Here is a 57,671-nt window from a genome sequence, read left to right on the forward strand (position 1 = left end):
ATCAGTTGCACGACGTATCGGTAAACATTCTTACGCAGGGTCTGGTCGATCTGGGGATACTGCAAGGCAGTGTCGATGGCCTGATTGAGCAGGGAGCTTATCGGGATTTCTACATGCATCGTATTGGCCACTGGCTGGGGATGGATGTTCATGACGTCGGCAGTTATCGCCAGCAGGGGCAATGGCGAGCCCTGCAGCCCGGCATGGTGACGACCATTGAGCCCGGGATCTACATCAATCCGGCGAATACCAGGGTTGAAGAGCGCTGGCGTGGTATCGGCATCCGTATAGAAGACAATGTGCTGGTCACGGATGCGGAGCCTGAAGTCCTGACGGCACTGGCCCCCAAGACAGTCTCTGAGATCGAGGCACTGATGGCAGAGGCGCGGGGCTGATGGCAGGCAGTATGAACAGTGAAGTACAGCATTTCGATGTGATTATCGTCGGCGGTGGTCTGGTGGGAGCCAGTCTGGCCTGTGCTCTGCTGCCCATGGCCAAACGCCATGGCATGCGTATTGCTGTGGTGGAGGCCGTTCCCTTACCCTCTCTTGCCAGCGAGCCTTATCAGCCAAGCTATGATGCGCGCGGTACAGCGTTGTCTTATGGTACCCGGCTGATCTATGAGGAAATGGGGGTATGGCAGGCATTGAGCGAACGTGTCTGTGCCATTGAACATATTCATGTGTCCGACCGCGGTCATTTCGGTACCACCCGATTGCATGCTGCCGAAGAGGGTGTGGCGGCTCTGGGCTATGTCGTGGAGAACCACTGGATTGGCCGCGTGCTGCTCAGCCATCTGCAGCAACAGGGTGGTGAGGCGATCAGCTGGCTGTGCCCGGCGGAAGTGACCGCCATCACTATGGCTGCTGAACGGGCACAGGTGACTATTCACCATCAGGATCAGCAACAGCAACAGCAATTGAGTGCGGCTCTGGTGGTACTGGCCGAGGGCGGGCGTTCCAGCCTCAGCGAGCAGCTGAGTCTTGATTATCAGGAAGCCCCCTACAATCAGTTTGCTTTGGTCAGCACCCTGACACCGGGCAAGGCTCATGCTGGGGTCGCCTTTGAACGATTCACCGCTGAAGGCCCCCTTGCTCTGCTGCCGCTGACTGACAGTGATGACGGCAGTCATCGCTGCGCGCTGGTGTGGACCACGCCGGATGAGCTGATCGGTGAACGCATGGACTGGGATGATGCGACCCTCCTCAAAGAGGTTCAGCAGGTCTTCGGCTACCGCCTCGGGCGTTTCAGTCGCATCGGTGAGCGTTATTGTTATCCTCTGGCGCTGAAGCAGGCGCGGGAACAGGTCCGTAGTCGTCTGGTGGTGCTGGGCAATGCAGCGCACGCCCTGCACCCGATTGCCGGGCAGGGCTACAACCTGGCCTTGCGTGGTGTGGCTGATCTGGCCGAGCGCCTTGGACGGCTGCATCAGCAGGGCGAAGATCTGGGGCAGCTGACTCATCTCAATGCATTTGTCGAGCAACGTCGTCAGGATCAGATGCGCACCATCGCTTTCAGCGACAAAGTTATGAAGGTTTTTGCTGAACCCCGCTTCCCAGTGCAACTGGTGCGTGATCTGGGATTGGTGGGCCTGAACATGTTTGCCCCTGCACGTCATCGTCTGGCACGCGCTGCCATGGGACTGGACGGCACGCGGGCGCGTCTGCATGGCGCCTGATGGAGTTTCCGATGTCTGCTTCAACTCAGCATTTTGATCTGATTATCGCCGGTGCTGGCATGGTCGGTGCTGCTCTGGCCGTAGGGGCTAGTCGTCAGGGCTGGCATGTGGCGCTGGTGGACGTTATGCCCATGCCACTCAGCCTTGCGGTCGAGCAGGGGCAAGGAGTGGGTGACTATGATCTGCGCGTCAGTGCGCTGACCGAAGCCAGTCGGCAGTTGCTGGTCACTCTCGGTGTCTGGCCACTGATGCAGGCTCAAAGGGTCAGCCCCTATCAGCATATGCAGGTATGGGATGCTGCGGGAGTCGGGCATATCCGTTTTTCTGCAGCCGAAATGCACTGGGCTGAACTGGGACATATTGTTGAGAACCGCGTCACCCTCGCGGCACTGCATGAAGCGGTTGCACGCAGCGAGGTTGTCTGTTTTGCGCAGCGGCGCGTGCGGGCACTGTCGTTGCTGCGTGATGGTCAGCGCGTGGTGACACTGGATGATGGTGAGCAGCTGACCGGTAAGCTGGTCATCGGTGCTGATGGGGCTCAGTCCCGCATCCGGCAACTGGCGGGCCTGACCCAGTGTGAGCGAGATTACGGCCATCATGCTATCGTCGCCACCGTTGCCACAGCCCTGCCGCACCAGCAGACGGCATGGCAACGTTTTATGCCTGATGGTCCGCTGGCGTTACTGCCATTGGATCACCCGCAGCGCTGCTCGATTGTCTGGTCCACGGAAGCGGACCATGCCAGAGCCCTGCTTAAGCTGGATGACGACGGATTTTGTGCTGCCCTGACCGAAGCCAGCGAACATCGTCTCGGCCGTATCGAGGCGGTCAGCGAACGCAGCAGTTTTGTGCTGAAGATGCGTCATGCCTGGCAGTATTACAGTGACGGTGTGGTGGTGGTGGGCGATGCCGCTCACACTATTCATCCGCTGGCTGGGCAGGGTGTCAATCTGGGCTTCAAGGACGTGGCAGCATTATTGCAGCAACTCGCGCAGGCGCGTCAGCGTGGCCAGTCTCCGGCGGCAGAGCGTTGGCTCAAGGCCTATCAGCGTGCTCGCAAGGGGGATAACTGGATGATCATGGCGGGCATGAGCGGTTTCAAAGCGTTATTTGGTAATAAGGATCCCGGTTTGACCCTGATGCGCAATCTTGGTCTTTCCTGGGTAGATGGTCTACCTTTGCTGAAACGCCAGCTGGCCGCACGGGCCATGGGCGTGCCGGCAATCTGAAGTGGTTTGAAGAGGAAAAGTTGAAATGAGCCAGATTCCCAGCGAGCTCAAATATGTCAGTACCCACGAGTGGATTCGTACCGAAGATGATGGCACCGTCACCATCGGTATTACCGATCATGCCCAGGAGTTGTTGGGTGATGTCGTGTATGTAGAAGTACCCGAAGAAGAGACCTCTCTGGCCAGTGGCGAAGAGGCAGGTGTTGTGGAGTCAGTAAAGGCAGCTTCAGATATTTATTCCCCCCTGTCTGGTGACGTGGTGGAAGTAAATACCGCGCTGGCAGATGCGCCGGAGCTGGTCAATCAGGATCCTTACGGTGCAGGCTGGATCTTCCGTCTGCGCCCGACTGATCCTGATGAGTTGGAAGACCTGATGGATGCCGAAGCTTACGCAGAGCTGTGTGAGGAAGAGGAATAACCTCTGTTTCGGGTATTTGTCCAGACTGTCTAGCCTATCCAGAGCCGGTATTCCCGGCTCTGGTCGTTTTCAGGTTCTGCTATCTGCCACGGTACGCCGTGGTTACCACTGATAGTTGTCGCTACGCAGGCCCATGTCATTAAGGCGTTCGGTCAGATTGGCCAGCTCGTCTTCATCAATATGCAGCTGCTCCAGAATCGCATCGCGATACTGCAGCCACTCGTTATCGACCGGTTGATTGCCAAGAATGCGATAGAGCCCGCAGACATGTTCGGCTACCTTGAGAATGGCTATGAGGGTACGACGTTTGCTGTTGTTGGCCGGCCCCTCAAAGATTTCTGCCAGATCATGATGCTGCAGGATGGTTTCGGCCAGATCATCCGGCAGGTGCCAGACTCTGGCCATGTAGTAGCCAACCGTTGCGTGGTTGGTTTTGAGAAACTGGTCTTCCACCCGTGTCACTGCGCCTTTCTTGTAGCCGACTGACATCACCGCACGATAGTCCTTGAAGCGCATCAGCATCAGCGGCACGCCCACATTGTGGAACAGGCCCAGGGTGTAGGCTTCTTCGGGGGTGGAAAAGTTCAGTTCACGCGCCAGCGTGATACAGGCCAGAGCGATGTCCTGCGCGGTATCCCAGAAGCGCTGTAAGGCCGGATTGTCATCACTGCGCATGGTTTCGCGCAGAGCCAGGGCATTGGCGACGTTAATGGCATTCTGCAGACCGAGCATGGCAACGGCATGTTGTACCGTTGATACTTTGCGGCGCAGGCCAAAGAAGGGGGAGTTGACGGTCTTCAATACCGCAGCGGAAAGGCCGACATCGGTACTTATGATGTCGATGATCTCTCCCACCCGGGGTTCGGGCTGGGCGCACTCCAGATGGAGATCCACTAATACCTGGGGCTGGGGTGGAATGGAGATGCCTTGCAGGGTCTTCGCGATATCGCTTTCTGACAGGGCGTTGGATGCATCGGACATGGTAGTGGCTTCCTGAACTACAGCGCGACAAGTATAGCCCAGATGGCGATAGTCTCTTAAGAGCAAGGGTGACTAAAATGTCATTTTCGATGTCGCCCGCTGGATCCAGATCAATCTTTACTGAGCTGAGCCTCAGTGCCATACCGATTTTATCTCACAGGATTTATACCAATACCGTCAGGGTTTCTCGCTATAATGCTGCCTTTTGGTTCGGTAGTAAGAGGTCAGTTATGAACCTGCCCGTTCTGCGTTTGCAAGCCAAAGCCGATCGGCGCTTGCGTGGTGGTCATTTGTGGATTTACAGCAATGAAGTCGATATTGCTGTCACGCCACTGAAAGGTTTTCAGCCTGGTGAACAGGTCGTGGTTGAGAGTGCAGTAGGTAAGCCGCTGGGCATCGCCTACGTCAACCCCAATACCCTGATCTGTGCCCGTCTGGTCAGCCGTGATGTGTCCCTGCAGCTGAACAAGTCACTGCTGGTACACCGGTTGAATCAGGCGTTGTCACTGCGTCAGCGTGCTTTTTCTGAACCCTACTATCGTCTGGTCTTCGGTGAGGCTGATGGACTGTCAGGGCTGGTGGTGGATCGCTTTGGCGATTATCTGGTGGTGCAGATTTCCACCGCGGGTATGGAGCTGGTCAAGGATGAGATCGTGGCGGCTCTGTGTCAGGTGCTGAAGCCTGCCGGCATCCTGTTCAAGAACGATGGCAAGATGCGTGCAGTAGAAGGCCTGGATGAATACGTCAGCGAAGCCTGGGGCAGTGTGCCTGACGAAGTGATACTGCGTGAAAATGGCGTCGAGTTTGCGGCACCGGTGCGTGAAGGGCAAAAAACCGGCTGGTTCTATGACCACCGCATGAACCGCGCGCGGGTACAACACTATGCCAAGGGTCTGCGGGTGCTGGATGTCTTCAGCTATGTCGGTGGTTGGGGGGTGCAGGCTGCTGCTGCCGGTGCAGAGTCGGTGACCTGTATCGACGTATCGCAGTTTGCCATTGATCAGATCAATGCCAACGCCCGTCGTAACGGCGTGGAAGATAAAGTCAGTGCCCTCAAGTCCGATGCGTTTGATGCGCTGAAGGCCATGGTGGCTGAGAAACAGCGCTTCGATATGGTCATTTTGGATCCACCTGCCTTTATTCAGCGTCGCAAGGACGTGGCTAAAGGTGAGCAGGCGTATCTGCGTGCCAATCAGCTTGCCATGCGTCTGCTGGAAAAGGATGGCCTGCTGGTGTCGGCATCCTGCTCAATGCACCTGCAGCGTGAGCGTTTGCTGGATGTAGTCAGAACCTGTGGCCGTACGCTGGAGCGTCATGTGACTTTGCTGGAACAGGGTGGGCAGGGTGCCGATCACCCGATACACGCTATGATCAGCGAGACGGACTATCTCAAGTCGATGATCTTCCGCGTCTTGCCAGCGCTTTAAGCTACAGACGCTCACCTGCTGCAGGCAGGTGCGTTCCTGCCAAAACAACAACGCCCGCATGTGCGGGCGTTGTCATATCTGATTCGCGATGTCAGCGATCAATCGTCGTCGTAATCGCTACCGCCTTCAGAGAAGTCGGTCTCTTCGCCATCACGCACGGTCGACAGGCTCATTGAGGCAATGTAACCGTCATCATTGATCTTGGTCAGGTACTTGGCCCAAGCCTTTTCCAGATCGGTAGAGGGCACTTTCTCGTTACGGCAGATGGCCAGCAGATCTTTATCTTCGCTGGTCTCAGGCGACAGTTTGCCGTCCATCAGAGCGCGCGCCAGATTACCGTACTGAGTGATGAGTTTGGCTTCTTTGATGGAAAAATCACCAGAGCTATCCAGCCCGTATGGATAATGCTCGTCATCAAAGAAGGACTTTTTCAGAAAATATTGACGATCTTTATTCATGGGACCTTTGCAATACCAGCGTGCTAATACTGTTTAGCCTCTTGACATTGAGGCCACCCTGTAATTTTGCGGCGATTGTCCAAGATGGATTGAGGGCAGTACAACGAAAATTTTTTATTTTATCAATAAATAATTTTTGTTGATGTGCGTTTCCTCCACCTAGCTCTGCTCGCTCTGACGTGCGCTTTGCAGCAGGATTCCCATCACTTCACTGATCTGTTCCTGATACGCCGCGCTGGCATGATATACACCATAAACGTCCCGTTTGAAACGGGGACTGCCTTCAACTGCAAAAAGTTTTTGCTCGGCCAGCCAGGGTTTGACCAGCCGACGGGGCAGATAACTGCAGCCACCCTGCGACAAAATCAGGTCCAGTGCCATCCGGCTATGGCTGGTATGCAGCCATGGCGGTGTAGGGGAATTAAAGTGCTGATCATGGCTGATCTGAAATGCTGTACCCCAGTCAACCATGATGTAACCGTGTTGCTGGGCCTGGCTAGGCGTCTGGTCTGGCTGGCTGGAAACCAGCATCAGCTCCAGGCTGGTCAGTGGCACGGATACCAGTTCCTGTGCTTTGGGCGGGTCATAAAGCAGAGCAATATCGAGGGTTCGTTCAAGCAGCTTACGCACCAGCACGTCACCACTGTGAATATCGGCTCGCAGCACCAGATCTGACAGGCGCTGATGAATCGCGTTGATCCCTGTCTGCAGCAGGGTGTCCCACAGGCCGGGGGTGCTGGCCAGCGTCAGGCTGACAGTATGGCGATTATGCAGGGCCACGTCCTGACGTGCTCTTTCCCAGGCCGTAAGCACGCTGTCAGCGTGCAGCAGCAGACGTTCGCCCGCTGCCGTCAGCTGGATGTTGTTGCGCTGGCGGCTGAACAGTTCACTGCTGAGCAAGGTTTCCAGTTGACGGATGCGTGCACTGACCGCCGACTGGGTGAGAAACAGATTGTCCGCAGCCCGGCCGAAGTGGCGGGTTTTACAAACCTCCAAAAAGGTTTTAAGAAGTTCTATGTCCATTGAATAGGCCGACAGTGTGGGCTACAGCTGGCTGACGGAGTCGCAGTGCTGATTGACAGGGTGTGCACGGGAGCGCTGTGACACAGATATCCCTGCAGATTTGGATTTCAGCGCATTTTGCCTTATTAAGGTAGGCCTTGGAACTACTGGCCTCATGACATCGCCTGACAAAGCTAATGTCACCTCAGTCGTTCCCTCTGACGCTATATGATACTGAACTCCCTGCCTGTGACTGCTGACTGGTAGCTTCTTCGTCAACTGGCTATCGCATTGTATGTGGCGACTACCGGCACTATTCAGTTGGGCTCATTCGCTGTATCGCACCTGAAAAACGAGGAGTGGTTGTGATCTACCATCAGATTCCCCATACCGACCTGAAGGTCAGCAAGATATGTCTCGGTACCATGACTTACGGCGAGCAGAACACGGAAGCCGAAGCTCATGAGCAGCTGGATTATGCCGTGGCTCAGGGTATCAATTTTATTGATGCGGCTGAGATGTATCCGGTCCCCCCCCGTCCCGAAACGCAGGGAAGGACGGAAACCTACATTGGTAGCTGGCTGGCACAGCGTGGCAAGCGTGATGATCTGATTATTGCCACCAAGGTAGCGGGCCCCAGCAGTCGTGGTGTGGATCATATACGCCCCGATATGCGTCTGACGCGGGCTTCCATCCTCTCCGCCATTGATACCAGCCTGGCTCGCCTGCAGACTGACTACGTTGACCTGTACCAGATCCACTGGCCGGGGCGTAGTGCGAATTTCTTTGGCAGTCTGAATTACGTGCATGGCGAAGACCCGCATGATGTGCCTATGGAGGAGACGCTCTCGGCACTGGGGGAACTGGTCAAGGCGGGTAAGGTGCGTTATATCGGCTTATCCAATGAAACGCCCTGGGGCGTGATGCGCTTTCTGCAGCTGGCCGATAAGCTGGGCTTGCCCCGGGTGGCGACCATTCAGAACCCCTATAACCTGCTGAATCGCACTTTTGAAGTAGGTCTGGCCGAGGTGGCGCATCGGGAAGGGGTAGAATTGCTGGCCTACTCACCCTTGGCATTCGGTATGCTGACCGGCAAGTATCTGCATGGAGAGCGCCCTGCAGGGGCCCGTCTGTCGCTTTACAGCCGCTTTTCGCGCTATTTCAAGGCGCAGGGTGAGAAAGCAACGGAAGCCTATGTAGCGCTGGCACAGGCTCATGGTCTCAGCCCGGCACAGCTGGCACTGGCCTACGTCAATACCCGCCCCTTTGTAGCCTCCAATATCATTGGTGCTACACAGATGGCACAATTGCGGGAAAATGTCGCCAGTCTGGATGTAACCCTGAGTGATACCCTGCTGGCTGAGCTTGAAGCCATTCATGAGCTTTATCCCAATCCCTGCCCCTGATTGCAGAAGAGACCTGATAGCGCCGTATGACAACCCAAAAGCGTATCTTGATCGTGGATGATGACGAAGACATTCGTCAGCTGATTTCAGACTATCTCAGCCGTCATGGCTTTGAGTGCCACACCGCTGCTGATGGCAGCTATCTCGACGACAGTTTTGCCCGTCAGGCACCGGATCTGGTCATCCTCGATCTGATGCTGCCGGGGGAGGATGGTTTTTCGCTGTGCAAGCGCCTGCGCCAACAGTCGCAGGTGCCTATCATTATGCTGACTGCCAGTGCCGATGATACTGACCGTATTCTGGGGCTGGAGCTGGGAGCGGATGATTATCTGGCGAAACCCTTCAACCCGCGGGAGTTACTGGCGCGCATCAAGGCCATTTTGCGCCGTACCCAGAGTTTTGGTGGTCAGGCGCGTTTTCAGCGTTTTGGCCCCTGGCGTCTGGATCGCACCACACGGGAGCTGATTGGTCAGGCTGGTGAGCGAGAGAGCCTGAGCGGGGCTGATTTTTCCCTGCTCAGCGTTTTTCTCAACCATCCGCAACAGGTCCTGTCGCGAGACGACCTGTTTGATCTGTCCCGTGGCCGCGACGCACCGCCACTGGACCGTTCCATTGATGTCCACATTTGCCGCTTGCGTGCCCGTCTGGGGGAGGATGCCAAAACCCCGCAGCTGATCAAAACGGTACGTGGCTCTGGTTATATTCTCGCCGTGCCCGTGGAAAATGTCGGCTAACTGGCGTTATCGACTGCCGCGTTCATTACGTGGCAGGTTTGTTTTGCTGATGCTGGGGGGCGTGCTGCTGGCCCAGTTGATCAGCTATGGCGTCTGGACCTCGCAGGTGCGTGCCAGCCATCTGGAGCTGGTAGACCGGGTGTCGCGCAACCTCACCTACAGCATTGCCTCCACGGCACGCTTTTTTATTTCACTGCCCATCGAATATCGCCATCTGGTGCTGGATCAGCTGCGCAAGATGGGAGGCACGCGTTTTTTTGTCAGTATCAATGATCATCGCATTCCGGTGCAGGACATTGACGACTCTCAGGAAAAGCATCTGGTGGTGGATAATGTCGCCGGTATCATGCGGCAGGAAATGAACGTTGAGCGGGTCTGGGTGCAGTTTTCCGAGCCGACCACGTTACGCGTGCTCAACAGTGAAACCCTTGCACTGGACTTGCCACCGCGCTGGGCACAGTCGCTGTTTCTGGATCCGCTATCGCCGCCGGTGATGGTGGTGCAGATGCAACTGGAGAAGGACACCTGGCTGTACATCGCCACCCTGTTGCCGGTACCGGGCTTTCTGCAGAAAGGAAGCTGGCTGGATGCTGACAAGCTGGTGTTTCTGGCGTTGATGCTGATTGTGGTGATTACCATGAGTCTGGTGGGCATACGCTGGATGACCCGGCCACTGGCAGAGATTGCCCGCGCAGCCGAAGACTTCGGGCGCGACATTGATCATCCGCCGTTGCTGGAGCAGGGGCCGTCTGAAGTGATCGCCACCGCGCGCGCCTTCAATCACATGCAGGAACGTATCCGGCGTTATCTGGCCGAACGGGAGCGGTTGTTTTCCGCTATCTCCCATGATCTCAAAACCCCTATTACTCGCCTGCGCCTGCGTGCAGAGCTGCTGGACGATGATCTGCAGCGTGAGCGCTTCAGCAAGGATCTGGAAGAGCTGGATCTGATGGTTAAAGGCGCTTTGCAGTACGTCAAGGATACCGACATTCACGAGAACACCGAGACAGTGCACGTGCCAGATCTGCTCGACTCGCTGCTGACCGATTTGCAGCAGCAGGGGCGGGAAGTAAGGCTGCTGGGTGACTTCGAGCCGTTGCAAGCCAAACCGCTGGCACTCAAGCGCTGCCTGACCAATCTGATCGACAACGCGCTGTTCTATGGTGGCAGCGCGGATATCAGCATGTGCAGTACTGACCTGCAGTGGCTGGTGCAGGTCCGGGATCATGGCCCCGGGATCCCGGAAGAGCAGATGGATCTGGTCTTTGAGCCCTATGTCCGGCTGGAACCTTCACGCAATCGCCATACGGGGGGCAGCGGTTTGGGGCTGGGTATTGCCCGCAGCCTGGCCCGTGCTCACGGCGGTGATCTGATGCTGCGGAATCATCGTGAGGGCGGGCTGGAAGTGACGCTGATCCTGCCCCGTATTCTGTCCGTCGACATCGCAGGGGCCTGAAGTAGCCTGCCAGTCGCGCACAGCGTGCTATCATTACCGCCACGGACATGATTGATGTGCGCCCGCAACGGCTTGGTGATGCGGCTATTCTTCGAGGACTTTCCCATGAAACAAATCGTGCTGGCCAGTGGCAACAAGGGCAAATTGCATGAATTCAATGAGCTGCTTGGCGGCCTGGATTTTGAAGTCATACCCCAGTCTGCATTCAGTGTGCCCGATGCCGATGAAACGGGTCTGAGCTTTGTTGAGAACGCCATTCTCAAAGCCCGCCATGCGGCACGTCTTACCGGTTTGCCGGCCCTGGCCGATGATTCGGGTTTGGAAGTGGATGCCCTCAAAGGGGCACCTGGCATCTATTCAGCACGTTTTGCCGGTGTGGGTGCCAGTGATGATGACAACTGTGAGCTGCTGCTTGAGCGCCTGCGGCATACGCCGGAAGATGAACGCAGTGCCCGCTTCCAGTGTGTGCTGGTGTTCATGCGACATGAGACGGACCCCACGCCGCTGATCTGTCAGGGCAGCTGGGAAGGCCGGGTGCTGTTTGAGGCGCGCGGCGAAGGTGGCTTTGGCTACGACCCGCTGTTCTGGGTACCTGATCAGCAGTGCAGCGCTGCCGAGCTGAGCGCAGAGCTGAAAAATCGCCTCAGTCATCGTGGTAAAGCACTGCAGCAACTGATGCAGCGTTTTAATCCCTGAATTGGATCGGGTTTCTCCATCGGCGTGAAACCTGCGGCAGTTGCATGGTCCTGGTGCTGCCGTCATATCAAGGATCTTAGCTTTCGAGATCGCCAGTTTGTTGCAGTTACCTCCTCTCAGCCTGTACATCCACATCCCCTGGTGCGTGCGTAAATGCCCGTACTGTGACTTCAATTCTCACGCCGTGCGCGGCGAGCTGCCAGAGCAGGATTATGTTGCGCGTCTGCTGGAAGACCTCGAGCAGGAGCAGGTGGCGGCGCAGGGGCGAGAAATTACCAGTATCTTTATCGGCGGTGGTACGCCCAGCCTGTTCAGTGAGCAGGCGATTGATCAGCTGCTGTGTGGTATTGCCCGGAGAGTGACACTGGCTGATGACTGTGAAGTGACCATGGAGGCCAACCCCGGCACCTTCGAGGCTGAGCGCTTTGCGGGTTTCCGTCAGGCCGGTGTCAATCGCCTGTCGGTTGGCATCCAGAGTTTTGATGATGACAAGCTGCAACGACTGGGAAGGATACACAGTAGCCGCGATGCCATTGCTGCTGTGGAAAAGCTGCATCAGCTGGGCTTCGACAACTTCAATCTGGATCTGATGCACGGTCTGCCGGAGCAGACCCTGCAACAGGGTCTGGCGGATCTGCGGCAAGCCATCGCACTGCAGCCTGCACATATTTCCTGGTATCAGCTGACCATTGAACCCAATACCGAGTACTACAGCCGCCCACCACAGCTGCCTGAGGATGAGGCGTTGTGGGCCATTCAGGAGGAGGGCCATGAGCTGCTGCAGGTGGCAGGATACGGTCAGTATGAAACCTCAGCCTACGCACAAGCTGGTCGACGTGCCCGTCACAACCTTAATTACTGGCAGTTTGGTGATTATCTGGGGGTCGGTGCAGGTGCACACGGTAAGGTAAGCTGGCAGGCCACAGGGCAGATTGTGCGTCGCTGGAAAACGCGTATGCCGCAGCACTATCTGGATCGTAGCCGGTTGCTGGTAGCGGGGGAGCAGCAGGTGGAGGCAGATGAGCTGCCGTTTGAGTTCATGATGAATGCATTACGACTGGTGGACGGTGTGCCGTCAGCCTGGTTTGAGCAGCGCACCGGACTGACCAAGGCCAGCATTGACGATGCCGTCAGGCTTGGTCAGGACCGGGGGCTACTCAATCGTAACGAAGATGCATTCAGACCCACTGCCCTTGGGCAGCGTTATCTTAATGATTTGCTGGAGCTTTTTCTGTGATTCCGGCCTGACTCGTTCATCCTGAAGTCGTCAGGCCATCATCATCTCATCCATGGGCGTCCTGCTGATTTCGCTCAGTGAAATCGGCATCCTGCCTCCCTTGAGGGTCGTCTCTGACCCTGTCCATTGGCGCCAGATTACTGTTGTGCGGCTGCGGAACCTATAGGAAAAAGTCTGAATTTTCTGGTTGCAATTCAGCTACTTCTCATTTGCATGAAAGCCGCATGGTGTCTGGGTTTTTACTGACTGCTGGTCGCTTTCAGCAGCGGTTGCAGCCACTGCCAGACGCGCTCAGCCATCAACGGCTGGCCCTGCTCATTGGGGTGAATATTGTCGGCTTGCATCAGCTCCGGATGCAGTGCCACATCCTCAAGAAAGAACGGAAGTAACGGAATATTCAAAGTGTTACTGACATCTTGATAGCTTTGTGCAAAAGCCTGAGTGTAAACAGGTCCATAATTGGGAGGCAGGCGCATGCCGAGCAGCAGTGGCCGGGCTCCGGCATGCTGGCTGAGTTCAGCCATCCGGCTCAGGTTCTGTTGCAGGCTTTGTGGTGGCAGGCCACGCAGACCATCATTACCCCCCAGCTCGATCAGCACTATCTGTGGCTGATGCCGTTGCAGCAATGAGGGTAGGCGTGTCAGGCCGCCAGCACTGGTATCGCCACTGACACTGGCGTTGATCACCTGCCAGCCCAGAGGTTGCAGCTGTTGTCTAACCAGTGCTACCCAGCCTTTGTTGGGATTGATGCCATACCCTGCACTGAGGCTATCACCCAGTATCAGCAGGGTATTTGCCGCGGCGCTGCCGCTCACCAGCCACAGCAAAACCAGTGTTCGTTTAAGGAAGGTCATGACAGCAGCGCAATCCATCTCCGTTCTCCTTCGTGCAGAGCAGCTCTGTAAGTATGTCGATACCCAAAGTGGCACCCTGACCCTGCTTGATCAGGTGTCGCTGAGTGTGGGAGCCGGGCAGAGTCTGGCCATATTGGGACGTTCCGGAGCAGGTAAGTCAACCCTGCTGGGCCTGCTGGCGGGGCTGGATGTACCTAGCCGTGGTGAGGTCTATATCGAACAGCACTGCCTTAGTGCCATGGATGAGGATCAACGGGCGGCACTGCGCGCTGCCGCTATCGGTTTTGTATTTCAATCCTTTCAGCTGCTGCCTGATCTGACGGCGGCGGAAAACATCAGTCTGCCACTGGCGCTCTGTGGCGTTGCCGATGCCGCTCAAAGGGCCGAGCAATGGTTGCAGCGTGTCGGGCTGTCGCACCGCTTGCATCACACTCCACGCCAGTTATCGGGTGGGGAACAGCAGCGTGTTGCGCTGGCGCGGGCCTTTGCCAATCAGCCGCGCATCCTCTTTGCTGATGAACCTACCGGTAATCTTGATGAGGCCACCGGCAAACAGATCATGGACCTGCTGTTTGAGCTGAACCAGCATGAGGGCACTACCCTGATTCTGGTGACCCACGATGCGGTACTGGCAGAGCGTTGTCAGCAGCGTGTTTATCTGGAGGGTGGCCGTGTCCAGTCTTGAGCAGTCATACAATAATTCGGTCAGCAGGTTGGCACTGACCTCCGCTCGTAAGCCCTCATGGCGTGCCAGCTGGCGTTATGCCCTGCTTGGCTGGCGTGACAATGAACTACGCCTGCTGGTGCTGGCCATCTGGTTAGCCTGTGCTGCGACGACGTTGCTAGGCTTTTTTGCTGATCGGCTGGAGCGCGGGTTACAGGCACAGTCGCAGCGTTATCTGGGCGCACCGCTGGTGATTCGCAGCAGCCGGGAGGCGCCTGAGGAATGGTGGCAGCAGGCTCAGCAGCTGGGCATCAAGCCACCTCTGACGGTTGCCGAGTTTGTCAGCATGGCCAGCAGTGCTCAGGGCTTTCAGCTGGCTGGCGTGAAAGCAGTACCTGCGGGGTATCCGTTAACGGGCACAATCCGTGTGCAGCAGGCGGATGGTCAGGTACAGGAGCTGAGTCAGGGCCCCTTGCCGGGCGAGGCCTGGCTGGCGCCTCGTCTGATGAGCATGCTTGCCGTGAAAATGGGCGATCAGGTACAGCTGGGCTATGCCGATCTGAAAGTAACCGGCGTGGTGTTGCAGGAGCCAGACCCCTCTACTGATTTCCTCAGTCTCAACCCGCGCCTGCTGGTAAATAGCGCAGATCTGGCCAGATCACAGGTCATCCAGCCCGGCAGCCGTATTCGCTATCGTTATCTGCTGGACGGGCCTGCACCGGCCATACAGGTCTTTACCCGCTGGGTTACTCCCCAGCTGGCCCCGGCGGCCCGCATTCTTGAGACCGACAGTGACAGCCCGCGGCTGGCCAGTGCGTTGCAGCGAGTCAATCAGTACCTGGCGTTAGGCAGCATCCTTTCTGTCCTGCTGGCGGCGGTGACACTGGCACTGGCTGCGCGACACTACAGTCTGCGACATCAGGACGAGGTGGCACTGTGGCGGTGTCTGGGGCTGTCACGCCGCCAGTTGGGGCAGATGCTACTGTTGCGGCTGGGGTTGCTTAGTCTGGTGGCTGTTGGGCTGGGCGTCCTCACCGGTGCGCTGGCACAGCAAGGGCTGGTGCAGTTGTTTCGCGACTGGTTGCCTGACCCTCTGCCCGAACTGAGCTGGCTTCCTGCTGGTAATGGTGTGCTGACAGCGGTGTTGCTGCTGGTGGCTCTGGTCTTGCCGGACTGGTGGTTACTGCTGCGCACCAGTCCGCTGCGTGCACTCAAGCATGAAAGTCGTGGGGCTACGGTAGCGACACGTCTCTGGCTGGCGGGAGCGCTACTGGCCCTGTTGTTCTGGCTGTGGTGGCAAAGTCGGCAGCCGGTACTGACATTCAGTGTGGGTGGCGGTTTGCTGCTGTTACTGGGCGTACTGTTTTACAGCAGTCGCTGGTTATTGGCACGGCTACTGCGCCGTCTGGGGCCGCTGGATAATGCCCGTCTGAACTGGCAGGCACTGCAGGTGACCGCTTTCGCGCTGGTCAGCATGGCGATTGGCCTGGTGATGCTGTTACGGCTTGACCTGTTGAACAGCTGGCGAGAGCAGCTGCCTGAGAAAGCGCCCAACTACTTCGCCATCAACCTTCAGCCTGATCAGCAGGCCGATTTTCTGCACTTTCTGCAGCAGCAGGGCTGGCAGAGCAATCCACTGTATCCGATGCTGCGCGGACGTCTGATCGAGCGTAATGGCCAGCCGCTGAAAGCTGAGGAAGACGATGGTCGTGATGAAGATAATCGGGAGCGTAATGGTAACCGGGCGCCCGGACGCGAGCTGAATCTGACCTGGGCGGCAGAGCCTGGGCGTGACAACAGGATAGTCCAGGGTAGCTGGTGGAATGCTGGCGAGCAGCAGCGGCTGATTTCCATTGAAGAAGGCTTTGCCAAGCGTTATGGGCTCGAACTGGGTGATCAACTGACCTTCGACATTGCCGGTGAACCTGTGACCGCTAAGGTGAGCAGCGTGCGTAGTGTTGACTGGAACTCCTTCAATCCCAATTTCTTCGTGATCTTCACACCCGGTAGTCTGACTGATTTTCCGGCGTCACTGATGACCAGCTTCTATGTACCGCCTGACCATGGCACCGAGATTACAGCGTTGAGTAAACATGGCACCGAGATTACAGCGTTGAGTAAAACCTGGCCGAACATAACCCTGATTGGGGTGGAAGCATTACTGGGACAGTTACGTGACATCCTTACGCAGCTGACGGAAGCCGTGCAGTATCTGTTTATCTTTGTCTTGCTGGCCGCATGGCTGGTGCTGGTGGCCGTCATTCAGATCAGCTTGCCGGAGCGGCGGCGTGAGGCTGCATTGCTGCATACACTGGGGGTTGCCAGACAACGCTTACGCCAGCGTCAGCGGCAGGAGCTGTTATTACTGGGTGCCGTTGCTGGCGCCTTGGGAGCCATTGGCTGTACGGTGCTGGGCTGGGTGGTGTTTACCCGTGTGCTGGAGCTACCGTTCGCCGGGCCCTGGTGGCTGCTTGGCTGGCCGCCTTTGTTCGCTGTTGTGGTGGCCCTGCCGGGGCTATGGATGTTGCGGCAAATCGGTCGTGAGCCACCGTTGCAGGCGTTACGCAGATTACTGTAGCGATTGGCTTTTGACCTGGCATAGCCAATATCCGTACTGGCCTGGGAGGTTATCCGTTTGCTTTCCAGGCCCTCTGCCAAAGATAAAGACGGCTACTGCATCTGGCGGTACTGCTTCTTTTTCATTCACATGTTCCGGTAATTTTTTCGGATCCATGCTCCCTGTTGACCCTCCAGATCTGTCATTGACGTGCTGTTGGCAAAGCATGTTTTTGCTCTCAATTGGCGCATGCTTTTGACCGTATGGTCAGTTTTAGACCTTTCGTATCATTTAATACTTTATTTAATTGAAAAATATGCGGAAAATCTGCCGCCCCGATTGGCACCGATATTGCCCATCCCAAAACTCCGATGAGCAAGCCGGGCTGTTGACAGGTGGTTGACCTGTTCCGCTCAGAGCGTCGCTGACTTCACTCCACGGGATCCAGAAGTTGGCATGCAAGACGCCGTTGCAGGGAAGTACCGCGGTTATGCCAGCCATCGGATGAGATTTCCCTGTTTACCCCTTCAAGTTGTAGAGCGGAAAAAGTAGATGATGAGCGTTGAGAGCAAACTCAAGACCGTCGCCGTGGCGGTGACCACTCTGGCTGGACTCAGTGCCGGTGCGGCACAGGCAGCCGCTAACAATGCCAGCTGGTTTGCCCAGGATCTGACCCTGATCCACAGTCACAATATCAAGTTCAGCCCTCGCCCCAACTCCGATACCTATCTGGAGTATGAGTACGTTGGTCGTCAGGGGCCGGTTGAGCTGTATGGTTATGTTGACGTACCCAAGGTGCTGGGCGACAGCAGCCATGGCAGCAAGTATGACACCGGCGTGTGGGATGATGGCTCACCGGTATTCATGGAGCACGAGCCCCGTATCTCCATCGACAGCCTGACCGGTAAAGACCTGAGCTTTGGTCCTTTCAAAGAGTGGTACGTGGCGTTTGACTGGATTTATGACAACGGCGATAACCGTGCCTCACGTCAGAACACCCTGTATGCCGGTATCGGTACCGACATCGATACCCATTCACCGCTGATGCTGTCAGCCAACGTTTATGCCCGTCGTCAGTGGGAAAACTACGGCGCTGCCAACGAGAATTCATGGGACGGCTACCGCCTGAACCTCAAATACATCCTGCCCCTGAACCAGATTGCAGAAGGCCTGACCTACATCGGCTTCACCAACTATGACTTTGATTCTGATCTGGGTGAGCTGTCAGGGCCTGACCGTACCAACAACGCACTGGTTTCGACCAACGTACTGCACTACAAGATCAATCCCAAGGTGCACGTGATGGCTGTGGCGCGTTACTTCCACAACGGTGGCCAGTGGAAAGACGGCCAGACGCTGAACTGGGGCGACGGCAACTTCGCTGCCAATTCCAATGGCTGGGGAACCTATTTCGGTATCGGTTACGATTTCTGATCGGTTACCGGGACGTATGGCTGTGTAGCCGCCACTTGGTACGCTGAATTCAGGCACAGTTCGCCCAGTGGTAAAACTGCCAGAGACAAAGCCCGCCTGCTGAGCATTCAGCAGGCGGGCTTTTCATTTTTACGAGCATCTATTCAGCGGTTGCTATGATCAGCTCTGCGGAGCAGGGAGTGCCTCAGTGTCGGGAGACTCGGCCAGCAGCGACAGCTGCATCATGGTGCCTCCTGCTGGGTTGTCGAGGACGGCCAGATGCCAGTTATACATTTCACACAGCTGTGCAACGATGGCCAGCCCCAGGCCGCTGCCGCCGGTATGCTTGTTACGCGATGCTTCCAGTCGATAGAAGGGCTCAAAGATCTTGGCCTTGGCTTCTGCAGGAATACCGGGACCACGGTCAAGAACGGTCAGTGTTATCTGCGGGCCTTGCATGGTGACCTCCAGCGTAACAGGGCCCGGTGCACTGTAGCGCAGGGCATTCTCGATCAGGTTGGTCAGTACCCGCTTTAGCGCCAGCGGCGGCAGCATCAGCTTTTCCGGCAGTGCGGTCAGGCGAATCAGGCGAAGACGGTCGTTCTGGAAGCTGTTGACCAGATCGGTAAGCCAGGGGCCGGGCGGCAAGGCCTCCAACGGGGCCTGTTCCATTCCCCGTGACAGTGCCAGGGTATCGCCAATCAGGGTATCCATTTCTGTCAGGTTACGCTTCAGGCGCTCAACCAGCTCATCATTGCTGCCGTCATCCAGCAGTTCTATGGCCATCTGCATCCGCGCGATGGGGGTCCTGAGGTCATGAGAGATACCGGCGAGCAGGGTGGTGCGATGTTCCAGCAGCTCGCGTACTTCTTTTCCCATCTTGTTGAAGCTGCGGGCCAGCACGGCCATTTCCTCAGGGCCAGTCTCGTCCAGCGGCTCGAAGTTGAGCCCCTTACCGATACGTCGTGCGGCTCTGGATGCCGCCACCAGTGGGCGGGTGATACGACTGACAATGGTCAGCGAAGTAATCAGTACCAGCAGCGAAGCAAAGGTCAGGATCAGAATGGCGGCGATGGGAATGGGGAACGCCCGTCGCTCGCGGGCAAAGCCGATATATACCGTGCCGGTAGGCAGGTCGAAGGATGCCCAGACCAGGTTGTTGTCGTCTTTGTCCAGCCGCAGGCGGATGTCGGTTTCCAGACGCCGGGCCAGTGCTGCCGTAAGCATGTCCAGGAACATGTTGGACTTGAGCAGCGGGCGGGTGGTCGGTGGCGTTTTGGTCAGCAGCAGCAGATGTTGCCCTGCCAGCTCCAGCTGATAGTAGCTGCGTGCATAGGGCGGCAGTTCCACCCAGGTTTCCGCAGCCAGCTTCATCAACGCTGCCTGATCATCTGCCGATTGGCGGGCAACCGGCAAAATGATGAACTGGGTAACAATCAGGGTGTAACACAGCAAAACGGCCAAGACGGTCAAGGCCAGTATCAGCCACGTCTTGGCCAGGAGGGATCGAAACATTACTGTGCTCTAGCCTGTCAGCCTTCTGGATTCGGTACGAACAGATAGCCTTTGCCCCAGATGGTCTGGATATGGTGCGGTGAACCCTCGGCTTTTTCCAGCTTGGCACGCAGGCGAGTGACGCGAACGTCGATGCTGCGATCGAAGGGAGAACGGTCATAACCTTTCAGCTTGGATACCAGCATATCGCGGTTCAGCACCTGATTCGGATGCTGTACCAGTATTTCCAGCAGCTCATACTCGCTGGTGGTGAGGTGCAGCAGCTCGCCTTTGTGAGTCAGCTGATGGCGCTGGGTATCCAGCACAAAGTCGCCGAACGAGAAGCGCTGGGTGCTGCCTTCATTCTCTTGCTGCTGACCGGGGCGACGCATCACTGCCCGAACACGGGCCAGCAGTTCACGCGGGTTGAAGGGTTTTGACAGGTAGTCATCAGCACCGACTTCCAGGCCCACGATGCGATCAACGTCTTCGCCCTTGGCAGACAGCATGATGATAGGAATATTGTTGTGGCTCGCCTTCAGGCGCTTGGCAACGGAGAGACCATCTTCGCCGGGCATCATCAGATCCAGGATCAGCAGCTCCGGAGTGGTTTCCAGCAATACCTTATCCATGGCGGGTGCGCCGTCCACGCAGATGACCTGAAAGTCATGGTTCATCAGATAACGGCTTACCAGCTCACGCAATTCGGCATCATCATCAACCAGGAGAATCGTCGGCTTATTACTCATAGTGGTGCATTCTCTAAAGACGGTTGAAAAAGATAATAATGGCTTCTGTAAATGTTTCTAGGGTAGCTGTCTTTTGCTGTGTATCACAGTGTAACCTATAAAATGTAAACTTCAGTTACTCTGTTTCAGGCGTCGCCGAATTAATTGCAGGCTCGCGCAGAAGTGTTTCAATCCATATTCCAAACGCTATCTTGGAAACACATTTTAGTTGGTATCCGGAGCAATCTCAGGTTCTTTGTACAAGAATTTGAGAGCGCATTTAGCTAGCGTATTCCTTCAGTTGGCTGATAGGCATTGATGCCATGTTCAATGGGTTATTTAACCGCGTTATTCGTTCTTCCCCCTGGCATCTGGCTTTACTGGCCGGGGCGGGTGTTCAGATTCTCTTTCTGATCTGTCTGAGCTGGCTCTACGTGAAAGCATCGGATGAGCAGTTCAATACCATCCGTATGGATGTCGCCAGGCTGTCTTCGGTGATTGCGCAGGAGGTGGATGGTGACTTGCACCAGCAGCTTACTTCCACCGTGCAGACCGGATCTCCCCTCTATCGTCAGGTCATCGCGCCATTGCTCAGGGCGCATAAGATCATGCCGGACGTGTATTACCTCTACACCATGGTGAGAAAAAACGGCTCCCTGTATTTCGTACTGGACACCGCTGTTTATGCCGATGAGCTGGATTCGCCTTACAAGTTGCGAGACAGCAAGGTGATGGAGCGTTTCGATACCGTTAATCCGGAAGATCAGGCCATGTTTGCCGCGATCGACTCGGGGGAACCCTATGTGTACCGTACGCCATACAGCGACCCCTTCGGCACCTTTATCAGTGGCATGGCTCCGATCAAGAACAGCAAAGGCCAGGTGGTCGCCATGCTCGGGATGGATATCAGCGCGGATGAGCTGGCGCGACGCATGATCCGGATCAAACAGGCCTACTACAGTTCACTGGGAATTTCTGTCCTGCTCAGTTTGCTGGTCATGCTGTTTACCTACCGTGCCCGTCATACCGCCGCCAAGCTGGAAAACGAAAGGATGCAGAGCGAGCAGAGTGCCCAACAGCATGCCCGTCGCACTGAGCTGATCATCAACAGCATCATGGATGGTGTGCTGGGGCTGGGCCGCAATGGCGATATTCTCACCATGAGTTCTGTTGCGGCAGACATCTGGCAAGTGGATACCGAACAGTACCTCAATCGTTCCTTTTGTGAGTTGCTGGACGGGCCCGATCAGCCCGCAATTCTGGCGGCGATTGAGCAGGCCGACAAAGGTCAGCATTCCCAGTTGCAGGTGCAGGGCGTGCGCGAGGGCGAGGCATTCCCGATGCGCTTGGTGATCAGCCCCGGTCTGGAAGGGGAGGATGCACGTTATGTGGTGACCGCACGTGATCTGAGCCGGGATATGGCACTGGAGGATGATCTGCATCTTGCCGCGCAGGTGTTTTCCAACATGAATGATGCGGTGGTCATTACCGATGCGCGCGGCATCATCCTGATGGTCAATGACGCCTTCTCACGAATTACCGGTTACAGCAGCGACGAGGTAAAAGGTCGATCTTCGCAGATACTGCAGTCTGATCGACAGGACAGCCGCTTCTATCTGGCGATGTGGCAGCGTATCGAACAGACCGGGCAATGGCAGGGCGAGTTATACAACCGTCGTAAGAATGGTGAGATCTACCCGCTTGCACTGTCGGTAAAGGCGCTGCGTGATCGTCACGGCCAGCTGGCGCGAATGGTCAACGTGTTCACCGATATCACCCTGCGCAAGGAGCAGGAGCAACGCCTGCATGATCTGGCCAACAAGGATGCACTCACCGGGTTGCCCAACCGCGCTACCTTTGCCAGCAATTTCGAGCAGCTGTTGGCAGACTCCCGTCGTCATGGTCAGGGTATTGCGTTGTTGCTGCTGGATGTGGATGGCTTCAAACGTATCAATGAGACTCTGGGACATGCGCAGGGGGATCAGTTACTGAAGCAGCTGGCAGAGCGTCTGCAGACACTGGTGGTGGACCACCTGTCACTGGCGCGTATGAGCGGTGATCGTTTTGCCCTGCTGATGCCGACACAGGAACCCACAGACGTCTTGCCGCTGGTCAATCGTATTCTGGCCGAAGAAAAGCAGCCCTATCTGTTGAATGAACAGGAAGTCACCGTTTCAGTCAGCGTTGGCATCAGTCGTTATCCTAATGATGGACAGGATCGTGAAACGCTCTACAAACAGGCCGATATTGCTCTCTTTGAAGCTAAATCCGCCGGTAGCAACAGTTATCAGTTTTTCACCACCGCCATGCATGTGCGTGCCATGGAACGCATGACCCTTGAGGCGCAGTTGCACCATGCTCTGGCCCGGCATGAGATGCGGCTGGTTTATCAACCTCAGGTGTGCATTCGCAATGGTCGTTTGATGGCCATGGAGGCGCTGCTGCGTTGGGCCCATCCTGAATGGGGCGACATCGAGCCAGAGCGCTTTATCCCGGTGGCAGAGGAGTCCGGAGTGATCAATGCACTGATGAGCTGGACTCTGGAACAGGTATGTTTGCAGCTGCACGAGTGGGACGAGCGCAATATCAGGATTCCACGGGTCAGCATCAATCTCTCTGCACGGCAGTTTATTCAGCGCGGGCAGTTGCAGAAGATGCTGGCCGCCGCACTGGAGCGACACGGTTTGCAGGCCGAGCGTCTGGAACTGGAAGTGAAGGAGTCGTTGCTGACCGATGCAGCCCCGAATGTGCAGTCGACCCTGCAGGAGATCAAGGCATTGGGGGTGCAACTGCTGATTGATGACTTCGGTACTGGTCAGGCCTCACTGCATGACTTGCAGCAGCTGTCACTGCAACGCCTGAAGATCGATCAGTCGCTGATTGAAAAGGTCATGGTAGACAGCAAAACCCAGAGCATGATCAAGGCTATTGTGCAGATGGGCCATGCCCTGGGTATCAAAGTGATAGCTGAAGGCGTGGAGACGGCTGAACAGCTGATCACCTTGCAGCAATACGAATGTGATGGTGTGCAGGGGTTTCTGTACTCGCCACCGATGGAAGGCACAGAAGTCGAAAGCTTCTATCAGCAATTCCAGCTGGCGGTCTAGTTTCCCTCATAAATGCTTCGCCACTGCCTGAGCCTGTTCTTAGCTCACGCAGTGGCTTCGGCTATCAGCCAAACAACTTCAGATACAAACAACTTCCCCACACGCAGGCCGCCAGAAACAGGCTGAGAAAGACTGCTGCCGACCCCATGTCCTTGGCCTGCCCAGACAACGGGTGAAGCTCTTCGCCAATGCGATCCACAACGGCTTCGATGGCCGAGTTCAATAATTCACAGATCAGAATCAGTAACAGGCTGGTTGCCAGCAACAGCCACATCACCAGACTATCGGCCAGCCACCAGGAAAAGGGCATCAGTACCAGGCACAGGCCCAGTTCTTGACGGAATGCGGCCTCCTGTCTGAAGGTCTGTCGCAGGCCCTGCCAGGAGTAGCCTGCGGCGCGGATAACGCGGGTCATCCCGCGGTGTTTGTTAGCCATGGAAAAGACTCATGTTATGCTCGTTGCCATCTGATTCTGCTGAAGTTGAACTGTATAGCCTATGAGCGTGAACAAAGCATTGCAGGTTGCACCACTGAGCCAGCGACTGGCTGCCCAGCTGAAGATCCAGCCCTGGCAGGTAGAGGCCGTGATGACCCTCCTCGATGAAGGTGCAACAGTGCCCTTCATCGCCCGCTATCGCAAAGAGCGTACCGGTGCGCTGGACGACACGCAGCTGCGTGATCTCAATGATCAATTGAGTTACGGGCGTGAGCTGGACAAACGACGTGAGTCCATCTTTGCCAGCCTGCAGGAGCAGGGAGTGCTGAATGATCAGCTGCTCAGGGCGCTGACTCAGGCTGACAGTAAGCAGGCACTGGAGGATCTGTATCTGCCGTTCAAACCGCGTCGTCAGACCAAGGGGCAGAAGGCCATCGAGGCCGGTCTGCAGCCTCTGGCTGAGGCTCTGTTGCAACCTCAGGCCAGACCTGCGCAGCTGGCCGCGGGCTATATCAGCAGCGACAAAGGTATCGAGAGTGTTGAGCAGGCACTGGAGGGCGCGGAGGCCATCCTGCAGGAGCGCTTTGCCGAGCAGCCGCAGGTGCTGGGCACATTGCGTCCTTGGCTTGCACGCAATGCCTGGCTGGCCGTCAGGGCCAAGCGTGGGCAGGCAAAAGACGACAGCAAATACCGTGATTACTTCGCTCATCAGGAAAGTCTGAGCAGGGCTCCGTCGCACCGGATGCTGGCTATCCTGCGTGGTGAGCGTGAAGGGGTGTTGCATATCGACCTGCAGGACGGGCAGGAGAGTAATGGGCGTGCCGAAGCCAGTGCTCTGCTACTGCGCAGCCTGCAGCAGGCAGGACAGATTGGCACTCAGCTCAATAGCTGGTTACAGGAGGTACTGCAGCGTACCTGGAGTGACCGCTTGCTGCCGTCGCTGGGTAAGGATGTGTTGCAGGAAGTACGTGAGCGTGCCGAGCAGGATGCGGTTGCCGTCTTTGCTCTTAACCTGCGGGATCTGCTGATGGCCGCGCCTGCAGGAGGGCGGGCAACCCTGGGGCTGGACCCCGGCCTGCGTACCGGCGTCAAGGTGGCGCTGATCAGCGCCACAGGGCAGGTGGCCGCCACGACGACTATTTACCCTCATGTTCCTCAGCAGCGCTGGCAGGAGTCTTTGACGACGCTGGCGGCGCTGTGTCAGCAAGGCAAGGTGGAGCTGATTGCGGTGGGTAATGGCACTGCTTCGCGGGAAACCGAACAGCTCGCCCGCGAGCTGGCCGCCTTGCTGCCGAGCAAGCCACAGGTCGTGATGGTCAGTGAAGCGGGTGCCTCGGTGTATTCCGCGTCGGCTCTGGCCTCTCAGGAGCTGCCGGAGCTGGATGTCAGTTTGCGGGGAGCGGTATCCATTGCTCGTCGCTTACAGGATCCGCTGGCAGAGCTGGTGAAAATCGAACCCAAAGCCATTGGTGTTGGTCAGTATCAGCATGACGTCAACCAGACCCGTATGGCGGTTTCCCTCGATGCGGTGGTGGAGGACTGCGTGAACGCGGTCGGCGTGGATCTGAACACGGCATCGCCCGCCTTGCTGGCCCGGGTAGCAGGGCTTAACTCCGGTCTGGCTGAAGCTATTGTCGGTTATCGCAACCAGCATGGTCCTTTCCAGCAACGTCAGGAGCTGCTCAAGGTGCCACGTCTTGGGCCAAAAACCTTCCAGCAGGCAGCCGGCTTCCTGCGTATCCGTAATGGTAAACAGCCACTGGATGCCTCTGCAGTACACCCGGAGTCCTATGCCGTTGTTGAACAGATGGCGCGCAGTCTGGGCTGCAAGGTGGAGCAATTGCTGGGACAGAGTGACAAGGTGCAGCAGCTGGACCTGCGTCAGTTTGTCAGTGCCGACGTCGGGGACTTTACCCTGCGTGATATTCAGCAGGAGTTGCTCAAGCCCGGACGCGATCCCCGCCCGACCTTCGCCACGGCACGCTTCGATGAGCGGGTACAGCAGATCAGCGACCTGCAGCCAGATATGCAGCTGGAAGGCGTCGTTACCAACGTCACTGACTTTGGCGCTTTTGTTGATATCGGTGTGCATCAGGATGGTCTGGTGCACATTTCCCAGCTTTGCGACCGCTTTATCAAGCATCCACGGGAAGTGGTACAGAGCGGGCAGATTGTGAAGGTGCGGGTGCTGGAAGTGGATGCGCCACGCAAGCGTATCAGCCTGTCTATGAAGTCACCGGAAGGACAACACGCAGGCGGAGCCAGAGGGCGGCAGGACAAGGCGCCACAGGCAGAGGCCCGTCCGGCACGCAGCAGCAAGCCTGCCAGTACGGAGCCAGCACCTCAAGGGGCACTGGCCGCTGCATTATTGCAGGCCAAGCGCAAGCGCTGACGCAGGCTGGGCGCAGGCAGTGGGGTGTGGGTCGCATCAGACAAGGCGGAGTAGGGCACTTTGTGCCAGACTCCACTTGAATCCTTGGGTTTTTGGCCCAATTTGCTGCCAGATATTCCACCATCTGCTGTGGGTTACCGGTCTTCGGTGTGACCTGCAGCACGGGTGATCTGATATTCCAGACAGTCTGCTTCCGTATCCGGGGGCGGGTGTCCGCAAGCGAGAAACGATCTTGAGCGCATTATTACAACAGCGATTGGCTTGGTTACGCTCCCATAACGCAGACAAGGCACTGCTCGGTATTCGGCGCGGACTGGAAAAGGAAGGGCTGCGGGTTGACCCGCAGGGGCGCTTGTCCCATCAGGGGCATCCGCAGGCGCTGGGTTCCGCACTGACCCATGGTGCGATCACTACGGATTACTCCGAAGCCCTGATGGAGTTCATCACCCCGGCTTATGACTCGCCAGAGCAAGTGATGCACTATATGGAGCAACTGCATCGGTTTGCTTATCAGCATCTGCAGGATGAAGTGGTGTGGGCTGGCTCCATGCCTTGCTACCTTGCAGGTGAAGACGATATTCCTGTCGCTCAGTACGGCGAGTCCAACATCGGCCGGATGAAAAGCATTTATCGCGAAGGTCTGGCCTACCGCTATGGCAAGGTGATGCAGACCATCGCGGGAATTCATTACAACTTCTCTTTCCCCGACAGTTTCTGGACTATCTATCAGCAAATGACCGGGATCGAGGGCAGCACTCGTGAAGTGCGCTCGGAAGGCTACTTCCGCCTGATCCGTAATTTCCGTCGTCATTTCTGGTTGCTGCTTTATCTGTTTGGTGCGTCACCTGCGGTCAGCAGCAGCTTCCTCAAGCGCAACAGCTTTGGTCTGGACGTCTGGGATGACCGCACGCTGGTGGCACCGGCAGGGACCACGCTGCGAATGAGTGACATCGGTTACTCCAATAATGCGCAGTCGTCCCTGAACATCTGTTACAACCAGCTCGACAGCTACGTGCAGTCACTTTCCCATGCCATGCACACGCCCTATCCGGCCTACACCCATATCGGTGTCAAAGTGGAAGGCGAGTACCGGCAGCTGAACACCAATATCCTGCAGATCGAAAATGAGTATTACAGCGAGATTCGCCCCAAGCGCACCACGCGTCGGGCAGAAAAGCCGCTGGATGCGTTGCGTGAGCGCGGCGTTGAATACATCGAAGTACGCTGTCTGGATATCAACCCCTTCCTGCCTATCGGCATCGATGCACGGCAGATGCGTTTTATGGATGCCTTCCTGGTGTTCTGTCTGCTGGTTGATGATGGCGATATTGATCGACTTGAATGCGAGCGTCTGGCCTATAACCGCAAACTGGTGGTACGTGAAGGGCGTAACCCGGAGCTGCGTCTGGTAGGTGAGGACGGCATGATCAGTGTGGCTTCAGCAGGTCAGCGGATGCTGGATCAGATCATGCAGGTGGCTCAGGTGCTGGATGAACAGTACGGGGGCACGGCGCATATGGATGCCGTGGTGCAGGAGTCTGCCAAGCTGCTTGATCCGTCATTGACGCCCTCGGCTCAGGTACTGCGGGAGTTGCAGGCCTGTGGCTGCAGCTACGAAGAGTGGATGTTGCAGCAGTCTCGTCAGCAGCGTGAATACTTCCAGCAATTGCCGGTTGATCAGCAGATGCAGGCCAGTCTGGTGCAGCAAAGCCAGCAGTCGTTGCAGCAACAACGTGAGCTGGAAGAGCAGGACAAGATGGGGCTGGATGAGTTCCTGCAGCACTATTTTGTTAACTAATTTTGTTAACTGATGCTCTGATTCAATAAATGCAAAGGGCGCCTGATGGGCGCCCTTCGTTTTTCTTGATGCAGTGGTTGATTATCCTGCTTTGCGCTCCGGCATGGGCAGGCGCGGCAGATCCTGATTGAGCAGGTCTGCATGGCGCAACAGCAGGTTGGTGCTGCTGACCTGCTCGCCCAGATGCAGCAGCAATCGCGCCAGTTCCTGCAGGGTTTCGTAGCGTGGGTTTTTAGCCATGCTGCTTTCCAGATACTGGCGTGCCTTGTGCCATTGACCAAGCTGAATGCTCAGACGCCCCAGCGTGAGCAACAGGACCGCGTTATCCGGCTGGTTTTTCAGCCATTTTTCGGCGGTGGCAAGCTGGCGGTCGAGTGACGGACTTTGAATCAGACCGTACTGATAGGCCAGATCGTCATTCCACTGCTGGTTGAGCGCATTGCGGATGACAATTTCTGCCTTCTCAATGGCGCTCAGCTGGATCAGACGGTTAACGTATAGCGTCAGGATGGCGCCGTGTTCCTGCAAACTGGTTGGCATCGCCTGCCAGGTGGCGAGGACTTGCTGTACGCGGGCGTCGTCACTGGCTTCTGCCTGCAGACCGGTCTGTTTCAGTCGCTCCTGCCAGGCCCGGGCTTCGAGTTTCCTGATCGCTGCATCATCCATGGCGGCGGTGCGTTTGATATCCACTAACACATCACAGACCACCAGCCAGTCCTGCAATTGCACGCAGCAGTCTTTCAGCATGCGCAGCACCTGGGTATGGCGTGGTGCCTGTTTGCGCAGCACCAGCAACAGGGCGCGCGCCTTGTCCAGCTGACCACGCTGCAGCAACAGTTCAGCCTGCGCCAAACCAACCGCAACTTCGGCGCCCTTGGTTGTCTCCGCTGCTTTTTTCAGCCATTTGTCAGCATTGTCGTCCTGACCTAGCTCCTGTGCGGCGCGAGCGGCAGACAGATAGTTGATCAGAGGTTGTTCACTGTTGCTGGCCGACTGTGACAGCCAGCGTTCAGCCTGCTTCCAGCGACCATCTGCCAGTGCCAGTAAGCCACGCGTGGTCTTGATGCTGGCGCTGGCCTGCTGGCGTGAACTACGCCAGCGACGTAGACGCTCACCTGGCAGACGCAGTTTGTAGAACAGCAACAGCAGACCATGGCCGATCATAAACAGGATCAACCCCAGCAGAGCGCCGACCCACAGGCTGGTTTCCACCGTCCAGTGTTTGAATGCGATCAGTACGTAACCGCTGTCCTGAGTCATCTCATAGCCGATCCAGGTGCCCAGCAGCAGGACGATCAGAACGAAGAGGAAGAACTTTTTCATCCTTCACCTCCGGTACTGGCAGCAGGCTGGGCCTTGCCGTCTTTGCTGTGAATGCTTTGCAGATACTGCTTGAGAACGTTCAGTGACGTGCTGATATCAGGCAGTTCAGGGGAGACCTTCACGGTCTGCAGTTCCTTGATGCCATCGATCAGGGCTTGGGTGGAAGACTGACGCTTGTCAAAGTAGCGGGGCAGCCATTGTTCGGCTTTCTGCAGGCTGCTGTCGTAGGCCTGTTGTTTGCCTTGTAGCAGGGCCAGCTGAGCCTGCTCCAGCATCAGGTGCAGGTTCTGCTGCAGATAGAAATGCTCCTGCGGTGACAGCAGCGGCTGTACTTCACCATCACGACGATGAATTACGACCAGCTCGTTAAGCTTGTGCCAGGCCGTGTCCCAGGCTTTGCCAAGGTTTTCACTCCAGCTGGCGGCAGTCTGTTCATCCGTCACTTCCTTGAGTACATCAGGCAGCACCTTCTGCTCAGTGACGGGCAGCAGGTCAAGGTGGTTGACCTGCTCGTTGAGGGCTGCCAGGCGCAGGAATAATCCCTCGGTGTCCAGCTTCGGTACGGCTTCGAGCCTGGCCAGGTCTTCAGCCACAGCCTTGCGTACCGGATAGGCGGAAACATCATCCAGATCACGCAGAATCGTGTCGGCAGACTTCAGCATCGCCAGTGCGCCGGCTGCGCTCTTTTCGGTCATGATGCGCTGGTTAGCCAGACGCAGCAGGTACTCGACTTCAGCCAGGTCCCAGTCGCTGCGGCTGGTGCTGGTAAGGGCACGCATTTGCTGCAGGCCCTTGTCGACACGCTCCTCGACTTGCTGCATGGCATCGGTGGTGCTTTTGGTCTGGGCAGTGGCCTGCTGGATATCCGCTGACAGGGAGGCCTTGAGGCTGTCAAGGCTGCTACTCTGACTGGACTGCAGTGCGCTCAGGCGGCTGTCGAGGTTGTGCTCACTGGCTGCACTCTGCTGTTTGAGTTGATACTGTTGCCACACCGCATAACCGCCGAGACCCACCCCTCCAAGGGCCAGGATGATTGCCAGCCAGAGGGGGCCCTTGGCAGTCTTGGCAGGGGTCGGCTCAGCAGTGGAGATACTGCTGTCTTGGGGCGCGCTTTTGGGGGTCGATTGGCTCACTCTGTCGTTCCCGGTTGAGCTGGTGGAAGGCGAAGAAGGGGGCGTTGCGGTTGTGCGAGTAACGTTGCCAACCGTGGCAGCATCTGCCGTTTTCTGATGGTCAGTCGCATCGGGTTTATCGCCTGGAGTCTCTGTGACTGTCGCTTCGCCGCTACTGCTGACATCAATGGTCGTATTGTTGTTAGATCTGGACTGACGGGATTTGTGTTGTCGACCGCGCCCTTTTGGCGGGCGGGTAGTCTCTTCCTGAGACTCTTCAGCCGGAGTTGTCGGTTTCTGCTGATCTGTCATGCGAACATCCGTCCTGTTAGCAGATGGCGTCGTGGCGCCAACGGTTTATACATTCCAGCATGGCATCATCGCCTGCCCCTGTGCTCTGCCAGACATTGTTCCATCCCAGTGCTCTGGCCATATCAGCCAGACGCAGGCCGGGAACGATCAGAGCGACATCGCGCGGGCCCTGATAATGCTGGTTAAAGTGCTGCAGGGCTTCACCACTGGTCAGCATGACCAGATCAAGATGAGCCAGTTGCTGCATCGCTGTTGCGGGCCAGGGGAGCGGACGACGCTGATAAAGTTCGGCATAGTCGACTCGGGCACCTCTGGCGGCCAGCGTTTCGCCCAGAAGAGCGCGCCCACCTGCACCCCGCAAAATTAATATTCGTTGCTCAGCAACCTGATCTGCCTGCAATACAGGCAAGTCGAGCAGTGCTTCGCTGTCTTCGCCCTCACTGGCCGTTACCGCCTCTATATCCCATTGGCGTAATTCGGCGGCAGTACCTGTACCCACGGCCAGCCAGTCTATTCCTAACGGTAACTGAGGCCAGTAGGTGTCAATCAGCGCACCGCCAAAACGGGCCGCAGGGCGACTGACGCAGATGACCTTAGCATAGAGGTCGAGGTCGAGAATATACGACTTTGTTTGCGCAAAGCCGTTATCGCCTTCGTTCAGCGCCTGAGTTTCCAGTAGCGGCAGCCACAACGCCTGTGCGCCATTCTGCTGTAACCGCTGCTGCAGTTGGGCTCCCTGCGGAGCGGGGCGGGTAACCAGAATGGTCACACCCTCCAGCCGTGTTCCCGTTACGCAGTCAGCAGGCTGCTCGCTACTCATTGTTTGGTCGAGCCATAAACCGATTGCAGAATCGTCGCGGCCCCTTGGGACAGCAACGCTTCGGCGACCTGAATACCAAGGGCTTCGGCGTCAGATACGGGTGCAGAGGCTTCCGCACGCAGCACCTTTGAGCCATCGGGGAGACCGACCAGACCACGCAGCCAGAGCTGCTCACCGGCTTCGGTATGCTGAATTTCTGCGAAACAGCCGATAGGCACCTGGCAGCCGCCTTCCAGATGGCGGTTCAGGGCTCGCTCAGCCAGTACTCGGGCTGCCGTCGGGCTGTGGTGCAGTGGGGCGAGCAGCGCCATCACGCGTTCATCCTGCAAGCGGCATTCAATGCCCACTGCGCCCTGGCCTCCGGCAGGCAGGCTTTGTACAGGAGAGATCTGCTGGCGGATGCGATCCTCCATCTGCAGGCGAATCAGCCCGGCACAGGCCAGAACAATGGCATCAAACTCACCGGCATCCAGTTTGGCCAGACGGGTATTGACGTTACCCCGAAGGTCTCTGAGTTGCAGGTCAGGGCGATGGGCTCGCAGCTGCACTTGCCGACGCAGGCTGGACGTGCCGACTATTGCGCCGCTGGGCAGCGCATCAATACTGTCATAGCGATTGCTGACAAACGCATCGAAAGGGTTTTCCCGTTCACAGATCACTGCCAGACCCAGACCTTCCGGAAAATCCATCGGTACATCTTTCATGGAGTGCACGGCAATGTCGGCATCACCTTGCAGCATGGCGTGTTCCAGCTCCTTGACGAACAACCCCTTACCACCAATCTTGGCCAGCGGAGTATCAAGCAGCTTGTCACCCCTGGTGGTCATGCCCACCAGCTCGACGTCGAGCTCTGGATGCACAGCCTGCAAGCGTGCCTTGACGTATTCGGCCTGCCACAGGGCAAGAGGGCTCTGACGGGTGGCAATGCGCAGACGTTGTTGAGTCATGGTTCTGTTCTTCGAGCTGAGGTCGATAGGTGCGTCTATCGAACCGGATACGGGTCATTCATGGAGCAACCTGTCTGAACGCTCTCCACCCTTGTCCTGAAAACCACTGGTAGTCTTCAGTGCGGGTAAATGCAGCGGCACAACGGATTATTCCTTGTTCGGACCGCTCGGTTCCAACGGGCTACCTGCGACCGTCAAATGAGCCAAGCCACTGGTGCAAGGTTCAGCACCAGCGAACGGGGGGTCACGAAAATGGGCCTTATTCTAACAAAAGAACCCGGCTGAACCATGATCAAGATGCGCTATTTGGTTACGGTGGGCGAGTGAAATGGATGATTTGCCGGGCGCATGTCGTGCAAAAGCAAGGTGGATGTCGTTGTGATCCATGAAGGTTGGGAGAGTGATCCAGGCTGGCAAGCAGATTCTTGCTCTTTGCTGAGGTTTTTCCCTCGCCATGGCTGGAGTATGATGCTGGCCCAGTCTTTTCCCCATGATTCCCCCGCCTGCTGAAGGAGTCGTCATGAACCCTGCTCTGGCCATTCTGCTTGCCGCCCTCAACGGTTTTTGTGCTGTCGCCATGGGAGCCTTTGCTGCCCACGGTCTCAAGACACGCCTTGATGACTATCATCTTGGCGTCATTAATACCGCTGCACATTATCAGCTGGCCCATGCGCTGGCGTTGTTGCTGGCCGGTTTGCTGATGATTCACTGGCCTGCTGCTGCTTTACGCTGGGCAGCCTGGGGCTGGTTTGTCGGGATGCTGATCTTTTCAGGCAGCCTCTATGTACTGGGAATGACCGGCATCAAATGGCTGGGCGCCATTACACCTGTTGGTGGGCTGGGATTGTTGCTCGGTTGGGGGTTGGTCGCTTGGGCTGCCTGGCGGCAGTTACAGGCCTGAATATGTTCATGCTCTGAAAATAGCTGGCAACGCATCCATCACATACTACGCATTGAGGCTCTCTGGAGATGATTGAAGTATCGGTAAACGGTGAGAACACACAGCTGCCTGAGGGGGCCGTGCTGGCTCATCTGCTGGAACAGATGGAACTGTTGGGCAAGCGTATTGCCGTCGAACTTAATATGGAGATCGTGCCCCGTAGCCTGCATGGTGAGACCGTGCTGCAGGCCGGTGACCGTGTGGAAATCGTCCATGCGATTGGTGGTGGCTGAACCACTCTTCCGCCCACTACAGATTATTCAAGCTCTTTCGCTCGCCTGATCAGGAGAAGCATCGTGTCACAGGACAACCTGGTAATCGCCGGAAAAATGTATCAGTCCCGTCTGTTGGTGGGGACCGGCAAGTACAAGGATCTGGAAGAAACCCGGCTGGCCATTGAAGCCAGTGGGGCTGAGATTGTTACCGTGGCGGTGCGTCGTACCAACATTGGGCAGAACCCGGGCGAACCGAATTTGCTGGATGTCATTAACCCTGAGCGTTACACCATTCTGCCCAATACCGCGGGCTGCTTTAATGCCGAAGAGGCCATTCGTACCTGCCGTCTGGCACGTGAACTGCTGGATGGACATGATCTGGTCAAACTGGAAGTGTTAGCTGATCAGCAGACCCTGTACCCCAATGTGGTTGAGACCCTGAAGGCAGCAGAAGTGCTGGTCAGGGAAGGCTTCAAGGTGATGGTGTACACCAGCGATGACCCGATCATCGCCAAAGAGCTGGAGCAGATCGGTTGCGTCGCGGTAATGCCGCTAGGCTCTCTGATCGGCTCTGGTCTGGGTATCGTCAATCCTTACAACCTGCGCATTATTCTTGAGCGGGCTACGGTACCCATTCTGGTGGATGCGGGAGTAGGTACCGCATCGGATGCGGCCATTGCTATGGAGCTTGGCTGTGAAGGTGTGCTGATGAACACGGCGATTGCTGCCGCTCAGCAACCTGTACTGATGGCATCGGCCATGAAGAAGGCCGTAGAAGCAGGCCGTGAGGCTTTTCTGGCAGGACGCATGCCCCGCAAGTTGTACGGTGGCGCATCATCACCGGTAGACGGCACCATTTTCCGCTAACGGTCAGCTCCGGTTTCTGTGCCTGAAAAGTGGCGGCCGCGCATATTGTTATGTGGCCGCTGTTTGTCGGTATTGGCACGCCGGAGCGAAAACGTCTGCAGCTTTAGGCTGTCAGCAATTTAAACGGTAACGGTGCAGGTTTGCCCGGCAGGGCATAGTCCAGCTGCCAGACTTCACTGACCACGCTCTGGTAGAGCGAGTGGAAGTCCAGTCCGTATGTCATGTTGTCATTATCGGTCAGCTGAGACAGGTCGAAGGTATCTCCGTACACGCCACCTTTGACCTTCCCGCCCATAACGAATACAGGCGCACCGGTACCGTGATCGGTGCCACCAGAGCCATTTTCCTTCGGTCTTCTACCAAACTCTGAAAAGGTCATGACCAGCGTGTTGTCCCAGTGACCGCTGTCGATCAGCGCTATGCGCAGGGCTGACATGGATTCAGCGAAGACCTTCAGCAGCTGGGCGTGGGTATTGGCCTGACCCCGATGGGTATCAAAGCTTCCCAGTGCCAGCTTGTACACCGGCAGTTCTGCTCCCATTCCCATCAAGCGGGCAACATTGCTGGCCTGCGTACCGAACGGATACCTGGGGAAGGTGGTCTTAACGGGTTGCTCACTGTCATGCAGTTTATTGAGCCAGGCAACACCCTGATTCACTTGCTGTTGCAGCCTTACAATAGCCTGCTGTTCGCCACTACTCTGTTGGCCATACTGCATGTTGAAGACATGTTGGCGCTTAAGAAACTGATCCAGATTGCCATCCAGTGCCAGTACACGTCCGCGGGTGCCATTGAGAGGCCCCAGCGCCCCGCCAAGCACGATGGCGTCGCAGGGCAGACGGTTGGCCATGTGCGGCAACACAGGGTCAAGCCAGCCACTTTTCAGATACTGATCGCTGGCCGAGGCGGTTTCCCAGATCTCGATGGAGCGAAAATGCGAGAGGATGGGCGACGGGTAGCCGACATTCTGCAGCAGGGCTAGCTGTCCTGCTTCCCAGCTAGGCATCAGCGCTTGCAGCGAGGGATGAAACGCCAGCTCGTCGCCTAAGGTAAGCTGCTGCTCCTTGTTGATATGTAGCGTAGGGCGTAGCGCGTAGTAGCTGTCCTGGCGGTACGGGATCAGGGTGTTGAGGCCGTCATTGCCGCCTTGCAGCTGGACCAGAATAACGGTCTTTCTGCGGGCTTTCGGCGTTGAATCGGCCCAGGCCAGTACAGGTGAGACCGCATGAATCGCCGCCAGCCCGGCTCCGAGTTGTAACAAGCAGCGACGAGTAGGGTTAAAGGCCCGGGATGTGTTGTGCTTCATACATCCTCCAGATTATTTCAGTTGGAAGGACGGGTCTGTCAGCCACTGCACGATTTTTTGCGGGCAACGACTGGCGAACTCTTTGCGTAAGGGGGGAGTAGGCATCAACTCAGCAAGGGCGTCGGTCGAGCAGGCCTGGTGCTGGTCGATAAGGCGCTTTCCGTATTGCCTGCCATAGCTGGCGAGGATGTTTTGCCTGTATATGAGATAGGTTGAGGTAAGCCAGTCATTGCTGCTGGGCCAGCCTTTAACGTTAGGTGGATTGAGCAGATCCTGCCCCAGTCTCCTTAACTGCTTGGCCACATCCGCGGAGGGAAAGTCGTTCCCGGTCTTCACCAGTGTGGGGATCAACAGCTCCACAGGTGATTTGACCTGATTGCGTGGTCTGTTGCGATATTCATCTGTCGCCTTGATAGCATCAATCAGATCGGCGATTTCATAGTTCTGATAAAATCCCTGCGCCAGCTGGTTAACGCGTTGCGGTGCTGGCTTCCCTACCCAGTAGGCCCATAACTTTTCTGTAATAAAATGAGCCGTTTCGGGATTGTTGAGCACAATGTCGAGAATATCATCGCCGTTCAGCTTGCCGCTGTGATCCATGAAGCTCTTGTCACTGTCATCGTGCTGTTTGAGGTTAAACACGAACTGGCGCTGCTTATTCAGACTCCAGCCAGTGAAAGCACGGGCGGCTTCCTTTACGTCCTGCTCACTATAGTGACCTTCGCCAAGGGTAAAGAGTTCCAGTACTTCGCGGGCAAAGTTCTCATTGGGAGCCTGCCGCAGATTACGTACGCCATCGAGGTAAATCAGCATTGCCGGGTCTTTGGCCATGGCGTGCAGGAACACGCGAAAATTACCCATGGCATAGCGAGTGATCAGCTCGTGTTGTTGCCACATCAGGTTGGGGAGCCTGACTTTCTGGATGCTGGAGGTGAAGTGGTTGTGCCAGAACAGTACCATGCGACTGGTATCAGACAGCTTGTCAGCACGCATCTGATCGATCCAGGCGGCTTTTAAATCTTCATTACATTGATTGAAGCTTTTGGTGTACGCAGGCCTGTCTTCCTGAGGAATTTGTCCTGGAAGTACCCACTCGCGCGAGAGACAGTCTGGTGGAGTGGCAGCTTGCGCAGCAATGGGCAGGCACAACAGGAACAGGCCCAGCAAACCGACACTGTGAAGATGCGTTAATACTTTAGACATGATGACTGGCGGCTCCCTCTACGACATCAAACAATCATGGTAGCGGGAGAGAGGTCCTGACTTCCGCCACCTCCTGAAGAGTTTAATGTTGGCGCTGTCAGGGCGTTAGAGGCAAAGCGGTATAAAACGTATCGATGTGTACAAAAAATGAACGCTCTGTAGGGTGGTTGCGCACCAACAGAGCGCTTAAAGTGGCTGGGTCAGCCGTCCTGGTTGATCTTGCTGATCAGTTCCTGCAGTACCGTGCTGGCCTGATCATTGGCCACCTGACAGGTCCCCGCGTTGGCATGACCGCCACCACCGTATTGCAGGCAGAGTTCACCGATATTGGTGTTGGAGCTGCGGTTCAGAATCGATTTGCCGACCGCAAATACGGTGTTCAGCTGCTTTAGCCCCCACATCTGGTGAATGGAAATATTGCACTCGGCGAACAGGGCATAGATGGTGAAGCGATTGGTGGCGTAGATGGTCTCTTCGTCACGCAGGTCCAGTACCACCAGATTGCCATGTACGGTGGCACAGCGTTTTAACTGGTCCACTGCTTTTTCGGCATGATCGAAATACAGTTCCACCCGCTCTTTTACATCGGGCAGCGCCAGAATGTCTTCAATGCTGTGATTGGCGCAGTAGGCAATCAGTTCCATCATCAACTGGTAGTTGGAGATGCGGAATTCACGGAAGCGGCCAAGGCCGGTGCGGGCATCCATGATGAAGTTGAGCAGTACCCAGCCCTCGGGGTGCAGAATTTCTTCACGGTTGAAACGGGCGGCGTCCCCCTTGTCCACGGCCTCCATCATATCGTTCCAGGAGGCCGGGAAACGCTCGGTACCACCGTAATAGTCATAGACCACGCGGGCCGCAGAGGGCGCTGCGGGGTCGATAATATGGTTGTCGGCCTTGTCCTTGTTACGCAGGGTTTCGCTCAGGTGATGGTCGAAAGCCAGGTGGCAGCCAGCAACATAGGGCAGGTTGGTGGTGATGTCCCGCTCGCTGATGTCGATCAGCCCGTCCTGCATATCCTTGGGGTGTACAAATTTGATGTCATCGATCAGACCAAGGTGGCGAAGGAGCACGGCGCAGACCAGGCCGTCGAAATCGCTGCGGGTGACCAGACGATAGGTGGTGGGTGTCGACATCATATCCTCCCATGGAATCGGTTTTACGTCGGAATGGTGGGTGGCGGTCAGTCCTGACCTGTTCCGCGCGTACTAAAAGCTGCCTTTGTTTATAACGTATTCCTGAAATAACGCTAGCTGCTCTTGGTTGCGTGAAGCATCTACAGGATGTGCTGTTGACCGCTATGGCTGGCGCGCTAGAATAGCCGCCTATTTTTTCATCAGTGTTAAGGCAGGGCTGTGACCTGCGACACTACTCTGGTAGAACGGCCGAATGAACAGGCTGCTACTTTCTCTTCACTCATGGCATGGCAATGACCGACGAACAACAATCTGACCTCCCCGCTGAACCGCAACGTCACATGCGCGAAGTGCGCTCTTTCGTGAAGCGGGTAGGTCGCCGTACTCCCAGCCAGGAACGCGCCCTGGAGCAGCACTTCGCCGTTTATGGCCTCAAGCTGGACAACGGCCTGATCAACCCTGCTGACATCTATGGCCGTGAAGCACCGCTGGTGGTGGAAATCGGCTTTGGCATGGGCGACTCCATGGTAGCCATGGCCGCTGCTATGCCCGATAAAAACTTCCTGGGTATTGAAGTGCATGAACCCGGTGTGGGCCGCCTGCTGAACAATGTCAGCCTGCAAGGTCTCAGTAATGTGCGGGTATATTGTGACGATGCGGTCAAAGTGCTGGCTGACTGTCTGGCGGATGCCAGTATCGATACCCTGCAGCTGTTCTTCCCGGATCCCTGGCCGAAGAAAAAGCATCACAAGCGCCGTATCGTGCAGCCTGACTTTGTTGAAAAGCTGCGCAGCAAACTGAAGCTGGGTGGGGTATTCCACATGGCTACAGACTGGCAGCCCTATGCCGAGCACATGATGGAAGTGATGACCATGGCTCGGGGATACAGCAATGTACAAGGCGTAGGCGAGTATTCGCCACAGCCGGAATGGCGGCCGGTGACCAAGTTCCAGCGTCGTGGTGAAAACCTGGGCCATGGAGTCTGGGACCTGATGTTCGAGCGCACGGAGTAAGTTGCGTGCCCTGGTTGCGGCTGCCTGAGCTGGCACTGGAGATTGATCTCAGTGCCACTGATCTGCAGGCGCAACCCCTCTCTGCTGATGTTTCTTCTTCGCCTACCTTGCTGGCGGCTTTACAAACCCGGGCTGTCCCTGTCCGTCAGGCCTGTCGAAATGGCGTCTGCGGTATTTGCCAGTGTACCTTGCTGTCCGGAGCGATCAGTTACCGTGGTGTCACGCCCCATGGCCTCAACCAGCGCGAGCTCGCTGCCCACCGTGTTTTGACCTGCATTGCTTATGCTGACAGCGAAGAAGTTGTGCTGAGCAAACCTTGCTTTCCTCCCCGTAATTAGCTGATGTGTTCGCCACTGCTGATATTGCACGACAGGATACGGCGTCTGTTGATGGAAAGTGCAGGGATGGGACTGGCTGTGTAACGGAAGGAGCCAATGAGGGTACAAGGCCGTTGAGCGGTGTCTTTAACAAAAAAGGTACAGAACGGGTCTGTACCGTTTCGCGGGATCTCAGATCAGCTACAGGGTCTTGAAAAACACCTTGGAGTTGCGCTGGTAGTTGTAGAGTTCTTTCTTCTTCGCGGGCAGACGGGTCAGCGGGCTCAGCACAAAGCCGTTTTCCACAAACCAGTGAGCCGTACGTGTGGTCAGTACAAACAGCTCTCTCAAGCCCATTTCACGGGCGCGCCGCTCAATATGTTCCAGCATCTGCAGGCCACGATCATCGCCCCGGTACTCAGAATGCACGGCAACACAGGCCAGTTCAGCACAGCCTTCATCGGGGAAGGGATAGAGCGCCATACAGCCAATGATGGTGCCGTCACGATCCACCACGGTAAAACGCTCAATCTCGGCCTCCAGCAGCTCGCGTGAACGGCGCACCAGAATGCCTGCCTCTTCCATCGGTCGCAGCAGTTCAATCAGGCCACCGACATCCTCAATGGTGGCCTGACGCATCTGTTCATACGATTCCTGAATCACCATGGTGCCGGAGCCTTCGCGGCTGAACAGCTCGGTAAGCAGTGCGCCATCGGTCTGGTAGGAAATCAGATGGGTGCGTTTTACCCCTCCCCGGCAGGCGTCCACCAGTGCTTTCAGGATACGCGCCAGCTGGCTGATGGGCTCATGCTCCCCCAGACTGGCCAGATGCTGTTTCACCAGACGCTCGGCCTTGGCTGCCAGCAGCTCGTTGATCACCTCGCCATCCTTGTTGACCACCCCCGGCTCATCGCCAAAGGCAATCAGCTTGTCTGCCTTGAGGGCTGTGGCAGTGCGGGTGGCGACGTCTTCCACTGACAGGTTGAATACTTCGCCGGTGGGGGAGTAACCCAGGTTGGACAGCACGACGATGTTACCCTCGGCCAGCAAACGATTAATGGCGTTGGCATCCACCCGTCGGACTTCGCCGGTGTAGCACATGTCCTGCCCGTCACGGACTCCCAGAGGGCGGGCCGTCACCACATTGCCACCTACCACGCGGATCTGGGCGTTGAACATCGGTGAGTTGGCCAGACCGAGTGACAGCTGGGCTTCGATATCAATACGGGCCAGGCCGACCGCTTCTTTCACACAGTTCAGGGTGGCTTCGTCGGTGATGCGCTGGTGCTGATACATGCGGCTTGGCAGGCCACGCTCCTGCAGTCGAGCCTCAATCTGCGGGCGGGTGCCATACACCAGTACCAGTCGTACCCCCAGACTGTTAAGCAGGCTGATGTCGTGAATGATATTGGCGAAATTGGAGTGCTCCAGCGCCTCACCCCCCAGCATCAGTACAAAGGTCTTGCCACGGTGGGCATTGATGTAAGGCGAGCTATGGCGGAACCAGCTGACGTTTACCTGTGCCTGGTTGTTCACGTTGTTCTGTTTACCTCAATTGGGTTGCGAAGCTGCTCCGCTCCGCGGTGGCAAAGGTGCCTACTATGGGAAAAACAGCCCGGATCATCAAGCCTCTGTCTGCAGGCAGTAGCGTTTGATCAGGCCGCGCAGGATGCGTACAGCGGGTTCGATCTGATCCAGTGCCAGGAACTCATCGGGCTGATGGGCCTGATCAATGGAGCCCGGGCCGAGTATCAGGGTTTCCATGCCCATTTTCTGCAGGAACGGGCCTTCAGTGGCAAAGGCCACGCTCTCGGCGCTGTGGCCGGTCAGGCGTTCGCAGGTCTGGATCAGTTCCAGCTCGCGCTGATTGGAAAATGCCGGAATATGCGGGAACAGAGGATACAGCTCGAATTTGACATTATGGCGTTCAGCCACAGGTTGGAGCCGCTGCTGCATCTGCGCGAACAGTTCATCGTTGTCCATGCCGGGTAAGGCGCGCAGGTCGAACTCCAGTTCACACTGGCCGCAGATGCGGTTCGGATTGTCGCCGCCATGGATACAGCCCAGGTTGAGGGTCGGTACCTGTACGGTAAAGTCGGCATTGCGGTAGCGACTCTGGATATCCTGACGGAAGTCCATCAGCTCAGTCATGACGCTGTGCATGGCTTCCATGGCACTGTTACCCAATGCCGGGTTGGAAGAGTGGCCCGCCTGCCCGGTAATACGCAGACCATTCATCATGATGCCTTTGTGCTGATAGATGGGCCGCAGACTGGTTGGCTCCCCGATCACTGCCTTGCGGGCCTTGAGGCGACCGGATTCGGCCAGAGCGCGTGCCCCTATCATCGAGCATTCTTCATCAGCGGTAGCCAGAATGATCAGGGGCTCCTTGAAGCCTGCCGGGCCGGGTTGTTCGAGGAAGGGCAGCAGCGCTTCGATGGCGACGGCGAAGAACCCCTTCATGTCACAGCTACCCAGACCATAAAGTTTCTGGTCGCGCTCGGTCACTCTGAACGGATTGCTCTGCCACTTCTCTTCATTGCAGGGTACGGTGTCGGTATGACCCGCCAGCACTAATCCGCCGGGACCGCTGCCCAGCGTGGCAATCAGATTGTACTTGCCGGGGGCGACTTCCATCACTTCAGTGGCAAAGCCCAGATGGCTGAGCCAGCCTTCCAGCAGCTCGATCACCCCCCGGTTGCTCATGTCGAGATCAGCACGGGTACAGCTCACCGAGGGGCTGGCGATCAACTGTTCGATTTGCTGGCGAAGGCTTGGCAGGGCCATGGTTTTCTCCGGGGCGATTGATTCTCAGATGCGTCACAGCCTGTTAGGCTAAAACCATTCCACCGCTTTGTATAGGCGCCACGCCATGGCTGGGCGGCTTGTGGTGGGGCGATCAGTTGTTGGTCGCCTGCTCTTTTGTCGTCTTTGCGGGTGTGATTCTGCCGTGCCGCACTGACAGCGTGTCCATACCTTTAGGATAGTCACCGATGACCATGATGCAGTGGCATGACCTGCTGAGCACCGAGCGCCTCGGCAAACAGGAACAGGAGCAGCGTGAGCCGGGACGCACGCCCTTTCATAAGGACCATGACCGCATCGTCTTTTCCAATGCCTTCCGGCGCCTGACCAAGAAAACGCAGGTGCATTCGCTTTCCCATAATGACAATGTGCATAACCGCCTGACTCACAGTCTGGAAGTCAGCTGTGTCGGTCGTAGTCTGGGGATACAGGTTGGTCAGGCCATTGCCGGGCAGCTTCCTGCACACTGCAGCCCCTATGATCTGGGGGCCATCGTGCAGTCGGCCTGCCTGGCCCATGATATTGGCAACCCGCCTTTTGGCCACTTTGGCGAGGCGTCTATCCGTCACTGGTTTACCGAAGCACGCAAGCGTGGCCTGCTGGACGGTCTGACCGATGCCCAGCAACAGGACTTTCTGGTGTTTGAAGGCAACGCGCAGGGCTTTCGGGTGCTGACCCAGCTGGAGTATCACTATCAGCGTGGTGGAATGCGCCTGACTTACGCCACACTGGGGGCGTTTCTCAAGTATCCCTGGGTGTCGGATCACCCCATGGTGGCCATCAAGGAAAAGTATGGCTGCAATCAGGCGGAGCAGGGCATCCTGCAGCAGATTGCCGCCAGGCTCGGCCTGCTGCCCCGCGCGGATGGTGGTTATCACCGTCATCCGCTGGTGTATCTGATGGAGGCGGCGGACGATATCTGCTATGCCATTCTCGATCTGGAAGACGGTGTCGAGCTGGGTTTGCTGCGTGAGGACGAAGTGGTGGATATTCTGCGACCGTTGGTGGGGCAGGCCAAGCTGGATGAGTTGCGGCATAACACCTTTGAGGCGGCGTACTCCCCTAACTCCACCAAGAAGCTGTCACTGCTGCGCGGCAAGGCTATCGAACATCTGGTCAGTGCGGTATGTGATGCCTTCGTGCTGCATCATCAGGCGATTCTGACAGGTCAGCTGGACGGTGATCTGATCAGCCATTGTGATGAGGCGACCCGCACCAGTGTGCAGCAGGCCAAGTCCGTCGCCCGTGAGCGCATCTTCCGCCACAGTGCCCGTACCCGTTCTGAACTGTCGGCGTATGCCACTCTGGAAAAACTGTTGACCCATTTTATTGACGCAGCGCGTGAGCAGGCACTGCACCCCAGTATAAGCTTCAAGAGTGAGCGCCTGCTGATGCTGATGGGCTCGACCCGCCCGGTGGCTGGCGATGATCTGTACACCTGCTATCTCAAGGTGATCGATTTTATCAGTGGTATGACAGACAACTATGCGGTGGCCACGGCGCGAGAAATTACCGGACATTTTGCTGCCTGATCTGGCGTGTCTTAGCGCGTTCTTACAGCAAACTGATCCAGGCATACGGATACACAGGAAGCCCTAATAATGAGTCATGAAACCGAACTGAAACTAAGCCTGTCGCCTGCCTTGGTGGACGCGTTGCTGCACCACCCGCTGCTGCAACAGGCGGAGGATCAGGGCAGTAAAACCCTGTTCAATACCTACTTCGACACCCCTGATCTGGCACTGCAACGCAACCGGGTGGCGCTGCGTATCCGTCGTGCTGGTGAGCAGTACCTGCAGACCCTCAAAACCCAGGGGCATAGCCTTGGCGGGCTGCACCAGCGAGGCGAGTGGGAATATCCACTGGCAGGGCCGGTTCTGGATCTGTCGTTGCTGCCGGAAGGGGCCTGGCCCGCATCGCTGGAGCAATGTCTGGAAAAGCTGACACCAGCCTTCACGACGGATTTTATGCGTCATCAATGGCGGCTGCACTGGCGTGACAGTGATATCGAGCTGGTGCTGGATCAGGGCAAGGTGCTGGCAGGTGAGCGCACGCAGGTCATTTCCGAAGTGGAAATGGAGCTGAAACAGGGACAGGTGGCAGACCTGTTCAGTCTGGCTGAGCAGCTGGCACAGGACTTGCCGCTCTATGTCTGCGATATCAGCAAGGGGGAGCGTGGCTATTGCCTGTTTTTGCAACAGGAGCCGCGGGATCAGGCTGTCCCCCAGCTGGAGAGTGATGCCAGCCACGAGCAGGTGTACGAGCAGTTGTTTGGCTATTATCTGAACGGCTGGCAGCGTCACTGGGAAATCTATGCCAGCACCGGGCTCAGCCGCCATCTGGAGCGGGTACGGAGTCATATTCGCTCGCTGATTGATGTCATTCTCAGCTTTGCGGCGGTCATTCCTACACCGGACAAAGCGGTGGCACAGCAGTTGTCCCTGCTGGAGGCGCGCTTATCGGGAATGCTGGCATTTCGCACCATTCAGGGGCTGACGGGTCTGGAGCACAGCCCGCTGCTGAAGCAGGAGCGACTGAACTCACGCGAAGCCTGGCAGCAACTGGTGGATGAACCCTGGGTGGGGGCATTACTGCTGCGGCTGAGCGCCTGGCTGGTGTTGAAGCAATGGCGGCTGCATGCGGATGCCGAACAGCGAACACAGCAGGCCGTCAGCTTTATTGGTTCGTGATGGCCAATAGGTTTTGTCGTCAAATGCTGTCAGGCCGAAATAATTCTGACTAAATGACTGAGGTACACTTACTCTTTTTTTGCTGGTGTGCCGCCGCGGCATGGGCTGTAAGCGACAATGGTGGCAGACCGTGAACACGTCAGGCAGCGTTACCGGCAATATTGATTGCACTACAGAAGCTGGCACCTTTGCCGGTGGGTGCTGGTATCTCCTCGACGGGCGCGTTGACTGGCGGTTGTTCACGTATTAAGGAACAGGCATGGGTAAAGCAACGATTCTGGTGGTGGATGACAATCCGGAAAATATTGACGTACTGGTAGGCGCTTTGGGTGAGGGTTACCAGCTACGGGTGGCGCTCAGTGGTGAGAAGGCATTGCAGATTGCCCAGCGTCAGCCATTGCCGGATATCATGCTGCTGGACGTAATGATGCCGGGGATGGACGGCTATGAGCTGTGCCGTCGTCTTAAGCAGGATGCCCTGACACAGCGTATTCCGGTGATGTTTATTACCGCCCGTAACTCCAGTGAAGATGAAGTCAAAGGGCTGGAGGCGGGGGCGGTCGACTTTATCGCCAAACCCATCAATCCACGTATTGTCAAGGCCCGTGTGGCGGCGCAGCTGGCACTCTACGATCAGCAGAAAAGCCTGTCGCAGCTGGTGCAGCAGCGCACCTCCGAGCTGCAGCTGGCACAGCAGAAAATTATCCAGTATCTGGGCAAGGCGGCAGAGTACAAGGACAACGAGACCGGCATGCATGTGGTGCGGATGAGTCACTACGCCTATCTGCTCGCGCATGCCATTGGCATGGATGAAGAAACCGCGCAGCTGCTGAAGCAGGCTGCCCCCATGCATGACATCGGTAAAATCGGTATTGCGGATCATATCCTGCTCAAACCGGGCAAGCTCGATGCCGCGGAGTGGGCCGAAATGCAGCGTCATGTGCAGTATGGTCTGGATATTCTCGGTGACGATGACTCCCATCTGCTGCTGACGCTGGCCCGGGAAATCATTGCGCATCACCATGAAAAATGGGATGGCAGCGGTTATCCCCAGGGTCTGCGAGGCGAGGAAATTTCTCTGGCAGGACGCATCGTGGCGCTGGCCGATGTGTTTGACGCACTGACCTCAGTGCGCCCGTATAAACCTGCCTGGAGTGATGAAGATGCTATCGGGTTTATCCGTGACCAGTCAGGTCAGCATTTTGAGCCGCGGCTGGTGGATACGTTTGTTGCACTGATGCCACAGATTCTGGAAGTACGCGCCCGTTACGGCGATTGAAGGGAAACTGGGTATGCAGCCTGGCGATCAGACACAGCAACCGCTTGCCGAGCAGGGCGCGGGTTCCTATCACAGCATTCGTAGCAGCATGACCTGGGTAATGGTCACCCTGATTACCCTGATCGTGTTGCTGTTTTTCCTCTTCTTTCAGCAGCTGATCATCAGTCCCACCCTGCGCAATATCACGCAGCTGCAGCTGGATAAGGTTAACACCCGGGTGGGCAGGCAGGTTGACAGCCTGCTGGATGAAATTCAGTCGCAACAGGGCATGGTCCGCAGCTGGATGCAGGCCGATTTGCTGCGCCCGTTCACGCTGGAAAACTCCAGTCAGTGGTTGTATCCACTGATGCGCGAGTATCCCTATATTTCTGCGATCAGCTTCTATTCCTCGACCGGAAAGTTCTTTGTGGTTGCGCCGGTGGAGCATCAGCAGTGGCAAAACTTTTCCGGCTACTGGAATACGTCGGAGGCCACTACCTGGCGCAAGGTCTGGGATGAACGCAGTGGCGACATCAGCGATCAGCCAACCCGGGAAAATGTACCTCTGGCCGGTATGGCCTGGAGGCAGACATTGCAAGAAGCGTTGCAATCAGGCCCGGAGCAGCGCTTCAGCTGGTCAGTGCCTTATCTCGATCCGCGTAATGATCAGCCCGTCATCGACCTGACCAGCACCCTGAGCCTGAGCAACGGTGAGCGCATACTGGTGCGCTTCAATGTGCGTCTGGATCTGCTGATCCGCAGTCTGGACAGTACCTATGTCAGCTATAACGGTCGCTCCACCGTGCTGGTTGGCACCAGCAGCAGTCAGGTAGTGGCCGGTACACTCGATAAGGATCCGATTAATCGTTACCTGATTCAGCATACTCAGGTCGTGCCGGCCGCTTTCTTCCAGCAAGGCTTACTTTTCAGCCGTCAGGGACAGGCAGAGGTGCATTTTGACAATGGCGGACACTGGACCGGACTGGTATCGCGCTTTCGTCGCGGTGAGCTGATTTTCCTCGGCATTGCCCTGGCACCGGACGATGACTTTGTGCCGGACTTCAGTCAGCGCTACATCTACAGCCTTGGCCTGTTGCTGCTGTGTCTGCTGGCGGCAGCGCTGGCCATCGGCTTTTATGCCCGGCGGCTGTCGAAGCCGCTGACCGCATTGGTGCGTCTGAGTCTGCAATTTGCCGAGGGCCAGTTTGCTGATCAGCCGATCAATGGCAACCGTATCAGGGAGCTGGAGCAGCTGCTCAGTGCCACCCGCACCATGGGGACACAGCTGGAGCGTTCTGCCCGGCATCTGCGGGCAACCAATTCAGAGCTGGAAGAACGGGTGGAGCGCCGTACCCGGGAGTTGAGTGGCCAGTTGCAGTTCCTGCAGTTACTGCTGGATACCCTGCCTTATCCGGTGTTTGTCAAAGATGGTGAAGGTCGCTATGTGCTGTGCAATCGGGCCTTTGAGCAGTTCAATGCGCTGCAGCGTGAGGAGATTATCGGCAAGAACCTGATGGACGTCGGCTATTTGCCTGAGCAGGACAATCTCGATACGCACAGCTGCGATATGGCCCTGATTCACAGCCAGGGGGAATATCAGGGCGAAGGCCCGCGTGTCTGCGGCGATGGTATTAGTCGCTATTGTCTGTTCTGGGGGAGGGGGTTCCGCCAGGAGGATGGGCACTCCGGCATGATTGGCATTATTGTTGACCTGTCACAGCAGAAGGAAGCCGAGGAACAGTTGCGGGTGATTTTCGATGCCTCGGCTGATGCCCTGTGGTTGCTGGAGGGGCAGCAGTTACTGGAGGGCAGCCCGGCGACACGTTCCTTGCTGCGTCTGCCCGCCGATGCGGTCCTGGCGGGGATGCGGCCGTGGCAGGAACCGTTCTCCCCGCAGCGGCAGGCTGACGGACGCTTGTCTGCCGAGCTGATGGGCGAGTATATGGAGCAGGCGCTGCACAGTGATTATCCGGTGCGCTTTGAATGGCTGTTCCGCTGCAGCGACAACAGTCTGCTGCCTGCTCAGGTCGCACTGCGCCGCGTCGTGCTGCGTGGTCGTCCGGGACTGATGGCGGTGGTGCATGACATGAGTGAGTTCAAACAGCTGGAGATCATGCTGCGCCGGGCCAAGCAGGCGGCGGATGAAGCCAACCGCATGAAGAGTGATTTTCTGGCCAATATGAGCCATGAAATCCGCACCCCGATGAATGCCATCATCGGTCTGGCCCATCTGGCGCTGCTGACCGAACTGAACCCAAGGCAGTATGACTATCTGCAGAAAATCCACGGCTCGGCGCAGAGTCTGCTGGGCATCCTCAATGACATTCTCGATTTCTCCAAGATTGAAGCAGGCAAACTGCATCTGGAGCAGGTGCCCTTTGATCTCAACGATATTATTCAGCAGGTGCGGGTGCTGATTGGCGGGAGTGTCACGGCCAAGGGGCTGGCATTGCAGTTCCAGCAGGACAGCGATGTGCCGGTCGGCTTGTTGGGTGATCCGCTTCGATTGCAGCAGGTGTTGCTCAATCTGATGAGTAATGCGGTGAAGTTTACCCATCAGGGTGAAATCAGCCTGCACATCCAGCGCTGTGCTGACCAGCGTCTGCAGGCAGGAGAGGTGCGTCTGGGCTTTGCCGTGCGTGACAGTGGCATCGGTTTGACGGTCGAACAGCAGGCCAGGCTGTTTGAGGCGTTTGCGCAGGCAGACACCACCACTACCCGTCGTTATGGCGGTACCGGGCTGGGCCTGAGTATCTGCCAGCGGCTGGTGCGGATGATGGGCGGTCAGGTGGAGGTGCAGAGTGAGGCGGGTGTCGGCAGTACCTTCTCTTTCTCCGTCGTGCTGCGTGAGGTGGCTATCCAGAGCCTGCCGCGACCGACCTTGCCGGTGGAGCTGAAAGGCGCCGAAGTACTGGTCGTGGATGATCATCTCAGCGTGCGCTATGTGCTCGCCCAGTATCTGGAGGCGATGGGTTTTAAAGTCACTCAGGCCAGCTGTGGTGAGGAGGCGCTGGCCTGTTGTGCTGACCGCCACTATGCGCTGGTATTGCTGGACTGGAATATGCCGGATATGGATGGCTGCGCGACGCTGGAGCTGATCCGCCATCTGCCCGGACCACCACCTGCCGTCATCATGGTGTCGGCCTACAGCGACCAGGAGGTGAAAGATCAGGCGACGGCCCTGCAGGCTGCTGATTATCTGGTCAAGCCCGTCAGTCAGTCACAGCTGGCGGATGCCATTATCAAACTCTTCGGCAGTGGTCGGGTGGAAGGGATACCTGAGCAGGTCATGGTCAGTGAGACCCAGGACGGGGGGCAGCCGCTGGCCGGGCGGAAAGTGCTGGTGGCCGAAGATAACGAGATCAATCAGCAGATCATCAGTGAGTTACTGCATCATGCCGGTATCGATGTGGTGCTGGTGGGTGATGGGCAACAGGCGCTGGCGGTGCTGGAGAAGGATGACTTTGATGCGCTGCTGATGGACGTGCAGATGCCTGTCATGGATGGCCTGACGGCAACTCGCCAGTTGCGGCAGCAAGCGCGCTGGGCATCACTTCCGGTGATTGCCATGACCGCCAATGTGATGAGCCGGGATCGTCAGCGCTGCCTGGATGCCGGGATGAATGATCATGTCGGCAAACCTATTGATGTGGCTGAACTGTTCAGAACCTTGACGCAGTGGCTGCCTACACCCGCCCGTAACGGTGACAGGGAATTCGACAGCGCTGCTAAAGTAACAGGCCAGACAACGTCCGCTGAACCGGCTTTGCCTCTGCCTTTACCTGATATGACCACCGTGCTGGATAGCGAGTCCGCCATCGCTAATATGGGCGGTGATCGCGCACTCTATCTGCGGGTACTACAACGGGTAGCAGAGTCTCACAAGCAGACCTGTGATGAGCTGAAGCATGCCTACCAGCAGCAGGACTGGTCGCAGCTGGGTCTGCTGCTGCATACCCTGAAAGGGTTAAGCGGCACTATTGGTGCGGGCGCTCTGGCTGAACTGAGCCAGCGGCTGGAGCAGCAGACCAGCAAGCAGCAGCGCTGGTCCGCCACTGAACAGCAGGCGTTGCTGGATGGGATGCAGCAGGTACTTACCGCTATTGAAGCACTGCTAGGGGATGAGGATGATGGAGTTTCCTCAGTCGAAGTGATGCCGATTGAAGCTGTCACCGGGGCGCCTTCAGCCGGGCAGCTGAGTGCACTGCGCAGGTTACTGGAGGATGATGATGCTCAGGCTGCGCAGATGGCTCGCGAGTTATACCAGCAGTATGGTCAGCTGGCACAACTGCAGCGTATTGCTGTGCTGGCGGGAAGTTATCGTTTTGAGGAGGCGTTGCAACTGCTGGTGCAGATGGATCAGGGCGAGAGCTAAGCTCGCTCTCGCCTGAGGTGTGTGCTACTTAGTTACCGTGCTTGGTCAGGGTCAGGGTGCCTGGGCAACCTGCATTACCGCGGCCAAGTGCAAAGACCATTTTGCCGGTCCCTGTAGTCTGCTGCAGATCAATATTCATCAGAATTCGGCTGCCTGAGTCATAGCTACCGGGATCATCCGCACTGAATCCGCCACTGGTGGTAGCGGAAACAAAGTAAATGTGACCAGACTGATCCACATAAGTAGGCTGCTCAGAGGCCAGATCGCCACTGATCTCACCGTCTTTGATGCGAAGCTCCAGCGATCCCTTGTCTTCATTACAACGGAAATCATAGAGTCCGCTGCGGATTTCGCCTTTTGGCATGACATAGTTAAGAGTCCATTGGCCATCAAACTTGCCCGTTTGATCGCGATTTTCCTGCTTCACAGCCGTGCTGACGCAGGCGGTTAGGCTGGAGACAAGTGCTAATGTGACTGCAACGGGGAACAGACGCATAAATAACCTTTCCTGGTTTAATGTTTTCAAAATGTTACATTGAAGGCGCAATATATCAGCCAATGTAAAGAATGCAAATGACTGATTTTGTTGGTTGCTAGCCGCCGGACAGTAGAATCTGTTTCGCCCTTGATAGGGTGAATTAACAAAGGGATACAAAAAGCGTGGTGTCAAAACAGCAGAAGGCTTTTTATCGCAAACTTTATCTCAGCTGGCTGGTGGCTCAGCAGGAGCACAACCTCACCAGTCTGGTCGCGCTGACCGCCATGCCGCGTCGGACGATTCAGGATACGCTGGCGGATTTGTCTGACATCGGTATCGACTGCCAGTTTGTTCAGCGTGAGGGCGGGCGACACAATGAGGGTTATTACCAGCTGTGCAGCTGGGGGCCGATCAGTCCTGCATGGATAGAAGAACATCTGCAGGAATTGCTGCAGGCGCTGGCACCGTCTGACGCTCAACAGTGACTGGTGGGTTCGAACGAAAGAACTGCAGAGTGCTGATCCTTATTTGGCTAGAATAAGCCGAGCTATATGCCCTTGTGATCATGCCTTACCGCCAGTTATGGGAGGTAGCAGGCATGATCGACAGACAATAAAAAAGGAGGGGCCGATGGGCACTCTTATTCCCGCCACCCGCTATTCCCCGCCCACCGCCCTGTTACCTGCTGAGCTGGCGCAGCTGCTTCAGCTGCAGGTGGCCAAACTCATTGAAAGTCCCTTCTGGACACCTGCACAGTGTGACCAGCTGCAACAGGCTTCTCCCGCTGATCACCCGGCGTGGTGTCAGGTTGCGCTGGGCAGCGACTATGTTGTCGAACAGTGGCGGCGCCATCCCGACTGGTTGTTTTGTCAGCTGCAAGGACAGACGCTGACGTCGGTCGATATCTGGGGTGATGAACTGCAGGCGCTGGTGCTGTCAGCGGCCGATGAGCAGGCGCTGCAGAAAAATCTGCGTCTGTTCCGCCATCGGGCTATGACCGACATCATCTGGAAAGACCTCAATCGCATTCACTCCACCCAGCAAACCACCGCCGTGCTGTCCCTGCTGGCAGACAGTTGTATCCAGGCTGCTATCGACTGGCATTATCCACGCCTGTGCGAGCGCTTTGGTGTGCCTGTCGGGCGGGAGTCCGGCAAGCCACAGCAGCTGGTCGTGCTGGGCATGGGCAAGCTGGGCGCGGAAGAGCTGAATCTGTCGTCCGATATCGATCTGATTTTTGCCTTTGAGGAAAAGGGCGACACTCAGGGCGGTAAGCGTGAGCTGTCCAATGAAGAGTTCTTCGTCAAGCTGGGACAGAAGGTGATTCAGGCTCTGGATCAGCAGACCGTGGATGGCTTTGTGTTTCGCGTGGATATGCGTCTGCGCCCCTATGGCACAGCCGGTACGCTGGCACCCAGTTTCCTTGCTATGGAGACCTACTATCAGGAGCAGGGGCGGGACTGGGAGCGCTACGCCATGATCAAGGCGCGGGTGGTCGCCGGTGACAGGCAGGCCGGTGAGCGTCTGCTCGACAGCCTGCGTCCCTTTGTCTATCGCCGTTATCTGGACTATAGCGCCTTCGAGTCGCTGCGCAGCATGAAGCAGATGATCAATCGGGAAGTCCGGCGCAAAGGGGTTGAGCACAATGTCAAACTGGGACGGGGCGGCATTCGTGAAGTGGAGTTTATCGCTCAGGCGTTTCAGCTGATCCGTGGCGGGCGTGACAAGCGTCTGCAGCAACGGGAACTGCTGGCCATCCTGCCACTGTTGCCTGAGGCGGTGGGTATGCCGCGAGCGGTGGTGGATCTGCTGACCAAGGCCTATCTGTTCCTGCGTGATACTGAACACGCCATTCAGGCCCAGGCGGATCAGCAGACCCAGTTGCTGCCCGATGACGCGCTGTTGCGACAGCGTCTGGCCTGGGTTATGGGCTGTGATTCGTGGGAGGCATTCAGTGTGCTACTGGAGTCCCATCGGCAGCAGGTGCGCCATCACTTTGATCAGGTGATTACTGACGTAGAGGAAGACAGCAGTGAGGCCGACAGTGGCGGCGAGGCCTGGATCGGCTGCTGGGATGCAGAGGAAGGCGATGAGGTCTCTACCGCCTGGTTGCAGGAGCAGGGGTTCAGTGCACCAGAGCGGGTGTTCAAAGCCATTGTCCATCTCAAATTGAGTAAGGGCTATCAGGTGATGCAGCCTATGGGACGAGAGCGACTGGTGGCGCTGGTGCCGTTGCTGATGCCGTTGGTGGCCAGACAACCCGAACCTGAGCAGACGCTGGAGCGGGTACTGCTGCTGGTGGAGGCGGTGCTGCGCCGTACAGCTTATCTGTTACTACTTAGTGAGAACCCGCAGGCCTTGGAGCAGCTGGTGCGCTTATGTGCGGCAAGCTCCTGGTTTGCCGAGCATCTGTCGCGTTATCCGGTATTGCTGGATGAGCTGATCGATACCCGCGCGCTCTACAAGCCGATGGACAAACAGCATCTGCGTGATGAGCTGAACCAGCTGATGCTGCGTATTCCGGAGCAGGATACCGAGCAGCTGATGGAAGCCCTGCGCTATTTCAAACATGCCCAGGTGCTGCGTACGGCGGCAGCCGACATAACCGGTGTGCTGCCCCTGATGAAGGTGTCTGACAGCCTGACCTGGCTGGCGGAGGTCATTCTTGAACGGGTGTTGCAGATGTGCTGGCAGGCGCTGGTTGATCGTCATGGCAGGCCGCGGCGTGAGGACGGCGAGCCGTGCGACCCGGATTTTATCATTGTGGGGTATGGCAAGCTGGGTGGCATCGAGCTGTCCTACGGCTCTGATCTGGATCTGGTATTTGTGCATGACGCGTCAGTGAACGGTGAAACCGAAGGGCCAGACAAACCGGTGGCCAATCAGGTGTTCTTCACCCGGCTGGGACAAAAGATTATCCACAGCCTGACGACCTTCACACCGTCCGGCACCCTGTATGAGGTTGACATGCGTCTGCGGCCCTCTGGCGCTTCCGGGCTGCTGGTCAGCTCACTGAAAGCCTTTGTCAGCTATCAGGACAATGAAGCCTGGACCTGGGAGCAGCAGGCGCTGGTCAGAGCGCGGGTGGTGGCGGGGTGCCCACGACTGGCACACCGCTTTGAGCAGGCCAGAGTGAGCTGTCTGGCGCGGGGACGCGAGCTGCCAGCCCTGCGGCAGGATGTGCTGCAGATGCGGCAGAAGATGCGGGACAGTCTCGGCAGCGGTGGTGAAGAACAGGCTTTCCATCTGAAGCAGGATCAGGGAGGCATCGTCGATATTGAGTTTCTGGTGCAGTTCATGGCGCTGGCCTATGCCGAGCGTTATCCCCAGCTGGTGCAGTATTCCGACAATATCCGCATTCTGGATGCCGCTGAGCAGGTGGCGCTGTTGAGTGAACAGGAAGCGGAGACCTTACGTGAAGCCTATAAAACCTATCGCGCGGCGGGGCATCGACTGACGCTGCAGAATCAGTCCGGCGTGGTTACGGATGGCCAGCTGGATCAGCTACGTGAGGCCGTCAGTGCACTGTGGGAGAAGTTGGTAGTGGCCGACATGTGACTGAGGTTCAGCAGGTCGTCAGCAGCGGAGGGTGACTGCGCCAGATACGACAAAGGGAATCCGTCGATTCCCTTTGTTATTTCAGCGGCTTGAATGGCCGTTTCAGATGCTGGTCAGCCAGCCAAACTTGTCTTCACTCACGCCCCACTGCAGATCGTTCAGCGCTTTGCGCAGCTTGACGGTGGTGCTGCCTACGCCGCCTGAACCGATAGCAATGTCCTTGCCATGGTGAATCAGTGTGCCGACAGGTGCCAGGACGGCAGCTGTGCCGGACAGGGCCGCTTCGGTGCCGGGCTTGGCGGCACGTTCAAGCAGCTCGTCCACGCTCAGTTCACGCTCGCTGACTTTCATGCCCAGATCGCGGGCCAGGGTCAGAATGGAATCACGGGTCACGCCGTGCAGGAAGCTGGAGTCCAGCGCTTTGGTGATGATTTCATCGCCGTCGATCAGCAGGAAGTTGGCAGCGCCGGTTTCCTGTACATCGCCGTTGGGGCAGAACAGCACCTGATCGGCCTTGTATTCAGCCTTGGCCTTCAGGGTTGGCATCAGGGCACCGGCATAGTTGCCGCCGCTCTTGACCATGCCCATGTGCGGTGGGCAACGCATGCCTTCATCATCCACCAGCAGGCGCAGTGCACGGTCACCGCCAGCGAAGTAGTCGCCGACCGGAGACAGCAGAACGTACATGCAGGAGCTCAGTGAAGGCGCGGCGGCCTTGCCGACAGCGGCTTCAGTACCGATGTGGGTGGGGCGGATATACATGGAACCGGGGCGGGCGGGTACATCTGCCGCAAAGCGCGCGACGATGGTCTTGATCATGTCGGCCAGCAGATCCTTATCCACTTCAGGCAGCGACAACAGCTGTGAGCTCTGTGCCAGACGGGCAATATTGCGGTCCATGCGGAAAATCTTGATGGAGCCGTCTTCGTGGCGGAAGGCTTTCAGCCCTTCGAAACAGGTGCTGGAGTAGTGCAGCACATGAGCACCGGGGTGCAGCTGCAGGCTGTCGCTGGGCACCACATTGGTACCACTCCACTGTTCACCATCAAACCAGGAAATTGCCATTTCAGGCATGAAAACGGAGCCAAAAGCCGCCATAACAGATCATCCTAATGTTGTCGCTGTTAAGCCTGACTCACGAAATACTTCGATGAGTGAAGAAGGGTTCGTGAGGTAGCCTGGGAGTTGCTGGTTTCGGCCCCGAACGCTGCTGACGGTTGGCGGTGGCTCTACCTTCATTCATCTAGAAGTTAAGGTAAGAGGTACTGGCAAACATCATCTCTGCGAGCTGAGCAGAGGTCGATACCTGGAAAGTCCTGCAGTTGAACTGCAAGGCTTTGATTGTATGCATCCCGACTGAAAATGGAATTGGCGTGACCAGGATTATCTTGCGTCGGGCTGGATTATAGTGTTGCGCTATGCCTGGAGTGGGTCAGCAGAGTGCAAGGGATGGCCTTTACAGTAGTTTTTCCAAGGAGGGTTAATTATCATGGCCTGCTTTCGGGGGATGACACTTTTTCGGTGCTTTTCTGCTTAAGATCGACGTTGTGCGCTGATTTCTTTTCAGTGTTGCGGGTCTGGTCGGGAGAATAGGCTTCCGGCAACTTCAAAATGGTACGCGAGTGAAGATACTGATCGTCGGGCCGTCCTGGGTTGGGGACATGGTCATGGCTCAAACCCTATTCAAACTGTTGAAGCAGCGTGATCCGCAGGCCGAGATTGACGTACTGGCACCGATATGGAGCCTGCCTTTGATGGCGCGTATGGCCGAAGTTCGCCACGCGATTGCCATGCCGCTGGGGCACGGCAAGCTGGATATCGGCGTGCGCCGGGCGCTGGGTAAACAGCTGGCCATCAGCGGTTATGATCAGGCTATCGTACTTCCCAACTCTCTCAAGTCAGCGCTGGTGCCTTGGTTTGCCAGTATCCCCAGGCGTACCGGCTGGCGCGGTGAGATGCGCTACCTGCTGCTGAACGATATACGAGTGCTGGACAAGGCCGCTTTCCCGCGCATGATCGAGCGCTTCGCCGCGCTGGCAGGGCCGGCCGTCAGCCACGCCAGCGAACTGCCAGAACTGCCCTGGCCCGAGCTTCAGCCTGACCTCAACAACCAGCATCTGCAGATGCAACGCCTCGGACTGACACTGGACAGACCCGTTCTTGCCCTGTGCCCAGGTGCGGAGTTTGGTGAAGCCAAACGCTGGCCGGAAAGTCACTATGCTGAGGTTGCCGCTCACTACCTGCAGCAAGGCTGGCAAGTGTGGCTGTTTGGTTCGGCCAAAGACCAACACGGTGCTGCAGAAATTATCAGGTTACAGGCAGCAGACCAGCAGGCCCGCTGTTTCAATCTGGCCGGTCAGACTGAACTGGCCGATGCCGTAGACCTGCTGGCGCTGGCGCATGCCGTGGTCAGCAACGATTCCGGTTTGATGCATGTGGCGGCGGCGCTGCAGCGACCTCTGGTGGCTGTTTATGGTTCCACCTCGCCGACGTTTACCCCGCCCCTGGGTCAGCAAGTCAATATTGCTCGTACTGGCATTGACTGCAGCCCCTGCTTCCAGCGCAGCTGTCCTTATGGTCACTATAAGTGTCTGAAAGAGTTACCCCCGCAGCAGGTGCTGACAGCCCTTGCACAGGTGGGCGCCAGACCATGATCGGGCAAGTACAGGAGGGGATGTGAAGCGGGTTCTGATCGTCAAGACCTCCTCCATGGGAGATGTGATTCATACGCTGCCTGCCCTGACCGATGCCCGTCAGGCGGATCCGAGTATTGTCTTTGACTGGGTGGTCGAGGAAGGTTTCAGTGCCATTCCCAACTGGCATCCCGCCGT

47 protein-coding genes (2 of these 47 cut by a window edge) are annotated in these 57,671 nt (G+C 57.0%); 29 read left to right on the top strand and 18 right to left on the bottom strand.

The genetic code is table 11. The annotated features are described in order from the left end of the window. The 4 genes in view from pepP to gcvH are tightly spaced (at most 25 nt apart) and all read left to right on the top strand, a layout consistent with a single transcriptional unit that may run on beyond the window. Positions 1-395: the 3' portion of a Xaa-Pro aminopeptidase gene (gene pepP / locus WH50_RS00750; protein ID WP_110185596.1), read on the top strand. The gene continues 931 nt to the left of window position 1, outside the view; only the last 395 of its 1,326 coding nucleotides appear in the window; its start codon lies beyond the left edge, outside the window; it ends in the stop codon at positions 393-395. Further along, the gene (gene ubiH, locus WH50_RS00755) at positions 395-1,678 is read left to right on the top strand and encodes a 2-octaprenyl-6-methoxyphenyl hydroxylase (RefSeq protein WP_243409932.1); all 1,284 of its coding nucleotides are present in this window, start codon (positions 395-397) and stop codon (positions 1,676-1,678) included. The genes pepP and ubiH overlap by 1 nt, the downstream gene beginning before the upstream one ends. An 11-nt stretch (positions 1,679-1,689) precedes the next feature. Next, positions 1,690-2,907: a UbiH/UbiF/VisC/COQ6 family ubiquinone biosynthesis hydroxylase gene (locus WH50_RS00760; protein ID WP_110185648.1), complete on the top strand. Its 1,218-nt coding sequence runs from the start codon at positions 1,690-1,692 to the stop codon at positions 2,905-2,907. A gap of 25 nt (positions 2,908-2,932) precedes the next feature. Then, a complete protein-coding gene (gcvH, locus tag WH50_RS00765) occupies positions 2,933-3,325 on the top strand; it encodes a glycine cleavage system protein GcvH (RefSeq protein ID WP_104156056.1) in 393 nt (130 codons plus the stop codon). A gap of 102 nt (positions 3,326-3,427) precedes the next feature. Here the strand turns inward: gcvH and WH50_RS00770 are convergent, their stop codons facing one another. Beyond that, on the bottom strand, positions 3,428-4,306 hold the full coding sequence (locus WH50_RS00770) for an HDOD domain-containing protein (protein WP_104156055.1): 879 nt from the start codon (positions 4,304-4,306) through the stop codon (positions 3,428-3,430). A gap of 230 nt (positions 4,307-4,536) precedes the next feature. On the opposite strand from WH50_RS00770, the gene WH50_RS00775 reads away from it, so the two are divergent. After that, positions 4,537-5,733, top strand: coding sequence for a class I SAM-dependent rRNA methyltransferase (locus tag WH50_RS00775; RefSeq protein ID WP_110185597.1), 1,197 nt, complete (start codon positions 4,537-4,539; stop codon positions 5,731-5,733). Between the two features lie 98 nt (positions 5,734-5,831). On the opposite strand, the gene WH50_RS00780 is transcribed toward WH50_RS00775, so the two are convergent. Together WH50_RS00780 and WH50_RS00785 are read right to left on the bottom strand one after the other, a co-directional pair. Further along, positions 5,832-6,191: a MaoP family protein gene (locus tag WH50_RS00780; protein WP_110185598.1), complete on the bottom strand. Its 360-nt coding sequence runs from the start codon at positions 6,189-6,191 to the stop codon at positions 5,832-5,834. 159 nt (positions 6,192-6,350) lie between these two features. Continuing rightward, the gene (locus WH50_RS00785) at positions 6,351-7,214 is read right to left on the bottom strand and encodes a LysR family transcriptional regulator (RefSeq protein WP_110185599.1); all 864 of its coding nucleotides are present in this window, start codon (positions 7,212-7,214) and stop codon (positions 6,351-6,353) included. Positions 7,215-7,558: 344 nt separating this feature from the next. On the opposite strand from WH50_RS00785, the gene WH50_RS00790 reads away from it, so the two are divergent. From WH50_RS00790 to hemW, 5 genes are all read left to right on the top strand, one after another. Further along, the gene (locus tag WH50_RS00790) at positions 7,559-8,599 is read left to right on the top strand and encodes an NADP(H)-dependent aldo-keto reductase (RefSeq protein ID WP_104156051.1); all 1,041 of its coding nucleotides are present in this window, start codon (positions 7,559-7,561) and stop codon (positions 8,597-8,599) included. 26 nt (positions 8,600-8,625) lie between these two features. Further along, positions 8,626-9,333 (top strand): response regulator, encoded by a 708-nt coding sequence (locus tag WH50_RS00795; RefSeq protein ID WP_104156050.1) that lies wholly within the window; start codon positions 8,626-8,628, stop codon positions 9,331-9,333. After that, the gene (locus tag WH50_RS00800) at positions 9,323-10,789 is read left to right on the top strand and encodes an ATP-binding protein (protein ID WP_110185600.1); all 1,467 of its coding nucleotides are present in this window, start codon (positions 9,323-9,325) and stop codon (positions 10,787-10,789) included. Before WH50_RS00795 ends, WH50_RS00800 begins: the two co-directional genes overlap by 11 nt. 105 nt (positions 10,790-10,894) lie before the next feature. Next, the gene (gene rdgB, locus WH50_RS00805; protein ID WP_110185601.1) at positions 10,895-11,485 is read left to right on the top strand and encodes an RdgB/HAM1 family non-canonical purine NTP pyrophosphatase; all 591 of its coding nucleotides are present in this window, start codon (positions 10,895-10,897) and stop codon (positions 11,483-11,485) included. A gap of 97 nt (positions 11,486-11,582) precedes the next feature. Next, entirely contained in the window at positions 11,583-12,722 is a 1,140-nt protein-coding gene (gene hemW / locus WH50_RS00810; RefSeq protein ID WP_243409933.1) for a radical SAM family heme chaperone HemW, read from the top strand. A gap of 239 nt (positions 12,723-12,961) precedes the next feature. On the opposite strand, the gene WH50_RS00815 is transcribed toward hemW, so the two are convergent. Next, positions 12,962-13,594, bottom strand: a complete 633-nt coding sequence (locus tag WH50_RS00815) for an arylesterase (RefSeq protein ID WP_243409934.1) — start codon at positions 13,592-13,594, stop codon at positions 12,962-12,964. On the opposite strand from WH50_RS00815, the gene WH50_RS00820 reads away from it, so the two are divergent. The 3 genes from WH50_RS00820 (at position 13,575) to WH50_RS00830 (ending at position 18,231) form a co-directional block, all read left to right on the top strand. Continuing rightward, a complete protein-coding gene (locus WH50_RS00820; protein ID WP_110185603.1) occupies positions 13,575-14,261 on the top strand; it encodes an ABC transporter ATP-binding protein in 687 nt (228 codons plus the stop codon). The two genes, WH50_RS00815 and WH50_RS00820, sit on opposite strands and share 20 nt — an antisense overlap. Further along, on the top strand, positions 14,248-16,818 hold the full coding sequence (locus tag WH50_RS00825; RefSeq protein ID WP_165838255.1) for an ABC transporter permease: 2,571 nt from the start codon (positions 14,248-14,250) through the stop codon (positions 16,816-16,818). Before WH50_RS00820 ends, WH50_RS00825 begins: the two co-directional genes overlap by 14 nt. A gap of 531 nt (positions 16,819-17,349) precedes the next feature. Continuing rightward, complete coding sequence (locus WH50_RS00830) at positions 17,350-18,231, top strand: nucleoside-specific channel-forming protein Tsx (RefSeq protein WP_110185605.1); 882 nt, start codon at positions 17,350-17,352, stop codon at positions 18,229-18,231. A gap of 159 nt (positions 18,232-18,390) precedes the next feature. Here WH50_RS00830 and WH50_RS00835 read toward each other — a convergent pair whose 3' ends face one another. Together WH50_RS00835 and WH50_RS00840 are read right to left on the bottom strand one after the other, a co-directional pair. Next, positions 18,391-19,725 carry a sensor histidine kinase gene (locus WH50_RS00835; protein ID WP_110185606.1) on the bottom strand — a complete coding sequence of 445 codons (1,335 nt, stop codon included), beginning with the start codon at positions 19,723-19,725 and terminating at the stop codon, positions 18,391-18,393. Positions 19,726-19,742: 17 nt separating this feature from the next. Beyond that, a complete protein-coding gene (locus WH50_RS00840; protein ID WP_104156042.1) occupies positions 19,743-20,453 on the bottom strand; it encodes a response regulator in 711 nt (236 codons plus the stop codon). A gap of 302 nt (positions 20,454-20,755) precedes the next feature. Here WH50_RS00840 and WH50_RS00845 point away from each other — a divergent pair, with 302 nt between their 5' ends. Further along, positions 20,756-23,539 (top strand): bifunctional diguanylate cyclase/phosphodiesterase, encoded by a 2,784-nt coding sequence (locus WH50_RS00845; RefSeq protein WP_110185607.1) that lies wholly within the window; start codon positions 20,756-20,758, stop codon positions 23,537-23,539. A 64-nt stretch (positions 23,540-23,603) separates the two neighbouring features. On the opposite strand, the gene WH50_RS00850 is transcribed toward WH50_RS00845, so the two are convergent. After that, positions 23,604-23,975, bottom strand: coding sequence for a diacylglycerol kinase (locus WH50_RS00850; protein ID WP_104156899.1), 372 nt, complete (start codon positions 23,973-23,975; stop codon positions 23,604-23,606). 61 nt (positions 23,976-24,036) lie between these two features. On the opposite strand from WH50_RS00850, the gene WH50_RS00855 reads away from it, so the two are divergent. Together WH50_RS00855 and gshA are read left to right on the top strand one after the other, a co-directional pair. After that, on the top strand, positions 24,037-26,367 hold the full coding sequence (locus tag WH50_RS00855; protein ID WP_110185608.1) for a Tex family protein: 2,331 nt from the start codon (positions 24,037-24,039) through the stop codon (positions 26,365-26,367). A 232-nt stretch (positions 26,368-26,599) separates the two neighbouring features. Further along, positions 26,600-28,165, top strand: a complete 1,566-nt coding sequence (gene gshA / locus WH50_RS00860) for a glutamate--cysteine ligase (protein WP_110185609.1) — start codon at positions 26,600-26,602, stop codon at positions 28,163-28,165. Positions 28,166-28,246: 81 nt separating this feature from the next. Here gshA and WH50_RS00865 read toward each other — a convergent pair whose 3' ends face one another. The 4 genes from WH50_RS00865 to hemC form a co-directional block, all read right to left on the bottom strand. Next, entirely contained in the window at positions 28,247-29,488 is a 1,242-nt protein-coding gene (locus WH50_RS00865) for a heme biosynthesis HemY N-terminal domain-containing protein (RefSeq protein WP_110185610.1), read from the bottom strand. Beyond that, positions 29,485-30,621 carry a uroporphyrinogen-III C-methyltransferase gene (locus tag WH50_RS00870; RefSeq protein ID WP_165838256.1) on the bottom strand — a complete coding sequence of 379 codons (1,137 nt, stop codon included), beginning with the start codon at positions 30,619-30,621 and terminating at the stop codon, positions 29,485-29,487. The genes WH50_RS00865 and WH50_RS00870 overlap by 4 nt, the downstream gene beginning before the upstream one ends. 307 nt (positions 30,622-30,928) lie before the next feature. Beyond that, entirely contained in the window at positions 30,929-31,732 is an 804-nt protein-coding gene (locus WH50_RS00875) for a uroporphyrinogen-III synthase (RefSeq protein ID WP_110185612.1), read from the bottom strand. Continuing rightward, entirely contained in the window at positions 31,729-32,679 is a 951-nt protein-coding gene (gene hemC, locus WH50_RS00880; RefSeq protein WP_110185613.1) for a hydroxymethylbilane synthase, read from the bottom strand. Before hemC ends, WH50_RS00875 begins: the two co-directional genes overlap by 4 nt. Before the next feature lie 520 nt (positions 32,680-33,199). Between hemC and WH50_RS00885 the strand changes: the two genes are divergently transcribed. The 3 genes from WH50_RS00885 to WH50_RS00895 all read left to right on the top strand — a co-directional run bounded on the left by WH50_RS00885 (position 33,200) and on the right by WH50_RS00895 (position 34,701). After that, a complete protein-coding gene (locus WH50_RS00885) occupies positions 33,200-33,580 on the top strand; it encodes a DUF423 domain-containing protein (protein WP_110185614.1) in 381 nt (126 codons plus the stop codon). Between the two features lie 68 nt (positions 33,581-33,648). Continuing rightward, entirely contained in the window at positions 33,649-33,852 is a 204-nt protein-coding gene (gene thiS, locus WH50_RS00890; RefSeq protein WP_279305891.1) for a sulfur carrier protein ThiS, read from the top strand. A 96-nt stretch (positions 33,853-33,948) separates the two neighbouring features. Continuing rightward, complete coding sequence (locus WH50_RS00895; protein ID WP_110185650.1) at positions 33,949-34,701, top strand: thiazole synthase; 753 nt, start codon at positions 33,949-33,951, stop codon at positions 34,699-34,701. Between the two features lie 103 nt (positions 34,702-34,804). On the opposite strand, the gene WH50_RS00900 is transcribed toward WH50_RS00895, so the two are convergent. The 3 genes from WH50_RS00900 to WH50_RS00910 form a co-directional block, all read right to left on the bottom strand. After that, entirely contained in the window at positions 34,805-36,007 is a 1,203-nt protein-coding gene (locus WH50_RS00900) for a DUF1501 domain-containing protein (RefSeq protein ID WP_110185615.1), read from the bottom strand. 12 nt (positions 36,008-36,019) lie between these two features. Next, positions 36,020-37,210 carry a DUF1800 domain-containing protein gene (locus tag WH50_RS00905; protein WP_110185616.1) on the bottom strand — a complete coding sequence of 397 codons (1,191 nt, stop codon included), beginning with the start codon at positions 37,208-37,210 and terminating at the stop codon, positions 36,020-36,022. Positions 37,211-37,410: 200 nt separating this feature from the next. After that, positions 37,411-38,349: a DHH family phosphoesterase gene (locus WH50_RS00910; protein WP_243409935.1), complete on the bottom strand. Its 939-nt coding sequence runs from the start codon at positions 38,347-38,349 to the stop codon at positions 37,411-37,413. A gap of 290 nt (positions 38,350-38,639) precedes the next feature. On the opposite strand from WH50_RS00910, the gene trmB reads away from it, so the two are divergent. Then, positions 38,640-39,359, top strand: coding sequence for a tRNA (guanosine(46)-N7)-methyltransferase TrmB (gene trmB, locus WH50_RS00915; protein WP_110185617.1), 720 nt, complete (start codon positions 38,640-38,642; stop codon positions 39,357-39,359). Between the two features lie 5 nt (positions 39,360-39,364). Beyond that, the gene (locus tag WH50_RS00920; RefSeq protein ID WP_165838257.1) at positions 39,365-39,697 is read left to right on the top strand and encodes a 2Fe-2S iron-sulfur cluster-binding protein; all 333 of its coding nucleotides are present in this window, start codon (positions 39,365-39,367) and stop codon (positions 39,695-39,697) included. Positions 39,698-39,877: 180 nt separating this feature from the next. Here the strand turns inward: WH50_RS00920 and argA are convergent, their stop codons facing one another. Beyond that, positions 39,878-41,212 (bottom strand): amino-acid N-acetyltransferase, encoded by a 1,335-nt coding sequence (gene argA, locus WH50_RS00925; RefSeq protein WP_110185619.1) that lies wholly within the window; start codon positions 41,210-41,212, stop codon positions 39,878-39,880. An 87-nt stretch (positions 41,213-41,299) separates the two neighbouring features. Further along, positions 41,300-42,463, bottom strand: coding sequence for an acetylornithine deacetylase (gene argE, locus WH50_RS00930; protein WP_110185620.1), 1,164 nt, complete (start codon positions 42,461-42,463; stop codon positions 41,300-41,302). Between the two features lie 206 nt (positions 42,464-42,669). Between argE and WH50_RS00935 the strand changes: the two genes are divergently transcribed. From WH50_RS00935 to WH50_RS00950, 4 genes are all read left to right on the top strand, one after another. After that, positions 42,670-44,013, top strand: a complete 1,344-nt coding sequence (locus WH50_RS00935) for a deoxyguanosinetriphosphate triphosphohydrolase (RefSeq protein ID WP_207780120.1) — start codon at positions 42,670-42,672, stop codon at positions 44,011-44,013. Between the two features lie 69 nt (positions 44,014-44,082). Next, positions 44,083-45,171, top strand: coding sequence for a CYTH domain-containing protein (locus WH50_RS00940; RefSeq protein WP_110185621.1), 1,089 nt, complete (start codon positions 44,083-44,085; stop codon positions 45,169-45,171). 259 nt (positions 45,172-45,430) lie between these two features. Further along, positions 45,431-46,450: an HD-GYP domain-containing protein gene (locus WH50_RS00945; protein ID WP_110185622.1), complete on the top strand. Its 1,020-nt coding sequence runs from the start codon at positions 45,431-45,433 to the stop codon at positions 46,448-46,450. Between the two features lie 13 nt (positions 46,451-46,463). After that, positions 46,464-50,804 carry a response regulator gene (locus tag WH50_RS00950; RefSeq protein ID WP_110185623.1) on the top strand — a complete coding sequence of 1,447 codons (4,341 nt, stop codon included), beginning with the start codon at positions 46,464-46,466 and terminating at the stop codon, positions 50,802-50,804. A 28-nt stretch (positions 50,805-50,832) separates the two neighbouring features. Here WH50_RS00950 and WH50_RS00955 read toward each other — a convergent pair whose 3' ends face one another. Further along, the gene (locus WH50_RS00955; RefSeq protein WP_110185624.1) at positions 50,833-51,300 is read right to left on the bottom strand and encodes a hypothetical protein; all 468 of its coding nucleotides are present in this window, start codon (positions 51,298-51,300) and stop codon (positions 50,833-50,835) included. Positions 51,301-51,464: 164 nt separating this feature from the next. Here WH50_RS00955 and WH50_RS00960 point away from each other — a divergent pair, with 164 nt between their 5' ends. Together WH50_RS00960 and glnE are read left to right on the top strand one after the other, a co-directional pair. After that, positions 51,465-51,767: a winged helix-turn-helix domain-containing protein gene (locus WH50_RS00960; protein WP_110185625.1), complete on the top strand. Its 303-nt coding sequence runs from the start codon at positions 51,465-51,467 to the stop codon at positions 51,765-51,767. 145 nt (positions 51,768-51,912) lie between these two features. Continuing rightward, on the top strand, positions 51,913-54,840 hold the full coding sequence (gene glnE, locus WH50_RS00965; protein WP_110185626.1) for a bifunctional [glutamate--ammonia ligase]-adenylyl-L-tyrosine phosphorylase/[glutamate--ammonia-ligase] adenylyltransferase: 2,928 nt from the start codon (positions 51,913-51,915) through the stop codon (positions 54,838-54,840). Between the two features lie 102 nt (positions 54,841-54,942). Here glnE and WH50_RS00970 read toward each other — a convergent pair whose 3' ends face one another. Then, positions 54,943-55,938 carry a branched-chain amino acid aminotransferase gene (locus WH50_RS00970; RefSeq protein ID WP_110185627.1) on the bottom strand — a complete coding sequence of 332 codons (996 nt, stop codon included), beginning with the start codon at positions 55,936-55,938 and terminating at the stop codon, positions 54,943-54,945. 524 nt (positions 55,939-56,462) lie between these two features. On the opposite strand from WH50_RS00970, the gene waaF reads away from it, so the two are divergent. Together waaF and rfaC are read left to right on the top strand one after the other, a co-directional pair. Next, a complete protein-coding gene (gene waaF, locus WH50_RS00975; protein WP_110185628.1) occupies positions 56,463-57,494 on the top strand; it encodes a lipopolysaccharide heptosyltransferase II in 1,032 nt (343 codons plus the stop codon). Positions 57,495-57,516: 22 nt separating this feature from the next. Beyond that, a protein-coding gene (gene rfaC / locus WH50_RS00980) for a lipopolysaccharide heptosyltransferase RfaC (protein WP_207780121.1) crosses the window boundary here: on the top strand, positions 57,517-57,671 show its 5' end (the start). 847 nt of this gene lie beyond the right edge of the window; 155 of the gene's 1,002 nt are visible here — the first part of the coding sequence; its start codon is at positions 57,517-57,519; the stop codon falls past the right edge of the window.

The sequence above is a fragment of the Pokkaliibacter plantistimulans genome, assembly GCF_003194385.1.
GTDB lineage: Bacteria > Pseudomonadota > Gammaproteobacteria > Pseudomonadales > Balneatricaceae > Pokkaliibacter > Pokkaliibacter plantistimulans.

Coding starts and splice junctions, on each gene's coding strand:
- WH50_RS00780 (WP_110185598.1), bottom strand. CDS start 6,191: ATGAATAAAGATCGTCAATATTTTCTGAAAAAGTCCTTCTTTGATGAC.
- WH50_RS00950 (WP_110185623.1), top strand. CDS start 46,464: ATGCAGCCTGGCGATCAGACACAGCAACCGCTTGCCGAGCAGGGCGCG.
- WH50_RS00910 (WP_243409935.1), bottom strand. CDS start 38,349: ATGATGTCGACACCCACCACCTATCGTCTGGTCACCCGCAGCGATTTC.
- WH50_RS00940 (WP_110185621.1), top strand. CDS start 44,083: ATGAGTCATGAAACCGAACTGAAACTAAGCCTGTCGCCTGCCTTGGTG.
- hemC (WP_110185613.1), bottom strand. CDS start 32,679: ATGACTCAACAACGTCTGCGCATTGCCACCCGTCAGAGCCCTCTTGCC.
- WH50_RS00945 (WP_110185622.1), top strand. CDS start 45,431: ATGGGTAAAGCAACGATTCTGGTGGTGGATGACAATCCGGAAAATATT.
- argE (WP_110185620.1), bottom strand. CDS start 42,463: ATGGCCCTGCCAAGCCTTCGCCAGCAAATCGAACAGTTGATCGCCAGC.
- WH50_RS00895 (WP_110185650.1), top strand. CDS start 33,949: ATGTATCAGTCCCGTCTGTTGGTGGGGACCGGCAAGTACAAGGATCTG.
- WH50_RS00885 (WP_110185614.1), top strand. CDS start 33,200: ATGAACCCTGCTCTGGCCATTCTGCTTGCCGCCCTCAACGGTTTTTGT.
- WH50_RS00855 (WP_110185608.1), top strand. CDS start 24,037: ATGAGCGTGAACAAAGCATTGCAGGTTGCACCACTGAGCCAGCGACTG.
- thiS (WP_279305891.1), top strand. CDS start 33,649: ATGATTGAAGTATCGGTAAACGGTGAGAACACACAGCTGCCTGAGGGG.
- trmB (WP_110185617.1), top strand. CDS start 38,640: ATGACCGACGAACAACAATCTGACCTCCCCGCTGAACCGCAACGTCAC.
- WH50_RS00970 (WP_110185627.1), bottom strand. CDS start 55,938: ATGGCGGCTTTTGGCTCCGTTTTCATGCCTGAAATGGCAATTTCCTGG.
- WH50_RS00785 (WP_110185599.1), bottom strand. CDS start 7,214: ATGGACATAGAACTTCTTAAAACCTTTTTGGAGGTTTGTAAAACCCGC.
- WH50_RS00935 (WP_207780120.1), top strand. CDS start 42,670: ATGACCATGATGCAGTGGCATGACCTGCTGAGCACCGAGCGCCTCGGC.
- glnE (WP_110185626.1), top strand. CDS start 51,913: ATGGGCACTCTTATTCCCGCCACCCGCTATTCCCCGCCCACCGCCCTG.
- WH50_RS00840 (WP_104156042.1), bottom strand. CDS start 20,453: ATGAGTAATAAGCCGACGATTCTCCTGGTTGATGATGATGCCGAATTG.
- WH50_RS00800 (WP_110185600.1), top strand. CDS start 9,323: ATGTCGGCTAACTGGCGTTATCGACTGCCGCGTTCATTACGTGGCAGG.
- WH50_RS00875 (WP_110185612.1), bottom strand. CDS start 31,732: ATGAGTAGCGAGCAGCCTGCTGACTGCGTAACGGGAACACGGCTGGAG.
- rdgB (WP_110185601.1), top strand. CDS start 10,895: ATGAAACAAATCGTGCTGGCCAGTGGCAACAAGGGCAAATTGCATGAA.
- WH50_RS00835 (WP_110185606.1), bottom strand. CDS start 19,725: ATGTTTCGATCCCTCCTGGCCAAGACGTGGCTGATACTGGCCTTGACC.
- WH50_RS00760 (WP_110185648.1), top strand. CDS start 1,690: ATGTCTGCTTCAACTCAGCATTTTGATCTGATTATCGCCGGTGCTGGC.
- WH50_RS00775 (WP_110185597.1), top strand. CDS start 4,537: ATGAACCTGCCCGTTCTGCGTTTGCAAGCCAAAGCCGATCGGCGCTTG.
- gcvH (WP_104156056.1), top strand. CDS start 2,933: ATGAGCCAGATTCCCAGCGAGCTCAAATATGTCAGTACCCACGAGTGG.
- WH50_RS00905 (WP_110185616.1), bottom strand. CDS start 37,210: ATGTCTAAAGTATTAACGCATCTTCACAGTGTCGGTTTGCTGGGCCTG.
- WH50_RS00900 (WP_110185615.1), bottom strand. CDS start 36,007: ATGAAGCACAACACATCCCGGGCCTTTAACCCTACTCGTCGCTGCTTG.
- WH50_RS00850 (WP_104156899.1), bottom strand. CDS start 23,975: ATGGCTAACAAACACCGCGGGATGACCCGCGTTATCCGCGCCGCAGGC.
- WH50_RS00865 (WP_110185610.1), bottom strand. CDS start 29,488: ATGAAAAAGTTCTTCCTCTTCGTTCTGATCGTCCTGCTGCTGGGCACC.
- WH50_RS00815 (WP_243409934.1), bottom strand. CDS start 13,594: ATGGATTGCGCTGCTGTCATGACCTTCCTTAAACGAACACTGGTTTTG.
- WH50_RS00795 (WP_104156050.1), top strand. CDS start 8,626: ATGACAACCCAAAAGCGTATCTTGATCGTGGATGATGACGAAGACATT.
- WH50_RS00830 (WP_110185605.1), top strand. CDS start 17,350: ATGATGAGCGTTGAGAGCAAACTCAAGACCGTCGCCGTGGCGGTGACC.
- ubiH (WP_243409932.1), top strand. CDS start 395: ATGGCAGGCAGTATGAACAGTGAAGTACAGCATTTCGATGTGATTATC.
- WH50_RS00955 (WP_110185624.1), bottom strand. CDS start 51,300: ATGCGTCTGTTCCCCGTTGCAGTCACATTAGCACTTGTCTCCAGCCTA.
- WH50_RS00845 (WP_110185607.1), top strand. CDS start 20,756: ATGTTCAATGGGTTATTTAACCGCGTTATTCGTTCTTCCCCCTGGCAT.
- WH50_RS00820 (WP_110185603.1), top strand. CDS start 13,575: ATGACAGCAGCGCAATCCATCTCCGTTCTCCTTCGTGCAGAGCAGCTC.
- WH50_RS00770 (WP_104156055.1), bottom strand. CDS start 4,306: ATGTCCGATGCATCCAACGCCCTGTCAGAAAGCGATATCGCGAAGACC.